Origin of the sequence: Pseudomonas sp. Pseusp11 (assembly GCF_047304405.1) — a bacterium.
In the GTDB taxonomy this organism is placed as follows: Bacteria; Pseudomonadota; Gammaproteobacteria; order Pseudomonadales; family Pseudomonadaceae; genus Aquipseudomonas.
In genome coordinates this window covers 56,521-113,846 of record NZ_JBGLZF010000007.1, presented here as the reverse complement: position 1 = coordinate 113,846, position 57,326 = coordinate 56,521, and the positions used below count along the sequence as shown (strand labels likewise).

Below are 57,326 nucleotides of genomic sequence, written 5' to 3'. Positions count from 1 at the left end.
GCGGCCTCGATTTGAGCACAACCCTCTGGATCCATTATTCGAAAAATGATTCGTTCCCGGTTTCGTGAATGCGCGACCACCTGCGGCTACGGAAATGACAGTCCGTCTAGAGGTGGTGTTCTTCCAGTGCCGCGGCGAGTGAACACAGCCTTGCCAAGTCGGTTGAGTTGGTTCTTGTGCAATAGCCTGACAGGATAGGCGGCTGGATGGGGGGGCGATTTTCAACGAAGTGGGGCTGCTTTCGGTAGCGGAGTGCATGGCGGCCTCCAGCCATCCATGGCAGGAGCTTTCATTCGACGGGATTCTTCCTGAAGCGCATGGGTTGAGATTTGGTTCTTCAAACGAAGATGGAGTCTTGATCAACACCTTGGCACAGGCCGCTCCACGACGCTCCAATATGACGATGTGTCGATAAGACTCAGGACTCGACCCTGTTCGTTGTCCAGGCTCAGGGTACCTCGGATCAAATCACCGGCCAGCCAACTCGGTGTGTTAGCCGCCAGCACTCGACCTTCGGCATTGAGTAACAACGCCTCGTTACTGACCCGCATAAGGCTGCGCACGAGCAAGGGTTCCAGGGAGTGCAGAGAAATATCGGCCGCAGCTACACCAATGAAGCGATCTGCGAAAAAAATAGGAACCGAGAAGGCAACGATGTACTGCTCCGTGCCGTACAAATCCACAAACGGGCCGTCTATGGAGGGCTGCCGAGTTTGTTGAGGACGGGTGTACCAAGGCATGTGCAGGTAATCGTAAAAACGGTCACTACGGCTATTAAAATTCAGCGTCAGAGGCTGGATCTCTTCTTTTTGGGTTCGGCACCACCACTCCAGATGCATCTCGCGATCTTCCAGCTCACCAGGAGCGAAGACAACTCCGGCGCCATGAAACTTGAGGCTCTCCGAGTTCAGGATTTGCCGGATTATCGGCAGCAATGGCTTGAGGTCGCCTTGGCTGGGGCGCTTCGTTTTGCAACACAGATGTTCCCAAATGCTCAATACTTGGGCGCTCATATCGTTGAGCCCCTTGAATACGTTACTAATGGAAGCGTTGATCAACGTGGCACATTGGGACAACTCGTTTGCTGACATTTCGTTAGCCATGGCTCTACCTCATGACTCAGAGAAGACAATGCGGTGCCTGCAGTCGACGAGGTATGCGACGCCGAGCTGCATAGCGAGCGAGTAATTCAGCAAGTTTCGTTCCATTCATAAGTCGCCTTCTGCCATTTGTTGTAGTCGTAGGGTGCTTAGGCGGCGAACGCCTCGTGTTACATGTGCTTCTGCCAGTGCGCCGGCCAGATTGGCGTCGTTCGCTACGATGGCTTCCAGGATAGCCCTATGTTCCCGTTCGATGGTCTGTGGGTCCGGTTGACCGGCAAACTGCAGCCATAACAGTTCCCCAAGTTCCGCCTGCAAGCGCGCTTCGCTGTGCGTCAGGCGCACAGACTGCGCTGCCACGGCTATTTCGATATGGAATCTGGCGTCGGCTCGTCGGCGGTCTCGCCGCTCTTTAGCGTTGGCCAGAGCGTCGACAAAGCTGCTCAGTCTTGCATGTTGCTCAGGCCCGGCGCGCTGAGCCGCCAGTCGGGCGGCCGCGCCTGAAATGGCAGCGTGTTCATCGGCGAGGTCGCGCAGTTCAAGCGTGCTGATTTCACGAAGTTGATCGAACAGAGACTGATCTGAGGTTTGCGGCGCGGCGCAGATGAAGCTCCCGCCGCTGCGTCCGCGACGGGTTTCGATAACCCCGCGCTCGCGCAAGACCGCCAGCGCGTCTCGCAGGGTGACCGTTGCAACGCCGAGTTGTGTGGCCAGGACACTTTCATTGGGGAGCTGTTCGCCTTCTGTGAACAAACCCAGATCGATCATTTCTATCAGGCGACGGGTAACAGACTCCGTTTTACCTTCCTGGTTAAGGCGTATGAGGCTTGATGTAGGGCTCATGGTTGATTCATTCATGGGCGGCGCCGTTTTACGCCTGTGGCAATAGTCCGATGTAGCGTCAAGCGCGTCCGGATGTGTGTTTCTTTTAAAATTCTATTTCATATTTAATATTGTTTTTGTGCGTGTTCGTATGGTGATACTAGAGTTTTAACGCATAAAAAGTCAAAAAAATCACCTTCAATCCGCTTTTTCGGGGTTCTCATGGATTAAAAGATATGGTTCCATAGGTTTAAGGCGATTTGAGATCGCATCCATCCGAACCCAGGAGCACTTTTAACCATGAGTCAGTTGACCCGATCAGAGTGGGAAGCCAGAGCCAAGGCGCTGAGCATCGAAGGGCGAGCCTTTATCAATGGCAAATATGTGTCGGCCAGTTCAGGTGCAACCTTCGAGTGCATAAGTCCGATCGACGGGCGTGTGCTTGCCCTGGTCGCAAGTTGCGATGCGGCGGATGCCGATTTGGCGGTAGCCAGCGCCCGCTCGGCGTTCGAGTCCGGCGTCTGGTCACACCAAGCACCTGCAATGCGCAAGGCAGTAATGGTGCGTTTTTCCGAATTGTTGCAGGCCCATGCCGAAGAGCTAGCTCTACTGGAAACATTGGACATGGGCAAACCGATCTCCGATGCGCTGTCCGTCGACCTCCCGGGGACCATTGACAGTATCCGCTGGTGCGGTGAGGCAATCGACAAGATTTACGATGAGGTGGCAGCGACCTCGGTCGATCAGCTCGGGCTGGTTACCCGAGAGCCGGTTGGGGTGGTCGCTACTATCGTGCCGTGGAATTTCCCACTGATGATGGCGTCCTGGAAGCTGGGACCGGCGCTGGCTGCCGGTAACTCAGTGATCCTCAAACCCTCGGAGCGTTCTCCGTTGACCGCTATCCGCATCGCACAGCTTGCTCTGGAGGCGGGTCTGCCAGCGGGTGTCCTCAATGTTCTGCCGGGCTATGGCAACACCGTGGGCAAGGCGTTGGCCTTGCACGGTGACGTTGATACCTTGGCGTTTACCGGGTCTACCCAAGTGGCCAAGCAATTACTGGTTTATGCGGGTGAGTCAAACATGAAACGGGTCTGGCTCGAGGCCGGCGGCAAGAGTCCCAACATTGTATTTGCCGATGCCCCTGATCTGCAGGTGGCGGCCGAGGCTGCAGCGGCAGCCATCGCCTTCAACCAGGGCGAGGTTTGCACCGCCGGTTCACGTTTGCTCGTGCAGGCGTCAATCAAGGAGCGTTTTGTGCCAATGGTTGTCGAGGCCATGAAGGGCTGGAAGCCAGGACATCCGCTCGACCCTGATACTAATGTCGGTGCACTGGTGGACGGCCGTCATCTGGAAGGGGTGCTGCAGTACATCCAAGAGGGTCAGGTACAAGGTGCGCGGCTATTGCTGGGTGGACATGCGGTACTGGCAGAAACCGGCGGCAGTTATGTCGAGCCGACCCTGTTCGACAATGTCAGCAACTCGATGAAAATCGCCCGGGAAGAGATCTTTGGTCCTGTACTGTCAGTGATCGAATTTGACGAAGCCGAGGATGCGATACGCATCGCCAATGACACCCCTTATGGACTGGCAGCAGCCGTTTGGACGGCTGACCTGTCTAGAGCCCACAACATGGCCCGCGCACTTCGTGCCGGGAGTGTTTGGGTCAACCTCTATGACGGCGGTGACATGATGGCGCCGTTCGGCGGCTTTAAACAGTCCGGTAATGGTCGTGATAAATCCCTGCATGCCTTTGATAAGTACACCGAGATCAAGGCCACCTGGATACAACTCTGAGGCAACGCTCGTTAACTGCGCTACGGGCGGAATTGCGCCGTCCGATCAACGCCTACTAAAACAAATTCCTTTTTGAAGGATGTTGGAATGAACAGCTCAGTAAGTCCTAATGTGGCTGTGGACCAGGATGCGGAGCAACTCCGTGCTCTTGGGTACACCTCGAATTTCGAACGTAGTATGAGTCTGTGGCAAAACTTTGCCCTTGGGTTTACCTATCTGTCCCCGGTGGTAGGGGTCTACACCTTGTTCGGCCTGTGCTTGGCCGCCGGCGGGCCACCAATGTTTTGGTCCTATCTGCTGGTGGGGTTCGGCCAGATGCTGGTGTGTCTGATTTTTTGCGAAGTGGTATCTCAATACCCGATTTCCGGTGGCGTCTATCCTTGGGCCCGTCGTCTGGTCGGCAAGAAGTGGGCGTGGATGGTCGGGTGGATCTATGCCATCTCTCTATGCGTCACCATTGCCGCCGTCGCGCTGGGTGCTGGTCCCTACATCGCTAACCTTCTAGGTTTCGAGTCGTCGCCGGTGACTAATACGTTGGTCGCGCTATTTCTGACGGCCACGGCGACGGTCTTGAATCTCAGTGGCACCAAGCTGTTAGCTCGGGTAGCGATGTTTGGTTTTCTTTGCGAATTGGTCGGGGCTTTGTTGATCGGTGGATACCTACTGATCTTCGAACGCCACCAGCCCTTGAGCGTCTTGTTTGACACTTTTGACATTTCCATCGATGGGGCCTATTGGCCAGCCTTCCTTACAGCCTCGTTGGCGGGGATGTTCCTCTACTATGGCTTTGAAGCCTGCGGCGATGTAGCCGAGGAAACCCCAAATCCTAGCCGCCAGGTTCCAAAGGCCATGCGGATGACTATTTGGATCGGCGGCGCCGCCTCGATCTTTGCGGCTTTGGCATTGATCCTGGCAGTGCCTGACATGGCCGCAGTTATTTCCGGACAAGACAAGGACCCGATGTCCACGATATTCGGCGCGGCGTTCGGTCCTGTTGGCTCTCGGGTCGTCATGGCGGTGATTACGGTTTCGTTTGTTTCCTGCGTGCTGAGTTTGCAGGCATCTGCCAGTCGTCTGCTCTATGCCTATGCTCGAGACGAAATGCTCATGGGAAGTAATCTGCTGAAAAAACTCTCGCCTACGACACACGTCCCGACCGCAGCCCTGGTGGTGTGTGGCGTGCTGCCGGCGATCATTGTGTGTGTCGGCTTCTACCTTCAGAACGCTATTGCGCTGGTGGTGAGCTTTGCTGCCATTGGTATCTACCTGGCGTTCCAGATGATTGTTGGCGGTGCGTTGTACGCCCGTATCCGTGGGTGGAGACCCAAGGGCCAGTTCACCATGGGACGTTGGGGGTGGGTAGTTAACATCGCTGCCCTGTGCTACGGCATGTTTGCCATCGTCAATATGTCCTGGCCGCGTACCCCAGATGCGCCCTGGTACGTGAACTACGGCATCGCACTTGTCGGTGCCATTGTCATCCTCGTCGGTGTCCTATACATGACCCTGTTTCGTCCTTATGAAAAGGGCAGGGCCCCAGCTTCGGATGCCTGGAAAAACCGCTAATTGACATCAATGCCTGCCGCTGAGCGTGGCAGGCAACCCCATATTCTGACAACAAGGTTGAAGGCTATGACGTCTCGAATCTACTCACTGCTGTTCGGGTTACTTCTGGTTCTGGCCAGCCATGCAAGTTTTGCGGCTGGACAAAACACTACCCTTGATGTGGTTCATGAATACATGAAGGCTTGGAATGCTCACAATGCGGATGCCGCGGCCGAGTACTTTTCTGACAACGTTGAGTTCCTCGATGCCTCGGTGGGCACGCCTCAGGTTGGTCGCGAAAACGCCAAGGCCCAAGTAATTCAGGTGTTTATGCAGGCGGTGCCGGATCTGCAATGGAAGATGCTCGGCGAGCCGATCGTCAATGGTGAGAGCATCGCCTTCGAATGGGAGTTCAAGGGGCGTAATACCGGACCCTGGAGTATCGAGACCCCAGCCACTCAACGTCCTCTCAGCTTCAAGGGCGTCAGTTTCATACTGCTCAAGGACGGAAAGATCCTCACGCAGCATGACTATTACGACGCCCTTGGTTTTAACAAGCAATTAGGTTGGTAGAACGATGCGTCACAGGCGCCAGCTACTTGTCGCCACCGGCTGCCCTGCCACCTCTGCCTCCAGTCGCAGCAGGCACCCCGAGTCAGGTGCGCCGCCGAGCACTTCGAGTTTCAGTTCCTGGCGGGAGCTGGTGATATAGAGGGTACAGCCGTCCTTTCCGCCAAAGCAGAGGTCCGAGGGGCTTGGTACGGGGAGGCCGATCATGCGGTCGAGATTGCCTTCAGCGTCGAAGCGAGCAAGGCTCCAGCCATCTCGTTGAGTCGTCCAAACCCCGCCTTGGGCATCCAGGGCCAGGCCGCTCAGGCTGCCGCCACCGCGAGGCAGGGACGCCAGCCGGCGCACGGCATTGCTGCCAGGCTGTAGGCGTAGGATGTCTCCTGTCGCTGGCGCTATTGCGTACAACGCTTCGCCCGTAGCATCCCAACGAAAGCCACTGACCTGTTCGGTCAGGTTCCAGCCATGTCGCAGTTCTCCCTCAGCGCTCACTTCGCCGATCTGGCAACCACTGGCGGTCTTAGTGCATCCCCACAGGGCTCCGGAGGGATGGGTCGCCAAGGCCAGGAGTCGCGTGCCGATCAGATCCTGCATCGGGTGTTCGATACCTTGCCAATCAATCAGTGACCAGCCTCCGGTCTGGGCCACCAGTAAACCGTCACGGTGCAGTTCCATGGCTCGCACCGGGAGGTCCAAGCGGGTGAGGAGTCGGCTGTTCTGGCCATCCCAGCAATGGATAGCCGGTGCCAAGGTGTCGGCCCAGTAAAGCATGTTGTGTTCAGCATGCCAGCGTGGGAAGGCACCGTGGAAAGCCCATGGACCGGGAACCACGTTTGTCGCACTCGTAGGATGTGGTGAGGGTTCCGACCGCACCTGTTCGCCAACCCGCCGCGCTGCATCCGTCAGTTCCGGCCCCAACAACGTCAGGCGCTCCAAGGTGAGGCGATAGGCTGGACCCGCGACGCTCAGTGCGCCGCGCACAATACCTTGCTTATCGATGATGGGGGCCGCGACGCAACGTACGCCCAGGCGAATTTCTTCATCGTCCAACGCATAGCCACGCGCATATGTAATCTGAAGCTCCGCCAATAGACGTCGACGGTCCGTGATGGTCAGCGGAGTCAGTGGTTCGAGTACCAGCCCCTTGAGGATCTCATCTCGGGCGATAGGTGATAGCGCCGAGAGAATGGCCTTGCCCTGACCGGTACAGTACACCGGCTTGCCCTGACCTAGACTGGCCGCAGAGCGTAGGGTATGTGCACCGTCGCAACGCTCAAGCGATAGGACCTGGTTGCCGTCAAGCACGGCCAGGTAGGAGGTTTCCCCCGTCAGGTCACGCAAGGCACGCAGCTCGGCACTGGCAGCGGCGACGAGATCCGGTTCCAGGTAAGCATTGCGCACCATTTCCAGATAATTAAAACCCAACCGATAAACCTTGCGGGTCGGGTCGCGCCGAATCATGCCGCGCTCTACCAGTGTGGCGAGGATGCGGTACATCGTTGTGCGTGGCAGCTGCACCTGCTCGGCCAACTGTGCCTGGCTGATGCCGCTGGACATCGCGCCAATGGCCTGTAAGACATCAAGGGCTTTCTCCAGCGCACCCGTGCCATCACCTGTTTTCATCGAGTATTCCCACCTTTTGGAACTGCCCTGGTCGATGGCCCATTCTGCTGCTTTTTTGTGTGTTTTTCCGCCATAGAATCGAGCATAGCAAGGCTTGTTGCAGGTGGCAGTTCCAGAATGTGGGAATTGTCCTTCGCCGCCTATCGGATGAATCTCGATTGGAGAAACTATAAGAATGTCCACCATCCACACTTACGCAGATGCTCATGAAAGCGCTTCTGGAAAGAAGGTCGAAGTCAGCGATGAAGTCTTGGCCAAACTCGCTACCTGCAGCAGCGGTTCACTAACCACCCAGTTGTTCAAGCGTGGTTTCCGCCAGCCCGCGCTGGTAGGGCTGCGGGCCGTCACCCGTGACACTAAACCGTTTGCTGGACGTGCCTTCACCATGCGCTTCATCCCGGCTCGTGAGGACATCGACACCTACGCGACCATGACCACCAAGCCCAATGACGACAATTTGCAATGGCAGGGTGTCGAGCAGATCCAGCCGGGCGATGTGTTGGTGATCGACAGTCGCAACGACCCGGCTGCTGCTTCCGCCGGCAACATCCTGGTGACTCGGCTATTGGCCCGTGGCGCCAAGGCCATCGTCACTGACGGCGCGCTGCGGGACGGTAGTGAAATCGCCGCCATGAGCCTGCCGGCCTATGCCCGTGAGATCACTGCCACTACGCGCATTTCCTACCACCATGTTGCGGATTTGCAGGTGCCGATCGGTTGTGCCGGCGTAGCTGTATACCCCGGTGACATCATCGTCGGCGATGCCGATGGCCTGACCCTGGTACCGGCTCATCTGGCTGAGGAGCTGGCTGAAGTCTGCAGCGTGCAGGACGACCTCGAATATTACCTGGCCATGCGTATTGCCGCCGGCGAAGCGCTGTGGGGCGTGTATCCACCTAGCCCGGCATCGATCTCCGATTATCACGCCTGGGTCGCCAATGGCCGCCCGCAAATTCCTTCGATCATCGCCCGGAAGGAGGACTGAACGTGGCCGAGCACAAGTATGCGCAACTGATTCGCCGCTACTTCGACGCCTGCAACGAGGCCGACTACAACAAGCTGGTTTCATGCTTCACACCCGACGCCGTTCACTATTTCCCGTCCGGCCTGCCGGACATTCCCTGGCGGACCTCCGACACCATCGCTCGCAAGTGGGTCTGGTGTGTGGAGAACCTTGGTTCGCAATGGACCATTGAGAAGATCCTGGTCAGCCACGACAGTCATGAGGCGGTGATCGAGTGGACCCACTGGAAGAGCAAGTTGAGTACCGCCTTGCGTGGCGATGAGTGGTACGTATTCGACGAACAGAGCGGACTGATCAAGGAAATCCGTGCCTATTACGCCTCGCCTGCGGAAAAGGGCGTGCCCATCAATGAGCTGGTTGATTTCGACTATGAGGGTCGCGGTTATCACCTCACCCCAAAGTCCGCCAAGGGAGACTCCCATGACTGATCATCAAGACCCCTCACTTCGCGCCATCGACCAAGTTGTGGCAAAGGCTGTTGAAGCTGCCGACGTTTGGGGCGAATCAATGCCCGTCGTGCGCGCCAACTTATTGCGTGGCCTGGCTGATGTGTTGGAGCAACATCAGCAGGACCTGGTGGCGATCGCCGACCGCGAGAGCGGATTAGGTGCAGTACGCCTCAACGGCGAAGTTGCCCGCACCGCTTACCAGTTGCGTGGTTTTGCCGAGGAGGTAGAAGCGGGTGTGCCTTATCGTCGTGTGGAGGATGAAGCTGTTACCGGCGCGCCGCCAGCCGGGCGCCCGCGCTTGGCGCGGGTACAACGCCCACTGGGTCCGGTGGCCATGTTCTCTGCCAGTAACTTTCCGTTCGCGTTTTCGGTGCTCGGTGGTGACACCGCCTCTGCATTGGCTGCCGGATGCCCGGTAGTGGTCAAGGTACACTCGGGGCACCCCGAACTGTCCCGCGCAGTGTTCGAGCTCGCCTCTTCGGTCATCCGCGCTCAAGGTTTGCCGGAAGGCGTGTTGACCTTGGTCGGAAACACGTCGCGAGCGGGTGGTATTTATCTCGTGCAGCATCCGGGCATCGCCGCAGTGGCTTTCACCGGTTCCTATCAGGGCGGCAAGGCACTGTGGCAGGCGGCGAACGAGCGTCCGCGTCCGGTTCCGTTCTTCGGTGAGTTGGGCTCAATCAATCCCTTAGTGGTGCTTCCAGCAGCTTTGGAAAAGGACAGTGAAAGCCTTGCCAGGACCCTGGCCGGATCTATCACCCTGGGTTGCGGCCAGTTCTGCACCAGCCCGGGTGTGATCGTTCTGCTGGAGTCTTCGGCGTCTCGGCGCTTCGTCGCTCAGTTGGTCGAAGACATTGCACCGATTGGTACGCATCGCATGCTCACACCGGGCATGCAGAAGGGCTTTGAAGCAGCGGTCGCCACCGTTGCCGAATATGCAACGCCAGTGTTCGACAAGGCCGCAGATGGGGCAGGCCCGGCGCCTCGCCTGTTGGCCGCTGACGCTGCGTCGTTCATTGCCAACCCACATTTGCGTGAAGAAATGTTCGGCCCGGCTGCACTGGTTGTCACCGCCGACTCTCTTTCACAGGTGATTGAGGTGCTGGATGTTATTGGCGGTACTTTGACTACCACCCTATGGGGTGTAGATGAACCCAGCGAAGCCAACCGTAAACTGGTGCGTGCCGCTGAGCGCGTATCGGGTCGCGTGTTGTTCGGCGGTGTACCAACCGGTGTTGCCGTCTGCCATGCCCAGCAGCATGGCGGTCCCTGGCCTTCGTCGACGGTCCCCCAATCCACGTCGGTCGGCTATGCCGCGCTTGAGCGTTTCCTGCGCCCTGTGGCGTTGCAAGACGCACCGGCCTGGGTCTTGGGTTAAGCGGAGGACACAACGATGATGAGACATATCGTGCTATTCCGACGCCTTGCCGATGTCGAGCCACAGCCTGAACTGGAAGCCCGTCTGGTCGCGCGCATGCGCCACCTGAAGGAGAAGATCGACTTCATCCGCGACTGGAAAGTCGCCGCCAACGAGCTGGATCGTCCGATCTGCTGGGACTACATCCTTGAGTCCGGCTTCGACGATGCAGCAGCGGTGGAACGTTACCTGCCGCACCCCTCCCATCAGGCCCTGGTGGCGGATCTCAAGCAGTACTTCGAGTGGGTGGCAGTGGACTACAGCGTCTAGCCCCCAGCATTGCCTGGCCTGCTGCTCGGGTCAGGCGCTATAACAACAAGATCCGGCATCACGGTGTCGGGCGGAGACGTACATGAACAAGAAAAAGAACTACCGCTGGACGATCCTGACGATGCTGTTCCTCGCCATGATCATCAACTACATCGACCGGGCGGCCTTGTCGATCGCGATGCCTTTTATTACCCAGGAATATCACCTCACGCCTTCGGAAAAAGGCATGATTTTCAGCAGCTTCTTCTTCGGCTATGCGCTGTTCTGCTTCATCGGCGGTTACCTCGCCGACCGCTTCGGTCCCAAGCGCGTGCTGACCTGGTCCATGAGCTTCTGGTCGGTGTTGTGCGGCTCCACCGCGCTGGCTTTCAATTTCTGGTCGCTGCTCATTGTCCGGGCGTTGTTCGGAGTGGGCGAGGGGCCGGTGTCGACCACCGCAAACAAGACCGTCAACAGCTGGTTTCCGATCAAAGAGCGCGCTCGTGCCATTGGCATCAACCAGGCTGGCGGTCCGCTGGGTGGTGCCTTGGCAGGCCCCATCATCGGCTTTCTCGCACTGTGGCTGGGCTGGCGCGTGGCTTTTGTGGTGATCGCAGTGATTGGCTTGGCCTGGGCTGTCGCTTGGTACCGGTTGGCTACGTCTACGCCGAACGAGCACCCTAAGGTCTCGCCCCAGGAACTGGCCGAGATCAATGAAGGCCGTGAGGCACCGGTTTCTACCGTGGAAAACGCCCCACGTACCCCGGTATTGCAGATCATTTTGCAGCGTTCGGTGTTGGTCACAGGTGTTTCGCTGTTTTGCTACAACTACATTCTGTACTTCTTCATGACCTGGTTCCCCAGCTACCTGATTGACTCCAAGGGCATCGACCTCAAGGCCATGAGCATCGTCACCGCATTGCCTTGGTTGGTGGGCACCGTCGGATTTGTATGTGGTGGGCTGCTCATTGACTGGGTGTTCAAGCGCACTGGCAAGCAGTTGTTTTCACGCAAAGTAGTTCTCGTCACGTGCCTGTTGGTTGCGGCGGTTTGTATCGGGTTGACCGGTCAGGTTCAGAGTGTGACGGCGACCGTGGCGGTGATGACCGTCGCCATCGGTTTCTTGATGCTCACCGCGCCAGCCTATTGGTCGCTGATCCAGGATGCGGTACCGGATCACCAGGTCGGTACTGCGGGTGGATTCATGCATGGCCTTGCCAACCTGTCCGGCATTGTCGCGCCCACTGTTACCGGCTTCATTATCCAGTCCACTGGCACCTACAGCAGTGGCTTTGCCTTGGCAGGCGGCCTTGGCATCCTCGGTGCGCTGATCGTGGCGTTCTTTGTTGGCGGCAAGCCGGCGAAGCAGTCCGCTGTCATCGCAGCGGCCTGATACTTGACCACCGGCCCATGGGCCGGAATCCGATGTAGGGCAGTGTCCGACCCTGCAAGGTCAGCCCCACCAGGGCAGGCCAAAGTGACAGGGACGGCGGTGGATCACCGCCAGACTCTGTGAATGGCCGGCTAACACCGGCGACAGCAACGAATTTGGGAACTTGTCATGCCTACGCTTCTTATCACCGGCGCTGCCGGTATCGTCGGAACCGCGCTGCGGCCCTTTCTTCGTCAGCGCTACAAGCTGCGCTTGTTTGACCGCAAGCCAGTCGAAGGGTTGGTTGAAGGGGAGACAGTGGTGGTCGGTGATTTGACCGACCCAACCTGTGTGCAGCAAGCGGTCGAAGGTGTTGACGGCATCATTCACCTGGCCTGCGCCCATGGCACCGACATTCAGTTCCAAAGCACGGTCGAGCCCAACTACCACGCCATCCTCTATCTGTTGGAGGCTGCCCAACGCCATGGCGTGAAGCGCTTTGTCTTCGCCAGCAGTCACCACGTGCTGGGTCAGCATCGCAGCGATGCAGCCGAGTACTTCGATGACATACCTGTGGCGCCGGACAGTTACTATGCCCTGAGCAAGGTATTCGGTGAAGCGGCCTGTGCGACGTTCTCCCAGCGCAGCGATTTGGCCACCTGGATCGTGCGCATTGGCAACGCAGACCCTAAGGTTTCCGACGCCCGTCGTCTGCGCATGTGGACCAGTGCCCGAGATCTGGCGCAACTGATGCTGATCGGCCTGGAGTATCCGGACGTTCGGCATGAGATCGTCTATGGCGTTTCGGAAAGCCCCAGTCCGCTGTTTCACAACAAGCGCGCCCGCGCCCTGGGCTACCAGCCGCAGGACAACGCCGGCGACAATCTCGCTGATAACTATTTGCCCTATGAGGCCATGGCGCCCGAAGGTTCGGGCCGTGATCACGTTGGCGGCGCCTATGCCGGCGCTCCGTTGGTCAGCGTGCTGGAGGGTGTATGAAGATCGTCCGTATCGATACGACGGTGGTGGAGATTCCGTTCCACGACGGTGGTAAAGGGCAGGGAATCACGCCCACCACCTGGAATACCCTGGAGAACGTGTTGATCCGTCTCGAGGATGAGTATGGCCATGTCGGCTGGGGCGAAGCTTTCGGCTATTTTGTGGCCGACGCGACTAAAGCCTTGGTTGACCGCCTGATTGCACCGTTACTGCTCAATCAGGAAATCAGCGACATTGCTGCCTGGAATCGTGAACTGCAACTGCGCCTGCACTTGTTCGGTCGTTATGGCGTGACTATGTTCGCCATCTCCGGCGTGGATATCGCCCTTTGGGATCTTGCTTCGCAGCGCCAGGGTGTTCCCCTGCACCGATTGCTCGGCCAGGCGACCCGCGAACAGATCCCAGCCTACGCCAGCCTGGTGCGCTACGCCGACGACGAAGTGGCCCCGGCAATTTGCGAAAAGGCGCTGGGCATGGGATTTACCGATATCAAGCTGCATGAGGTGACGCTTAAAGAGATCGCCGCCTGCCGCCACATCGTGGGCGATGACGTGCCGTTGGCTACCGATGTCAATTGTTCCTGGCGCGTATCTGATGCTCGTGACTGGTTGCCGGCCCTGCGTGACATGAACCTGGCCTGGCTGGAGGAGCCGATTTTTCCGCCAGAGGACTTCGCTACCTTGGCCAGCCTGCGAGGGCAGGGCGTACCTTTGTCCGCGGGGGAAAACTGGTGCACGGTGATGCAATTCGAGCAGGCACTCTTGACCGGTGCCGTGGATTCTATCCAGCCTAGCGTGACCAAGGTGGGTGGTATTTCCGAATGCTTGCGCATCGCCGAGCTGGCTCGTGAACAAAATGCGGTAGTGCTGCCTCATTGTCCGTATTTCGGCCCCGGTCTGATTGCCACTTTGCATTTGGCTGCAGTTCAACCTTGGGTGCCACAGGTGGAGTACCTGTTCGTGGAACCGGCGGATTGGCTCTACCCGGTCGAGTCACTGCGCAATGGCAACCAGTTGCAAATACCGCAGGGAGCCGGGCTTGGCGTGGATATCGACTTGCAGGTGATCGAGCGCTTCCGGCGCAACTGACCGCCCACTCACTTTTTTAGATGATCACCGTCGCCACTGTGAAAGCGGCGACTGGGACTTGTCGTGCCTGTTCCAGACGCTGGAGGTCGTATGCAACCTGTTGTACTGAGCAATTCGATCTGGACATTGAGCCTGCTGCCGGCTTGGGGCGGTCGTATCGCCGCCCTTCGTGCGGGAAGGCTTGATCTGCTGGTGCCCATCGACAGTGCGGGTTTCGATCCGCTGAATTGGCCCAGGGCGGGTGCCTATCCGTTGATGCCGTACTCCAACCGGCTGCGCGACGCCAAGCTGGATTTCAACGGTCGCAACCATAGGCTGCCTGCGCATCCGTCGGCAATGCCCCACACGTTGCACGGAGTGAGCCACACCCAGGCCTGGAAGGTGGTGAGCGCTGACGCAGAACATGTGCTGATCGCCTGTGACTACCAGGGGGAGCACTGGCCTTGGGCGTTCCGGGCCGAGCAGCATTTCGCCTTGCAAGGGGATCGGCTGCGCATCACTTTGACGCTGACTAATCATGCCGACCACCCGATGCCTGGCGGGCTCGGCCTGCATCCGTATTTCCAGCGGCACCCGGGGATGTGTGCGCAGTACAACGTCGGCCGTGACTGGGTGATCGACAGCGATTATCTGGCGACCGGCGAGCATCAGGACCAGCTGCACACGCTTACCTTGGAAGCTGATGACTCGAGCGCAATGGCTCATTACCAGTCGCGTTGGGACGGTCACCTGTGTGTGGAATATGCGAACGGTCGCCTTGATCTGCGAGCCTCAGCCGCGTTCAGCCATTTCGTCGCCTTCGCTCCCGCCGACGCTGCTTACCTCTGTCTTGAGCCAGTGTCACACCTCGCCGACGCCTTCAATCGGCCGCGCTCGATGTGGACGGACGTCGGCACCCATGAACTGGCGCCAGGCCAAAGTCTGACGGCCACTCTTGACTTCGTCTGGCAGGACACTTGATTTCACCACCCAAGCGCTAAACCAACACCCAACATCGAGAACAAAAATAATGAAACGATCCTCTCAAGAGGCGGGCTTCGCTCGCGCTGCAAAACCTTTGACTCTGCTGCTCGGCTTCAGCCCACTGGGTGCTCACGCCGATTTTTTCGAAGATGCCAAAGCGAATCTGACCTTGCGCAATTTTTACTACAACCATGACCTGCGTGACTCGACCAAGCCGGCACAGTCGAAGTTGGAGGAGTGGGCCCAAGGCTTCATCCTCAAGGGTGAATCCGGTTATACCGGCAGCACCATCGGCATTGGTGTGGATGTCTACGCAGGCTTGGGCCTGAAACTCGACTCTTCACCGTCGCGCAGCGGTAGCGCATTGCTGCCTGGGGCTTACGACCGCGCTGGCGGGCCGCGTAACGCGGACCCGCGTTCAGTTGATGAGTTCTCCGAGGCCACGGCGGCGCTCAAGCTGAAATACTCCAAGAGCGAACTGAAGGTCGGCGGCCTGTTTCCGAAGATTCCGCTGGTCAGTTCCGGGGATGCCCGACTGCTGCCGCAGTTTTTTGAAGGCGCCATGCTCGACATCCGTGAGATCGATAACCTGGACATCAGCCTCGGACAGATGCGCCAAGTCAATCAGCGTGAGTTCGCCGGTAGCCGAGATATCCAGGTGGGCAACTACTACAGCGTCTTCAGTGACCGCTTCAATTACTTGGGCGGCACCTGGCGTATCAATCCGCAGTGGTCTGCCGGCGTCTGGGGGGGACGTCTGGAGGATGTGTACCAGCAAAACCTGTACACCGTGACCCACACACACAAAGTTGGTGAGTGGAACCTCTCCGGTACCCTCAACTATCTCGACACCGGGGAATCCGGTGCAGAGAAGGCCGGCAACCTCGACAGTCGCATGACGTCTGCGATGCTGAGTGCCAATCTCAAGGCCCAGACCTTTCGCATTGGTTACCAGTACAACGCTGGTGAAAGTACATTACCGTTTATCCATGATACCGATCTTCCAGGTGTCGCCAACGCTGTCCAGGTGTTGCGTTTCGACCGTGCTCAGGAACGCTCCTGGCAGGCTCGTTACGACCTGGATTTCGCTCCCCTTGGAGTGCCCGGGTTGACAGCCTTCGCCCGGTACGTGAAAGGCGACAACTTCAAGGTCGCCGGTCAAGACACAAGCGAGTGGGAGCGCAACCTCGACATCACCTACGTCATCCAGGACGGCCCTCTGAGGAACCTCGCTCTTCGCTGGCGCAATGTCCAGTTGCAAGGGGATGTCACCGGACGCAGGGACGAGAACCGGGTGATCCTTGCGTATACCTTGCCGCTGCTTTAGCCCCTGATCATGTCGCCGCCTGCATGCAGTGTGGCGACCTTGCTTTTCGTGGAGTGCACTTCACCATGAACCGAACCTACACTCTTGATCCCGCCATGCAGGCCTACGTCGAGGCCAGTCAACGCTTCACTCCAGCCGACAACAGTCTGATAGCTCGACGCGACGCCTTCTTGCAGGCTTGTCGAGGGTTTACGCCACCTGCGCCTGACGGATGGCGGATCGACAATCTCGAACTGGAAGCTGTGCGTCTGCGACGGTACAAGCCTGATGGCACCGTTCCGCAAGGCGGCTGGCCGACGATGCTTTATCTTCACGGTGGTGGTTGGGATCTGGGTAGCCTTGATACCCACGATTGGTTCGCCTACGCGATAGCGCAACGAGTGAGGGTATCCATCGTTGCAGTCGATTATCGGCTTGCCCCCGAACATGCCTACCCAGCCCCTCTGGAGGATTGCCTGAAGGTTTGGCATGGACTGCGGCAGGGGCTGGTCGATCCCGATCTCAGCACTGAACGCTTGATTGTCGCCGGTGATAGCGCTGGCGGTACGCTTGCAGCCGGACTGTGTATGGCCCTAAGGCGAGATGGACACCTGCAACCGCTGGCGCAGGTGTTGATTTATCCGGTCTTGACGGCCCGATGCCACCTTCCATCCATGGGCGAGCATGCCAATGCGCCAATGATGACTGTGACCGGGTTGGCGAAGTCGCTGAAGGGTTTTCTGCCGAAGGCGCGAGACCGGCTGGATCCTTGCGCAATGCCTCTGGAAGCGAAGGACTTTAGCAGGTTGGCGCCCGCATTTATCGCAGTGGCTCAGATCGATCCTCTGCGAGATCATGGAGTGTCCTATCACGATGCGTTGCTGGCTAATGGAGTAGACGCAGAGTTGCATATCGCGCAGGGTATGGTGCATTCAGGAATAAGGGCTTTCGGGGCGCCCGTGGTGCAGGCCGCCTGGAATGGGATAGCTGTATTTGTGGAAAAAAGATTGGAGCTCAAGGCCGCTGTGGCCTTGCAGCCGCTCGGAATGCACCAGGGATGATGAGTGTGGGGGCATACCTACTTATGCATCTCGGTGACGGACATGGTGAAGATCAGCTTGGACCTGCTTGCGTTGGAGTAGGAGTGGGGGACATCTGTTTTCGCCACCGCCGAGCTACCAGCAGGAATGACTAATTCTGTTTCCCCTACAACGCATTTCAATATGCCTTTCTCCACATGGAACAGTTCAAGCGTGCCCTGAGGGTGGCCTGGTGAAGCAAAGGATTCACCTGGAAACATTTCCCAGCGCCACAGTTCAATCATGTTGGGGCCTGTGGTTCCTGCAAGAAGCCGCGCTGTACCTCCCAGATCTCCGGTCCAGAGAGTCGGGATGTCTTGACTGTCGATAATGTGGGCAGAGGGGGCGTCCGTCACATTGACGATGTCTGCAACAGAAAGGCCCAACGCTGCGGCGATTTTGCAGAGGATGCCAATGCTCGGATTAGCCGTACATTTCTCAATTTCGACGACCATTCCTTTACTCACGCCTGAGCGACGGGACAGCTCATCCAAGGTGATTTTCTGAGCCTTGCGTGCCTGTTTGAGCGTACGTGCAACGGCCAGGCTCACAGTCTGAGCATCAGCCCCAGGAACGGTCGATATACTGGTATTTAGGGTCATTATTGATGATCATGAGAAAAAGTTAGAGGGATTCTCGACGCTTGCCGCTAGTGCCGTCAATCAGCTCAGCAACGCACGCTTGATGATTTAGGTCGATATATTGACTTTATTGGTCGACAGTGACTAGCATGAAATAACATGTGGATCACTGGAGGTTTTTGATGCTGTCTGTACTGCCGTTAATCGACCAAACCGTTGCAGAGTTGGCTCCAGAGTTCAGGGCACTGAGCATTGTGGTGCAGGCTGCGCCCCTCACCAACCCGAGCGTCGCTCAAGATGCCTTGGACCGTGCTTGCCAGTCAGTGTTGTCGGGCGCCCCAAGCTGGGGAGAAGCCCACCTGACAGCATGGGCAGATGCCTTTCGAAAATTTGGGGCTAAGCCGCAACGGACTCCTTGCTCAGCCGAAGCGTTGCGTAAGCGGGTTTTACGTGACGGCAGCTTGCCGAGCTTGGACCCCATCGTCGATCTCTACAATGCCATCAGTATCGAGTACGCGATCCCGGTCGGCGGGGAAAACATAGAAGCCTATGTAGGTTCTCCGCAGCTTGTAGTCGCCGATGGCACCGAGCCGTTTGACACCATGAAAGAAGGTGCGCCTGCTTACGAGTATCCAGATGCCGGCGAGGTGGTATGGCGCGATGATAAAGGTGTGACATGCCGCCGCTGGAATTGGCGGCAAGGTGTCAGAACTCGGCTGAGCGCAGATGCAAAACACATGTGGTTCATTCTGGAAAGTTTGCCGGAAATGCCGCTTGAAGCGTTGACTGAAGCCGGCGACAAGCTGATTGAAGGCCTGCAAGGGATGATGCCAGGCGTCCAGATAGAGAGTTTGCTGATCGGTCCCGGAGCCAATTAATCGATAGGCGAAAGCCTGGAGTGATGAACGATGTTTACCGGTCTTAGCGCATTTCCTTTGACGCCAATGAATGAGCAAGGTGTGGATGAAAATGCCTTCACTCGTCTTGTGCAGCAACTGGTGGCTGCAAAAGTAGATTCCATTGGTGCTCTCGGGTCTACAGGAAGCTATGCGTATCTTTCTCGGGCTGAGCGTTCTCGAGTTGCGCAGTTGGCGGTAGAGGCGGCGGGGGATGTGCCTGTCATGGTCAGTATTGGATCGGTGCGCACCCGCGACGTGCTGTTGCTCGCCGAGGAAGCACAGATGGTGGGGGTCAAAGCCTTGTTGCTGCCACCAGTTTCCTATCAGAAATTGTCTCAGGACGATGTTTTTTCGCTGTATGAAACGGTTACGGCCAATATCTCAGTTCCGCTATGTATCTATGACAATCCTGGTACTACTCATTTCGAATTTACTGATGAGCTGCATGGGCGCATTGCCGAGCTACCCAATGTGAGCTCAATCAAAATCCCGGGCGTTCCCGAAGCCCCCTACCTGGCCAAGGCTCGCGTGGATCGTCTTCGAAAGCTGATTCCGAACCACGTTACGATCGGAGTAAGTGGTGACGCGTTTGCTGCTGTCGGCATGAATGCTGGCTGTGACGCTTGGTACTCCGTCATGGGAGGGCTGTTCCCCAACACTGCGCTTGCAATCACGCGAGCGGCATTGTCAGGTGATGCCTGCGAGGCTACACACCTTTCTGAGTCATTAAAGCCGCTCTGGACATTGTTCAGGCAATTCGGAGGAAGCTTGCGCGTGATAGCGACAGCAGCGGAGCTTCGTGGTTTTACCCACTCTCCGAGCTTGCCACTGCCGCTCAGAACCATAACTGGGGAAGGGCGTAAGCGAATTGCCGCGGTGATCGATGAGCTTGAACTGAGCTGAATATCGGGTGGGACATCGAAAGAGAAAGCCTGCCCCATCCTCCTTGATGAGGCAGGAAAACTGGTGCCTAGAGTTTCAAAAACGTTGTGAAATGGTCCTTGTGATCCTGCAGGATTTCCCGTGGCAGGATCGTGCCGATACCCCCTCGATGCTGTAGACCATGGGAAAGTACATGGGCAAGGATTTGTTCCTTGGTCATGTTGCCCGGTTTTCCGTCCTTGAAATTAAACGCCACTGGATCAGACAGCTCCATTGCCGTGACTGATTTTGTGTAGTTAACAAACCATTGATTTGCTCTCGAAAAATCCTCCTCCAGCTGAATGATGTCTTGCCGTTGTTCGGTGACGACGTCATCAAACCCGTCTGGCTTTCCTTGCAGTCGGGCGATGAACAGTTGATCAACAATATTAATGTGGCTGAGCCAATAGCAGGCTTTCTCCATTTCTACTGGAAAGGATGTTGCCGCAGGTGCTTTCAGGCACTTGAATAGCGCCTCCTCAGACCATGCCTTGTACCGATAAAGCGAGTGCAGCAAGTCCTTGGTACACATGGTGTTCTCCCGAATTTCTAAGCGTTAATGTCCCTGGCCCGTTGGAAACGGTAAGCGACAGGGCGCCTTCCTGCAGGGGCGCCGAATGCCGTTGGACAGATTAGATAGTCACTATATTGACTTTTATAGTCAATGGTCTGAAGCTGGTAGCAGGCGATGAAAGTCGCCGCACTGAATTTCAGCAGAGCACAGCCTTGCGGGTGGCAAGCTCGTAGATGGCGAGAGGGTGTCTAAGATCATGAAGTACGTCAGCACACGGACGCCTGGTAAAACATTCGAATTCAGCGAGGTACTGATGGGCTCGTACGCGCCGGATGGAGGTTTGTTCGTGCCATGCAAGGTTCCTCGCTTCAAAAGCGAGGAACTCTCCAAGTTGGAATGGCTGCCCTTTCATGAGCTGGCCCGCCATGTGATCGAGCCTTTTCTGGGGGGCTGGATCCCGCGAGATCAGCTGTCTCAGATTCTCGAGGAGACGTTTGACTGTTTCAAAAGCAAAGCGGTTGCGCCGCTATACCAGACGGCAAGTAATGAGTGGATATTGGAGTTGTTTCATGGGCCAGCAGGCGTCTATCAAGACTTTGGCCTCCAATTGATGTCTCGGCTGGTTGAGTACTCTTTACTGAAGTCGGGAAAGAAAGCGCTTGTTGTGGGTTGCACGGGGGGAGACACGGGCGCTGCTGCTATTACAGCGTTTTCGGGGATCCAGGACGTCACCGTAATTGTATTGCATCCTTCCAGAGGAATAACGGAAGAGCACAGACGTCGCTTATTGAGTACTGATGAAGAGAATATTATAAACGTTGCAGTGGATGGGGATTATTCCGATTGCCATCGACTATGCGAACAGTTCTTTGGGCGCAACAGCAAAACGCAGCAGCATCTCATATCGTTCAATTCAGTAAACTGGGTTCGGGTGCTTGCACATCTATCCTTCTATTTCTATTCCGCCCTGCAACTCGGAGCGCCTAAGAGGGAAATTGCCTTCAGTGTGCCAACCGGAAATTTTGGTGCGCTGTATGCAGGTTATATTGCCAAGGAAATGGGATTGCCCATCCGGCAATTGATAGTCGCCACGAATGCCAATGCTGGCCTGCATAATTTTCTCCAGTCCAACCTCTACAGTCGTCATGAAATTCGTATTACCAATACTCCTAGTATGAATGTATCACTGGCCTCGAATTTTGAACGCTTGCAATGGAGTATTCTTGACCGGTGTGGAGAAAAAGTAGCACGAAATATGGAGTTATTAGAAGGCGAGGGTGCTATTCAGCTAGAGCAAGATGAATGGTTGGAGGCGCGAAGACTTTTCGACTCGCTGGCCGTGGAAGATTCGGATGCTTTCAGTAGTATTCATGAGGTATTTGAGCAGAGTGGTTATCTGGTCAGTCCCAATACCGCGATTGGCTTGCGAGCCGCTCGTGTCAGCAGGCGCAGCTTACTTATTCCCATGATCTGTCTGGCGACAACACACCCATCGAAGAGTGCTGCAGTGATTGATGGGTCAGGTGCGTTCAGTGTCATAAAAGGGGTAGGTGTTACTCCTTGGCCTGACGATAAATGTATTTCAATTCCTAATGATGTTGGCGCACTGATGCAGCTCATCGGGACGTTGTCCACAGACACGGAGTCTCGCTCGTTATAAGTTTGGGGTCAGAGATGAAGCGTGTTTTAGATAAGGTCGATGAGAAAATATTGGAAGAGCTTACCCGTAATGCGCGGCTTGCTCACAATGACATCGCAATGAAAGTTAACTTGTCCAGGAATGCCGTCAGACTCCGGATTGAACGATTGGAACGCGATGGATACGTCAGGGGGTATACGATCATTAAAGGGATGCCCTCTACGGATGCGGGGCCCATCAACGCGTTAATCTTCGTTTATCGTAAAGACAGGATGCGTGATGCTGAGGTTGTCCGTTCTGTTGCAGCTATGCCTGAAGTCATTTCATGCAACGTGATGAGTGGCGATCTTGATATTGTATTGACTGTTGAGGCTATGAGCTCAGATCGTATCCATCGGGTCTGGAGTGAAATTTCGGCGCTGCCAGGGGTTCTAAACACCGTAACGTCTTTTGTTTTATCCAGCACCAAGTAGCACGTACGAAAGCAGAGTGCGCTGCTGTACGAGCATTTTGCTCGCAACAATGTTCTGTTTGCCATATTCGTGAAAGCACGTTAACGGATTACTATTTCAGCACCAAAACATAACAATGAGAACGTTGTCGTGACTGAATATAAAATTGCTCTACTTGGCTTCGGCGGCGTCAATCGCGCCCTGACTCAGCTTATTGCCGATAAGAACTCGCGCTGGGCAGATGAGTTGGGTTTCAAGCTGAAGATTGTCGGCGTCAGCGACCTTTACCTTGGCTCAATTATCAATAAAGACGGTCTGGATGCTCGTGAGTTGGCCGCAGTGCCTGCCGCAAAAGGGGGCTTCAGAACCTTGCCAGGCGGCAGTGCTGAACCCGCTAACGAAACGGTCATCCGCTTCTCGGGTGCCGATATCATCGCTGAAGCAACGTTCACCAACCCTGTGGACGGTGAGCCAGCCACTACCTTCTGCCGCTGGGCTCTGGAGAAGGGCGTTAGCGTTGTGACCACTAACAAAGGGCCGGTGGCGCTGCATGCTGAAAGTTTGAAAGCGCTCGCCGAAAGCACCGGTGCCCGGTTCGAGTTCGAAGGTTCTGTGATGAGCGGAACGCCCGTTATCCGTTTGGCCAAGGAGTCGCTTGCGGGTTCGGAAATCAGCGGCTTCAAAGGAATCCTGAACGGCACTTCCAACTTTGTCCTCTCGAGTATGGAGACAGGTCTGGACTTCTCCAAAGCTGTCGCAAAGGCCCAGGAGTTGGGGTATGCCGAAGCTGATCCAACAGCGGATGTGGAAGGCCATGATGTTCGTCTGAAGGTCGTCATTTTGGCGAATGAACTGCTGGGTGCAAAGCTTAAGCCTAGCGATGTTCTATGCAGGGGCATCTCCGGAATTACCGCCAAAGATATTGCAGACGCAACGAAAGCCAATGCCCGATGGAAACTGATCGGCAGTGCGGAGAAGCTGAGTGATGGTTCGATCTCTGCCTCGGTCAGTCCTCAGTTACTGCCATCCAATGACGCGCTTTGCGGTGTGAGTGGAGCAACCAACGCAATCACCTTTAATACCGCCATTCTCGGCCCTGTCACTGTCGTGGGTGCGGGTGCTGGTCGCTTTGAAACTGCCTTTGCCTTGCTCGCCGATATCGTGAGCATCCACAAGATTAAAACCCAGTCAGGTAAGTAATCATGAATAGCTTGAGTCTCTCACTCGCTGCTGATTATAAGGCCATTACGGTGCTTAGCCCGTTTGACGGTAGCAAGGTGGGTGAGGTGGCAGACATGCCTGCTTCATCGGCCACCACGATAGTCGACACGGCTAGTTTGGGTGCCTTGATTGCCAGGGACCTGCCGCGACATGAACGGGCACGCATATTGGAAAAGGCGGCGTTCTCGGTTGAGCGTGATAAGGATGCCTTTGCCACACTGATTGTGTCGGAGTCGGGCAAAACGCTGAAGCAGGCGAGAAAAGAGGTGTTGCGCTGCATCAATACGTTGAAGTTGTCGGCCGAGGAGGCCAAGCGTAATGCCGGTGAAGTGATTCCTTTCGATGCTTATGTCGGATCCGAGTCTCGCCAGGGATGGTTCACTCGCGAACCCCTGGGAGTAATCGTCGCGATCACGCCTTACAACGACCCTCTCAATCTGGTCGCACATAAATTGGGACCTGCCATTGCGGGGGGGAATGCGGTTGTTCTCAAGCCGTCTGAGCTCACACCTCTATCAGCGATCAAACTGGTGGATTGTCTTATCGATGCAGGCCTGCCTCCAGTTGTTGTGACAGTCGCCACAGGAGGGGCTGCGCTGGGCAAGGCCTTGGTCGCGCACCGGGCGGTACGCATGGTTTCGTTCACGGGCGGCTTCGTCACGGGTGAGCAAATCTCGCGTACAGCCGGGCTCAAAAAACTGGCGATGGACCTTGGCGGAAATGCCCCGGTTATCGTAATGGCCGATTGCAATCTGAATGAAACAGTCGACTCGTGTGTGTCGGGTGCTTTCTGGGCTGCCGGACAGAACTGCATTGGCACCCAGCGGATTTTAATCGAGACGCCACTCTACGAAGCATTCAAAACACGCTTCGTTGAGAAAACCAGCCAATTGATCGTGGGTAATCCAGCGGATGAGCAGACGGATGTCGGCCCTATGATTACTGAGGCGTCAGCCAAGCGCACCGAGGAGGTGGTGAATGATGCCATTACTAAAGGCGCGACCTTGCTGTTTGGCAATGCACGCAACGGTTCGCTTTATTCACCCACCATTCTGGAAGGCGTCGACCGCCACTGCAAGCTGTGGTGCGAGGAAGTATTCAGCCCTGTCGTGATACTCCAGAGCGTAGGTTCCCTGGATGAGGCCCTGACGCTGGCCAACGAACCGGAATACAGCCTGCACGCCGGGATCTTCACCAATGATTTGAATGTTGCGATGAAGGCAGCCAAGCGGCTTGAGGCAGGCGGCGTCATGATCAACGACTCCTCGGACTATCGATTCGACGCAATGCCTTTCGGCGGTTTCAAGTACGGGAGCATGGGACGTGAAGGCGTGCGTTTTGCCTACGAAGATATGACGCAACCCAAGGTTATTTGCATTAACGGTGTGAGTGGAAGCTAAACAAATCGTTCGAATTCACAACGAATGACACAACAACAAAATCAGAGGAATCGACATGCGTCCCGATAAGCACAACCTATCAACATTATCTGCAGCGACGCTGGCAGTTCATGGCGGGAATGTCGCGGATGTCACCAGTGGTGCCGTCCGTACTCCATTGGTAATGGCTAACTCCTATCTTTTGCCCGAAGATCCGGCGACCATGGACTGGTCGAGTCCAGACGGCCTTGTGTATACGCGCAATCAAGGCCACAACCAGGTTTGTCTGGAGAAGAAACTTGCAGCCCTCGAGGGTTGTGAAGATGCGGTGGTATTCGCTACCGGTGTCGCCGCGTTGCATTCGGTGTTTTTTTCTTTCTTGAAAAGTGGCGACCATGTCATCGTCAGCGACATCACCTACCAAGCTGTTTGGCGACTTTTCGCAGAACTCCTGCCTGAACGTTACAGGATTGAAGCGACGTTTGTAGACGTCGGTGATCTGGAGTCGGTCCGTCAAGCCATCCGACCCAACACTAAGCTGATCCATACCGAAACGATCGCCAACCCGACCACCAAAGTCGCAGATATTGCAGCGCTGGCTGAGATTGCCCATGCGCATGGCGCACTGATCTCAGTGGATGCAACGTTCACCCCGCCGCCCTTTTTCCGTGCGAGTGAGCACGGTGTTGACTTCGTCGTTCACTCATTGACCAAATACATCAATGGCCATGGCGATGCTATGGGTGGTGTAGTGATCGGTTCCAACCAGTTGATCAACAAGATTAAAAATGATGCATTGGTCGACCTGGGCGCGACCATTTCGCCATTCAATGCCTGGATGATCATGCGCGGCTCAGTCACGTTGCCGCTGCGTCTGAAGCAACTGTTGAACACGGCTGAAAAACTGGCTCAGTTTCTTGATGCCGACGATCGTATTGCCTACGTCTACTACCCGGGTTTGCCTTCCCACCCGCAGCATGAGCTGGCGCGCCGGCAATTTGCAGGCAAGGGATATGGGGCGGTGATGGCCTTCGCGGTGAAGGGCGACCCTGATACGCAGAACCGGTTTGTTTCGAATCTGCGCATCATCACTTCCGCCGTTTCATTAGGCCATGATGAATCGCTGATAGTGCATGTGGGCGCAGAAGGTCGGGGCGGTTTTGACAAGTACCCCAAAGAGTTTCGTCAGTATGGTCATTTACGTTTTTCAGTCGGGCTGGAAGATCCAGAAGACTTGATCAAGGATATTACGTTCGCGCTGGATGCAACATTCAAGTGATTTAAATACAGGCGTCACGCAACCAGGGTTTGGTCAACCCGTCTTTACCCCCGTGCTTGCGGGGGTCTTTTTAAGTAAGTTAACAGGTTAGCCCTATTAAAGGTTAGTCGTTTGCTCGCTCGCGGTTTAGGAGAAGCTCGTGGCTTGGGTAAGTTTGATCATTGCAGGAATACTTGAAGTTGTCTGGGCGTTTTCGATGAAACAGTCGGAGGGTTTTACGCGATTAGTACCGACGGTTATTACATTTGTTACAGTGATAGCCAGTTTTGCGCTGCTCTCTTTCTCTATGAAAAGCTTGCCGTTGGGCACAGCGTACACTATCTGGACTGGTATTGGCGCAGTGGGAGCATTCGCTGCGGGTATGTTTTTCCTGGATGAACCTGCCAGCGTGCTGCGCGTAATGGCCGCCACTTTGATTGTCAGTGGCTTGTTGATGATGAAGTTGGTGTCTGTCTGAACGGCGAGCATTTTGCTCGTGATATTGATCAATTTGCCATATTCGTTAAGTCACGACACTCAGGTAGCGTTTAAGGCGAGGCGATGGCTTCAGCCAATAACAATGAAGGTAATGTTTCAATGCTGTCAGATGTTTACTGCCCTTAAATCCAACTACAAAATCTAGGGATGTACTTATGATTTCGCTAAGAAAACTGTGTTTTATAATGCTCTTTGCGTTGTGCACGAGTGTAGTGTCGGCCAAGGAATACACCAATCTGCGCTTTGGCGTGGACGCTAACTACGCGCCGTTCGAGTCCAAGTCGGCTGATGGCAGCCTCAAAGGATTTGATATTGATTTGGGTAATGCGATTTGCGCCAAACTTCAAGTTAAATGCATCTGGGTCGAGAGCGATTTTGACGGCCTGATCCCAGGCCTCAGAGCTGGCAAGTTCGACGGTATTCTCTCGTCCATGACAGTGACGCCCTCGCGCGAAAAAGCCATCGACTTCTCAAATGAGCTTTTTTCCGGATTTACGTCCTATGTATTCAAGAAAAGTTCGGGCTTGAGCGCAGACGTGACGTCCCTCAAGGGCAAAACGGTCGGTTACTTTCAGGGCAGCATCCAGGAAGCCTACGCTAAAGCCGTTCTGGACAAAGCCGGCGTAAAAATTCAGTCCTATCAAAACCAGGATCAGGTGTACTACGACCTTGTAGCGGGACGGCTGGATGCATCCCTCCAGGACACGTTGCAAGCTCAGTTGGGTTTTATCAACTCGCCGCAGGGCGCTGAATACGAAATCAGCCAGTCCGTTGAGAGCCCTTATCTTCCCTCCAAAACAGCCATCGGCATCGCCAAGGACAATACAGAACTCAAGGCGTTGCTGGATAAAGCGATCCGGGCCTTACACGAAGATGGCACCTATGATTCGATCCAGAAGCAGCATTTCGGCGATCTGAATCTTTACAGCGGCAAATAACCATCCGGCGCTCGTCCGCTGGATGGGCCTTTATCGCTATAGGTTGTTGATCATGTTCGAAACACTATTAGGCGCGCTGGGGCTCTCTGCATTCAGCCTGAAAGGGTTTGGCCCTTTGTTGCTCGAAGGCGCCTGGATGACCATCAAGCTGTCTCTGTCTTCCCTGGCGCTCAGCGTACTGCTGGGGCTGATCGGGGCCAGCGCCAAACTTTCCAGCCTCAAGCTGCTGCGTTTGCCAGCGCAGATCTACACCACACTGATTCGGGGAGTGCCGGATCTTGTACTGATGTTATTGATTTTCTACAGCCTGCAAACCTGGCTGACGGTACTCACAGTCGCTCTGGGCTGGGAGTACATCGAGATCAACCCCTTTGTCGCCGGGATTATCACCCTTGGATTCATCTACGGCGCGTATTTCACCGAAACGTTCCGTGGCGCAATGCTGGCAGTGCCCCGGGGTCAGGTCGAAGCCGCGACTGCTTATGGGTTAAGTCGCACTCAGCGTTTTTGCTTCGTGATGTTCCCGCAAATGATGCGGTTCGCTTTGCCGGGGCTTGGCAACAACTGGATGGTGATTCTAAAAGCCACCGCGCTGGTATCGATCATCGGTCTGGCTGACTTGGTGAAAGCCGCCCAGGACGCGGGGAAAAGCACCTATCAATTATTCTTCTTCCTGGTGCTTGCTGCATTGACGTACCTCGTCATCACCAGCTTTTCAAATCTAATCCTGCGCTTGCTTGAGCGGCGCTACGCGGTGGGTTCACGGGAGGCGGTGCGATGATCGAGCTTTTGCAGGAGTATTGGAGGCCTTTCTTCTTCAGCGATGGTCAGCAGATAACCGGTCTGGCCATGACGTTGTGGCTACTCAGTGCCTCACTGTTCATCGGCTTTATCGTGTCGATTCCACTGTCAATCGCTCGAGTGTCACCCAGGTTCTACGTGCGCTGGCCGGTGCAGTTCTACACCTATCTGTTCAGGGGAACGCCGCTCTATATCCAGTTACTGATTTGCTACTCCGGGATCTATAGCCTGGCTGCAATACGTGCGCAGCCTGTGCTCGATACTTTTTTCCGGGATGCGATGAACTGCACCATTCTGGCCTTCGCCCTGAATACTTGCGCCTACACCACAGAGATATTTGCTGGTGCCATTCGCAACATCGCACATGGAGAGGTTGAGGCTGCAAAAGCTTACGGCCTCTCAGGTTGGAAGCTCTACGCGTTTGTGATCATGCCATCAGCCTTGCGTCGCTCGCTGCCGTATTACAGCAACGAAGTCATCCTGATGCTGCACTCGACCACGGTGGCGTTCACCGCCACTGTTCCGGACATCCTGAAAGTCGCGCGGGACGCGAATTCAGCGACCTTTTTGACCTTTCAATCGTTTGGGATCGCTGCACTGATTTACCTGGCGGTGACCTTTGCGCTGGTCGGCCTGTTCCGAGTTGCCGAGCGTCACTGGCTGGCTTTTCTTGGGCCGACTCACTGAACCCAGTATCGACACTGCTGCTCCCAATCCGCATTAGAGGATGATTGCGAACATGTACAAATTGACTGTTGACGGGCTACACAAAAGTTACGGTAGCCATGAAGTACTCAAGGGCGTTTCCCTGCAAGCCAAAACAGGTGACGTGATCAGCCTGATCGGCGCCAGTGGTTCGGGTAAGAGTACTTTCCTGCGCTGCATTAATTTTCTCGAAACGCCCAACGACGGTGCCATGAGTCTGGATGGTAAACCGATCCGCATGGTTAAAAACCATATGGGGCTGCATGTGGCCGATGACCGCGAACTGCAACGATTGCGCACCCGCCTGGCCATGGTGTTCCAGCACTTCAACCTGTGGGGCCACATGACTGTGTTGGACAACATCACCATTGCACCGCGGCGGGTGCTGGGTGTCAGTAAAAAAGATGCGGAAGATCGTGCCCGGCGATATCTGGAAAAGGTGGGGCTGCCGGCCCGTGTTGCCGATCAATTCCCTGCGTTTCTTTCCGGAGGCCAACAGCAGCGGGTAGCGATCGCCCGGGCTCTGGCCATGGAACCTGAAGTCATGCTGTTCGACGAACCTACATCGGCACTCGACCCTGAAGTGGTAGGCGAAGTGCTGAAAGTCATCCAAGGGCTCGCTGAAGAAGGTCGGACCATGATCATGGTGACCCATGAAATGGGTTTTGCCCGCAAGGTCTCGAACCAGCTGCTGTTTCTTCATCAAGGCCTTGTCGAAGAGCAGGGCGGGCCAGAAATTCTGGACAACCCGAGCAGCGAGCGTCTGCAGCAATTTCTGTCCAATGGACTGAAGTGAAAAACCTTTTATATGAGTACTGGAAGTGAAGCCTTGAGGACTTTTGATACTTTGGGGCGTATCGACGAGGCAATCATTGACGTGCTGCGCCACAACGGGCGCATCACTTACAAAAAGCTTGCCTCACTTGTGCACTTGAGTCAGAGCCCTTGCCAGCAGCGTGTACGTAAGTTGGAAAGGCTAGGGGTCATTCGTGGCTACGGTGCTTTCATCGACGAGAAAAGGCTCTCACCTGGTTTATCTCTGCTGGTGCTGGTTGGATTGGCTGAGGGTAAGGGGCTCAGCGCGCAAAAGGCGTTTGAAGCTGTAGTTGGTGCTTGCCCGCAGGTCATTGAGTGTCAGCTCATCAGTAGTGCGTTTGATTACTCTCTGCGCATGCGTTGCCGGGATATGGAGCATTTCCGCTCACTCACTGAACGCTGGTTGGAGAGTACTGAACTGCATATTGAGAAACTGGCAGCCTATCCAGAGTTGGCCGTCATCAAGCACTCATCGACGCATCTTGGTATCGAATAATAACTACAATATTCCCGGTCTTCGGATAAATCATGATGATTGCTAACCTGAAGTTCAGTCATAAGGTACTGCTTGCTGCATCGTTCGTCGTCGTCGCAGCGTTTTCGCTCTTTACTTTGTACAACGATTCGATCCAGCGCAAAACCATCCGCAGCAATCTTGAAAACCACCTTGAAGAAATGAGCAAAATCACGGCGAGCAGCGTTCAGGCGTGGCTATCTGGACGGGTATTGCTGGTTGACTATATTGCTCAGACGGTTGCCAACGACCCGGCGGCGGACAGTGTTACGCGCCTGCTGGAGCAAAGGTCATTGCTATCGACATTTACGTTCACCTACCTAGGCAGTCGTGACGGTAGTTTCACCATACGGCCAAAGGACGATTTACCCGCTGACTACGATCCGCGAACCCGGCCCTGGTATAAGGACGCAATGACTGCCGGGGGAACCACATTGACTGAACCTTACCTCGACGTCACTACGGGTCAGTTGATGATGACGATTGCGACACCGGTTAGCCATGACGGCCAGGCACTTGGGGTGGTGGGAGGCGACCTGACACTGGACACATTGGCGAAGATCGTCAGCTCGCTCGATGTGGGTGGGATTGGTTATGCCTTTTTGGTCAGCGCTGATGGCAAGGTGCTGGTCCACCCGAACAAAGATCTGGTGATGAAACAGCTGAGTGATATTTACCCGCGAAATACGCCGACTCTCAATACCCACATCAATGAGACTGAGCAGGAGGGCAGTCCGTGGATTTTGATGTTCTCCCCGATCAAAGGCCTGCCTTCGGTAAATTGGTATATCGGCTTGTCCATCGACAAAAACAAAGCCTACGAAGCGCTTGGAGACTTCCGCGCCTCTGCAATTTTGGCCACGGTTATTGCAGTGTTCATCACGCTGCTTCTGCTGGGCATGCTCATTCGCGTATTGATGCAGCCTTTGAGGCTGATGGGTAAAGCCATGCGTGATATTGCCCAAGGGGAGGGCGACCTTACCCGCCGTTTGAATGTGCACTCCAAGGATGAATTCGGCGAGTTGGCTCACGACTTCAACCTTTTCGTGGAGCGCATCCAACACTCAATACGTGAGGTGTCTTCTGCCACCGAACAGGTCAATGAAGTGGCCAAGCGAGTGATGCAGACCTCCAGCTCCTCCATTACAAACTCCGACGATCAGGCCAATCGCACCAACAGCATTGCAGCAGCAATTAATGAGCTGGGGGCGGCGGCTCAGGAAATTGCGCGCAATGCCGGTGATGCCTCACTCCAAGCCTCGGATGCCCGCCTTCAGGCGGAAGGTGGCCGTCAGGTGGTGACGCAGACGATCGGTGCCATGAACGGGTTATCAGGAAAAATCCGCGTGTCATGCAGCAACATTGAGGCGCTCAATGGCAAGACGGAGAACATCGGACGCATCCTTGAAGTGATCAAGGGTATTTCCGAACAGACCAATCTTCTGGCGCTCAATGCCGCTATCGAAGCTGCACGGGCGGGCGAGGCCGGTCGTGGTTTTTCCGTAGTAGCAGACGAGGTTCGTAGCCTGGCATACCGCACTCAGACGTCAGCCCAGGAAATCCACACGATGATTGAAGAGCTTCAGGTGGGCGCCCGTGAGGCGGTATTCACTATGAGCGAGAGTGAGCGCTACAGTCAGGACGGCGTGATTATCGCCAACCAGGCAGGTGAGCGACTGGGCAGCGTAACTCAGCGCATTGGCGACATTGACGGCATCAATCAGTCGGTGGCGACCGCAACTGAAGAGCAGACTGCGGTCATAGATTCGTTAAACGTTGACATCACCAAGATCAAAACCCTCAACCAGGAAGGCGTGGAAAATCTCCAGGCTACCTTGCTTGCCTGTGACGAGCTTGAGCGGCAAGCCACGCGACTCAAGCAGTTGGTGGATGGTTTTCGAACTTAGTCCAGGCAAACCACAAGCGTCGGTATGAACTCACGCGCGCGAGAACAGCAGCTTTATACCCGCAGCGCCGAAGACTAACCCCAGGGTGCCTTCGATCCATCGGCGTGCCCGGCGATAACCTCGAATCATCGGTGTAGTGGAGAAGACGATCGCATAGCTGCAGAAGATAGTGACGCTCAGTACGGCACAGCCAGCCAGGATAATCACAACTGTTTCAGGCGTCGCGTGTGGCCCCAGCCCCAGAGTCATGGTTGCAATCCAACCCAGCAGCGCCTTCGGGTTTGTGAGGTGCATAAGCAGGCCACGCCGGTAGAGGCCAAAGCCCGAAATGGTTGGTGCCGCAGCCAGTTCTTTTTGAAGGCGCTCGTCAGAGTTGAGGGCGGAGCGGCCAGCTTTGATGGCGAGGAAAAGCAGGTAAATCCCTCCGACTATTTTGAGGGCGAAGAGTGCCTGTGCGTATTGGGCCAGAATGGCTGATACGCCCGTGGCAGCCATCGACCCCCAGAAAAACGAACCACTGATTACACCTGCTGCCAGCACAAGCGCAGGTTTTCTTCCCTGGTGCATGGCGACGCCCATGATGCGCATGTTGCTGGGGCCAGGGCTAGCCGCTCCAACAATATAGGCTGTGAAGACGAGCAGGAGATGATGGAAATCAAATGACATTAATAGCCCCTTAACAAAGTCACATGCCAGTTAGCAGCTTCAGTGTTTGCACCATATGACGAAGGCGATGACGGTTGCAAGAATGCGCCAGTCCAAGGTTTGTGAAAAGGCAGGACGAGCCTGGTGGGCAACTCAAAAAACGATATAAGTTAATGACTAAAAACTATTTTTTTTATTCCTAAAAGCAATATATCGTCAATTTCCAAGAACGGTATTTTGTCATGAGGGATTCGATATGCGGCGTCTTACGGCTTTGGCAATAGCAATAGCAATCAGTGGTTCTACGTGGGCGAAGACTCCCGCGGACACATTGATCGTGGCGCGTTCGATCGACGATATCGCCAGCCTTGACCCCGCTGAAAGCTTTGAAATTACCGCTACCAACACCTTGGCAAACCTGTACCAGCGCTTGCTCGAACCTGACCGCAATGATCCGTCGGTACTGGTCCCTGCGTTGGCGGAAAGCTGGACGGCAGGCAGTGACGATAAGAGTCTGGTCTTCGAACTTCACGATGGAGCAACCTTTGCTTCGGGCAATGCAGTACGTCCGGAGGACGTAATTTACTCTTTCAAGCGCGTCGTCAAACTGAACAGAACCCCTGCCTTCATTCTGGGTGAGCTGGGTTGGACGGCGGACAACATTGACAGCTTCCTGACCAAGGTGGACGACCATCACGTTCGAGTTGCCTGGCCGGCCGGGGTAGGTAGTGCGTTTGCCTTGAGCATCCTGTCAGCGACCCCGGTTGGTTTTATTGTCGATAGGGTCGAAGTCGAGAAGCATGCCCAAGGTGCAGATTTGGGCAATGCCTGGCTGAAAAACCACTCGGCAGGCACGGGTGCTTACGCGTTGCGCTCTTACACTCCCCATGAAGCAGTAGTCTTGCAGGCGAATCCCCATGCTGTCGTAGTGCCCAAGCTGAAGACGGTGGTGATCAAAAATGTCACCGACCCCGCGACTCGTCGTCTGCTGGTGGTGCAAGGCGATGCTGACCTTGCGTTTGATCTGGGCGCCGACCAGTTCAATGCCCTGGAACAGCAAAAGGGTGTGACAGTCCAGCGCTTCCCTTCATCGATGATCTACTACTTGGGTATCAATAGCGGCAATACCCAGGTCCCCGCTTTGAAAAATCCTGCTTTCTGGGAAGCTGCCCGGTGGCTTGTGGATTACCAGAGCATTTCCAAGGATTTGTTGAAAAACCAGTACAGCGTGCACCAGGCTTTTCTGCCGAATGGAGTAGCCGGTTCAGTGAGCGATACGCCGTTCAAGCTGGACGTGAATAAAGCCAAAACGATTCTGAAAAATGCCGGTATCGCTGAAGGCACGAAGGTTGAATTGAGTGTCTTCAATCTGCCACCCTACACCGACATTGCCCAGGCGTTGCAATCGAGCTTTGCGAAAGCCGGTATCGACATCGCTGTTCGTCCACTGGTTGAGAGCGAGCTGTGGGCGAAAATGCGAAGCCGTGACTACCAACTGATCTTTACCTATTGGGGCATGGATTATCTCGATCCCAACTCCAACGCCAGTACCTTTACCTATAACGTCGCCAATGGACCGAAAACTCTCGCCTGGCGCACCCAGTGGGATATCCCGCAGTTGAGCGAAGAAACCCGCGCCGCCGCCGCGGAACGCGACTCGCAAAAACGCAGCGCCTTGTACGGTCACTTGCAAAAAGCCGTGCAGGACAACTCGCCCTTTGTGGTGGCGCTGCAAGGCCGTAACCAGGTCGCGGTCCATGACGGGGTAGAGGGCGTACTCCAGAACATCACTGTTTCGCTGCCGTATTTTGATCAGGTGAGTAAAGCCAAGTGAGGGCAGGGGCTTCTCGCAGGGGCCGTGTGGCAGGTACGGGTTTGTTAACCTTGTTGATCACGCTGATCGGCCTGCTTTTCTTCACCTTCCTGTTGACCACGTTGTCACCGGTTGATCCGGCATTACGCATTGCCGGGGATCGTGCCAGTGAGTCATCGCTGGCTCAGGTGCGGACCGAACTTGGACTCGATCAACCCTGGCCGGTGCGATTTGGCAGCTACCTCAATCATCTGGCACAGGGAGATTTGGGCGTTTCCAATACCTCCCGCCAACCTGTGCTGGGTGATTTAAAGCGTGCATTGCCCGCGACTCTGGAGCTCGCCACCTTGGCAATTTTGCTGGGCGCCAGTCTTGGTTTGTCGTTGGGTCTGTTGGCCGCCTGGCGCCCGGGTGGCTGGATCGATACCCTGGTGAGGTTGTTCTCACTGATTGGCTATTCGGTGCCAGTATTCTGGCTCGGCCTGCTGATGTTGTTGCTGTTTTACGCCAAATTACAGTGGGCAGGAGGCCCTGGTCGCCTGGACGATTCGTTTTTTTACAGCATCGAATTGTCCAGCGGCTGGATGTTGTGGGACACATGGCGCTCCGGTGAAGCGGGGGCTTTGGCTAATGCATTCGCGCACTTGGTGTTACCGGTGTTGGTCTTGGGATTTTATGCCATGGCAGGTATCTGCCGGCTCTCGCGTTCCGCTTTGCTGGGAGAGATGGGTAAGGAATATGTGATTACTGCATTGGCTAAAGGTGCCGGGCGCGGGCGTGTGTTATTGCATCACGTTTTACCCAATGTCGCGGGCACGCTCGTGGTGGTGGTTGCCCTTTCCTACGCCAGCTTGCTCGAAGGTTCCATTCTTACCGAAACTGTTTTTGCCTGGCCGGGTATCGGCCGTTATTTGACTACCGCTTTGTTCGCCGGTGATGTGCCAGCGATCTTGGGGAGCACGTTGCTGATTGGTCTTTGTTTCGTGGTAGTCAATGGTGTCGCTGATGTGCTGGCAGGCATGATTGATCCGCGCACTCGGGAGTTGCTATGAGCCTTTCTATAGCCTTCGACAGTGTATTGGCGCAACGATGGTGGTGTCGCTCGCCAGCCTTGGCCCTGGGTGGGTCACTGATTGTATTACTGGTGTTGTTGGCGCTGTTCGCGCCGCTGTTGAGCGGCTTTGATCCGAACCACCAGAATATCCAGGAGCGCCTGGTACCACCGTCAACTCTTCATTGGTTGGGTACCGACGGTTTTGGCCGTGACCTTTTCACGCGGTTACTCTACGGCACCCGTCCAACCTTATTGCTAGTGTCACTGGTGTTGCTGCTGACCCTGCCCATTGGTGTGTTCGTCGGTGTCACTGCAGGATTCTATGGCGGCTGGCTCGAGCGAATTCTGATGCGAATGACCGATGTGGTCATGGCTTTTCCACAATTGGTATTGGCGTTGGCGTTCGTCGCTATTCTTGGGCCTGGCCTGCTCAATGGTGCGCTGGCACTGTCCCTCACGGCGTGGCCGGCGTATGCCCGCCAGGCCAGAGCCGAGGCCAGTGTCCTGCGCGATAGTGACTACCTCGCCGCCGCTCATCTGCAAGGTATACGGGGTGTGCGTTTGTTACTCGGGCATGTATTGCCGTTGTGCCTGCCGTCGGTGATTGTGCGGGTGGCCTTGAATCTGGGCGGCATCATATTGGCTGCTGCCGGCCTCGGTTTTCTCGGACTGGGTGTCGAGCCTCCGACGGCAGAGTGGGGCTCGATGGTTGCAGATGGGAGCCGTGTCATTTTCGATCAGTGGTGGGTCGCTGCAGCACCGGGTATCGCCATTCTAGTGACGAGCCTGTCCTTCAATCTGCTGGGCGATGGCCTGCGCGATGTTCTGGATCCCCGTCATGGCACGTGATGAAACCTTGCTGGATGTACGCGGCCTGCGTGTCGGGTTCCCAGGCACTGGCACTCAGTTGATTGAAGTCGTTAAGGGCATCGAATTCACAGTCGGTGCTGAAAAGGTTGCCCTGGTAGGGGAATCCGGTTCGGGCAAATCACTGACCGCTCGCGCGTTGCTTGGGTTGGTACCACGTCCCGGTAGGGTCTCTGCTGAGCATCTGCGGTTGGGGCGCACTGATCTGCTGGGGTTGGGCGAAAAGCAGTGGCAGGCCCTGCGTGGTACGTCACTGTCGCTGGTGTTGCAGGACCCGAAATACTCCCTGAATCCGGTGCTTAAAGTGGGTACCCAGGTGGAAGAGGTGCTGGTATTACACACCAGGCTTGGGCGTCGTGAGCGTCGTGAAAAAGTTCTGGAAATGCTCGAAGCAGTAGGCTTGCCGAATCCCGCGGCCCTCTATGATCGTTATCCTCATGAACTGTCCGGGGGTATGGGGCAGCGGGTCATGTTGGCGGCGATGCTGATCAATAATCCTCGCGTGTTGATTGCTGACGAACCGACTTCAGCGCTGGACAGCAGCCTGCGGGACCAAATGCTTGAGTTGATCATGGGCCTGGTGGAGAAACGGGGCATGGGCTTGCTGTTGATCAGTCACGACTTGCCCCTGGTTGCCCGGTATTGCGACCGAGCGCTGGTCATGTACCGGGGTAATATTGTCGATCAGTGCCGCGCAGGGGAGTTGGCCACAGCCAGCCATCCGTATACAAACACCTTGTGGAACTGTCAGCCATCGGCGTTGAGCTATGGGCGATTACTACCTACCCTGGACCGAAGCCTGCTGGAGGATCGGCCGTGAGTGTCGTGGACATCGGCTCGTTGAGCGTGAGTTTCAAACGCGGCTTAAGTCACTTCATCGCACTGCAAGTAGAGCAGATACAAATCGCGCCTGGTGAGTGCTTCGGTTTGATTGGCGGCTCAGGTTCCGGCAAGTCGACCTTGTTACGGGTGCTTGCGGGGCTGCATCGTGATTGGCAGGGTGCCGTTCAGTTGTTCGGCCAGTCACTCACTGCACAGCGAGCCTTTTCTGGCACTCTGCGTCGGGATGTTCAGATGGTGTTCCAGGATCCTTATGCTTCACTGCATCCCTTACACCGAATTCGTCGCAGCTTGCGCGAGCCGCGGCAAATCAACGGGCTGCCTTTTGATGAGGCCAGTCTGGTGGCGTCATTGGAGCAAGTGGGATTGCCAGGCGAAGTTCTGGAGCGTTTTCCGCACCAATTGTCCGGTGGTCAACGCCAACGTATTGCCATTGTTCGTGCTTTGCAGCTGCAGCCAAAGTTGCTGTTGCTTGACGAGCCAACCTCGGCGCTGGATATGACCGTCCAGGCGGAAATACTCAATCTGCTTCAAAGACTACGTCGCGATACCGGAATGACCATGATCCTGGTCAGCCATGATATCAACACGGTTGCACACTTATGTGACAGGGCGTTGTTGATCAAGCGGGGATGTATTGAGCAACGTCTTGATCGTGCAGAGTTATCCGCACGAGCCGAAGGCGGATGACGATACTGGTTGTTCGCGTTTCAGGGGGCGAAGTTCCTGGCCTTGGGCTGTCGCAATTACTGAAGCACTTACCTTATCAACGATCTATACGGCATCAGAATATGGCGGACGCTGAACAGCGTCCGTCGCGTCAGAGGCTCGACGAGACGGACGAGACATCCATGATGCTCAATGTTTTAGTACGACCTTACCCTGAACTCCGCCAGCGACGGCGCTTTGGGCCGCGGCAATTTCGCTGAGCGGGAGCGTCTTGGCAATTGGGATGATGAGCCGGCCTTCGGAAGCGGCCTTGAGTACCGCATCCATGGTGTCCGCATCGGTGCGATGACGAAGCTCGTGAATAGTCACACGGTCGTCGGAATTGGCCCCCTCGGGAACCTGAACGATGCTGGCAACCTGACCACCGTCCCGCACATGGTCGATCAGAATTCCCGCGACGGCAGGTGCAGTGCTGATGGCAAAATGGAAAGTGGCTTGTGCCGGCTGTTCAGTGATATCGATTGCTTCGCCCGCCAACAAACGAGCACCCTCAAGCCGTTCGGATCGAACCCCAGCCACCGGTTTCGCCCCAATCTCCTGAAGGTACTGGATCGCGGCGCGACCAACCATACCGAGTGCGCCGGAAATCAGGACACGGTCGCCCGCTTTGATACCGAGGATATCGACCGTTTGCCGTCCGGTGAGCCCAACTTTTACCAAAGACGCACCCTGCTCGAAACTCAGATTGGCTGGGAGCTTGGCAACGGATGAGGCTGGCAAGACCCCATATTCAGCATGGGATCCGTTGCCATTGGCGAGAAAGTCGCCCACGACCCGATCGCCGACGGCGAGTCCAGTCACACCTGCGCCAAGTGCGGCAATGGTACCCGCAGCATCTCCACCTAATACGGCAGGAAGTTCCAAGGGGATGTATTGGGCCATGAAACCCTGGCGAAGGATAAGATCGAACGGGTTTATCGCAGAAGCTTCGATCTTGATTAGAACTTCGCCAGCTTCCGGCTTGGGCATAGGCACTTCACCTATCATGAACTGATCGATGCCACCGTAAGATTTGAGAAGAGCAGCTTTCATTGTGTTAACTCCTTTAAGTTTTTCGTCTCTCGTGGCCGGCGATGTTCGTTAACGGTACGAGTGGCTTGAATGTAGGATTGGTCAATGTGCCTTTCCTCGGATGGAGGTGGCTGCAGGAGAATGACCAAAGCGAAAGCTGGATGTCGTCAACCCGCCCGCGAAATCGCTCTGATGGTAGGTGACGGCTCCGGGTTCGTCTTCGGCTGCGCCCACAACCACCATCAACGGAATCAGATGGTCTTCGCGCGGGTGTGCGGCGCGGGCGAGGGGAGCCTGGTCCCATACGAGCAATCGCTCTGCGCGCTCGTTGGGTGTCGAGTGGACGAGCGTCCGCTGAAGCCAGTCGTCGAACAGACGAGATGGCTCATATCCACTGGTGCCCCGCATTTCCCGTAGGTTGTGATAGCTGAGACCGCTGCCGATGATCAGCACACCTTCATCCCGCAATGGCGCGAGTGCTCGTCCGACCGCAAGGTGCCGCGCGGAGTCGAAGCCGGCATCGAGCGACAGCTGAACCACAGGAAGCTCTTCTCCCGGATAGAGCGGCTTCATGATGCTGAAGGTGCCATGGTCAAAACCGCGAGAGGGATCGAGTTGCGCCTTGATGTTGCCTGCGTGCAAAAGCTCCTGTACTCGCTCGGCGAGCTCCGGTGATCCCGGCGCGCCATATGTGATGTGGTAGAGATACTCGGGGAAGCCGGAGTAGTCGTAAACCATGCCCGGTTTGGCGCCGGACGAAATAGCGAAACCTTCTTCCTCCCAATGGCCCGAGATGACCAAGATGGCCCTGGGCGAGTTGCCGAGCTCAGCTCTCATTTCGATCAGCGATTGCTCGAGTTTGTCGAAGTTGCGGCGGAATTCGCCGGTCATATATGGCCATGGGCCGCCGCCATGACTGATGAAGTAGGTCGGGAGACGAGAATTGTTCATTGCGTATGTCCTTTCAAGCAGCGATACCGCAGGCCGGTTGGGGCAACTGCATCCGGGCGTGCTTTGATAACGGAGCTTAACGTTTCACAATAATTGATCTACAGGCTTTATATTGAAGGACTATTTCCTGTGGATTGATGATTGATGGATACGTTATTGAGTTTGCGTGTCTTCTGCGCGGTAGCGGAACTCAAAAGCTTCACGGCAGCAGCCGAGCGCCTTGGTCTCTCGCCAGCGATGGCGAGCAAACATGTAATGCACTTGGAGAACCGGCTTGGAACCAGGCTGCTCAACCGGACGAGCCGCCATGTCAGCGTGACGGAAACCGGAACACTCTATTTCAATCAGGTCTGGCAGATGCTCGACGGACTCGACGAGGTGGAAGCTGCCGTAAGTAATGTCACTGTTACCCCCCGTGGGACGTTAAAGCTGAGTGTGCCAGTGTGGATTGCCAATACCCTTATCGCCCGCATGATTGCCGAATATCATCTGCGTTATCCCGAGGTGTGTCTCGACATGGATTTCAGTGGCCGGATCGTCAATCTCGTGGACGAGGGCTTCGATCTCGCCCTGCGTGCAACGGCCCCCGAAAAACTCGATCCCGGTCTCATCGCGCGTCCACTCACAAAAATCATTTTTCACCTTGTAGGTTCGCCCGCCTATCTGGCGCGTACCGGTCGGCCGACGAAAGTTGCTGACCTCAACGGCCATTCGTTGCTGCTCTATAGCGGGATGAACGCCAACGGAAGTTTGACCATAGACGGTCCGGAGGGTCAGGAAACGCTAAAGTTTCAGCCCGTGATGAGAAGCGAGAACGAGACCATGCTGCATATGGCGGCGCTCGAGGACATGGGGCTCGTCTTTCTGCCGGCGTTGATGATCCAGCCTGACATCGCCGAAGGGCGGCTGGAGAGGGTGCTGCCGAACACACTGAGTTTCAGCTCAACCCTCTACGCGGTCTATCCCAGCCGGAAATATCTTTCCGCAAAGGTCCGCACCTTCATAGACTTTATTTCTTCGCAACCCGGTCTTTGCCCAGCGATTGAAAACGAACAGTGACGGGATGATCTTCCTTGTGCCTAACACCACGCCTTTCAGCTCATATATCTGTCGAAAAGAAGCTTAACCAGCTGGCGCAGCCATATATTCCCGGGGTCATGGTGATAGCGCGGGTGCCAATACTGTCGCAGGTGCAAGCTGGGAGACTTGATCGGGGTTTTTATCACCTTGACCGCGTTGTAGCGTAGGAAAGTTTTTCCCAGTTCACTGGGGACGGTAGCAATTAAACTCGGGTTTTTCTCCAGTATCATCGGGACCGTAATAAAGTGTGGGGTTGTAAGGTAAATGTCTCTGCGATGTCCCAACTCATCGATGAACTGGTCGTAGCGGGTACTTCTGTCTGACAGAACGACGGAAACATGCTTCATGCCCAGGAACTGTTCAAGGTTTACTTCGTCGCCAGGGTATGTACAACTGACAATGGTGCAAAAAGAGTGCATGAACAGCTCTTGTTGAAAAAGGTTAGGGTCCTGAATGTAGTGGGACCCTATGGCCAAATCCGTATCACCTCTCTCCAGTGAATTCGCAATATGCTCGGTGGGTAATTGCGACGTCCGTATTCGGCAATGGGGGGCCACTTCCTGAAGTTCCTCAATCAGCCTGGGCAAAAAGACCAACTCACCCATATCCGTCATACAAAGGCTGAAGACCCTGGTGGATGTCATAGGGTCGAAACTGGCTTGTGCCAACAGCTTGTGCTGTACGGCGGATACGATCTCCAGAACTGAATCCCCCATCTTCTCGGCGAAAGGCGTCGGCTTCATCGAATCGCCAATACGGACGAAGAGAGGGTCTTCATAGAACTCCCGTAGACGACGTAGTGCATGGCTCATGGCGCTTTGCGTCAAGCCAAGATGCTCAGCCGCCCGAGATACGTTGCGCTCTCGCAGAAGCGCATCGAACGCGAGCAGCAGGTTCAAATCGAATTTCTTACCATGAATGGTATGCATGATCTGTATTAGCTCCATGATCTATGCGCATATATGATCCGCCTCTAGCATGGCGTCAGCAAGTAAGAAAAAACAAAAACAAGAGATGAGGATAACGTCATGCTTCTTCGTAATGCTTGGTATGTGGCCGCCTGGTCGAGTGAGGTTCCAGTCGACGACCTTCTAGCAAGAACGATTCTTAATGTGCCTGTAGTGCTATGGCGTGATAGCACTGGAGCGGTTGTAGCCTTCGAGGACCGTTGCTGTCACCGCGGTGCTCCCCTGTCGAAAGGGCGCCTGGAGGGCGATCAGCTTCGCTGTATGTACCATGGCCTGCTGTTTGATACAGCCGGGCAATGTGTAGAAATACCCGGACAAGAACGCATTCCTCCGCAAGCGAAAGTACGCACATTCCCCGTCGTGGAGAAACATAAGTGGATCTGGATCTGGGTGGGTGATGCCAGCCTGGCGGACCCGTCGCAGATTCCCGATACCCATTGGCTGGATGACCCGCAGTGGAGAAGTCTGGAGGGGTATACCTATTACACCACCAACTATCTCCTGATCGCTGACAACCTGCTCGACCTCGCCCATTTGCCCTACGTTCATCCAAACACGCTGGGTGGTGATGAGGCTTATGCGGCCTGTATACCTCAGGTCGAAAAGTTGGAGAACGGTGTTCGGGTGACGCGTTGGGGTGAAGGCATCAAACCGGCGCCTTTCGTGCAGAAGATCAAGAATTACCCGGGACCGGTTGATCGGTGGAATATCTACGATTTCCTGTTGCCCAGCATCTTCCTGATGGATTCGGGCATGCAGCCGTGTGGGCACAATGCCAAGGAGGGGAATCGAGTCAATGCAGCAGAGTTCCGTAGCACTCAGGCGCTCACGCCAGAGACGGACGAATCCACTCATTACTTCTTTTCGCAGCCTCACAACTTCGCCATCGACGATCCAGCGGTGACGCAGGCGATTCACGACCAAGTTATCACCGCGTTCGAAGAAGACAGCGACATGATTCATGCGCAAGACCGCATGTTGAAGCTAACCTCTGATTTCAAAATGATCCCGATCGGAGCGGATGCGGCACTTTCGTACTTCAGATGGCTTGTGGCGAAGGCTTATAAAGCTGAGCAGGCGGCGAGCAATCCCGTCAAGATCCAGGAGGCCTGAAAATGAGCGATTGGAACCGCGTTCGAGTGAAGGCGATTGTGCGGGCTGCGGACTCCATCCTGGATATCCACTTGCTGGCCGAAGACGGTCAACCGCTACCTGCGGCTGAGGCTGGCTCGCACATTGATGTACGCCTGCCAAATGGGTTGATCAGGCAGTACTCCATTCACCGATACGACCCGGTGGACGCAAGCTACTCAATCGGGGTCGGCTTATCTGAGCCGTCACGTGGTGGTTCGGCGTTTATTCATATCCAACTGCGAGTTGGCGACGTGCTGGAAATCGGCGCGGTTCGGAATAACTTTCCGCTGGAGCGAGACGCAAGTGCTTACCTGTTCATTGCTGGTGGTATCGGCATTACGCCGATTCTCAGTATGATTCGCTGGTGCGACGCGAATGACAAACCGTGGCAACTTCTTTACTGCGTGCGCTCGCGATCCCGAGCCGCTTACATCGAGCACTTGCCTCGTGGCGGAAAACTAGTGTTTCACTCGGATGAAGAAAACTCCGGTCGCCCCGACCTGCAGACGTTCATCCGTCAGGCTGGCCCTACGGACCACCTTTATTGCTGTGGGCCTGCGCCGCTCATGGACGCGGTACGGGGTGTCGCACAGGCGTACCTGCCTTCCGGACAGGTGCATTTCGAGTTGTTCAGCGCGCCGCAGTCGAATGCTGCTGAAAAGCCACAGGACAGTAGCTTCGTGGTGGAACTTGCCCGCAGCGGCATGGAACTTACCGTACCTGCCGATACCAGCCTCCTCGATGCGCTCGAAGGGGTGGGGATAATGGTGCCTTATTCCTGCCGGGAGGGGCTTTGCCGTACCTGTGAATGCCAAGTATTGGCCGGTGAGGTTGATCACCGCGACTATGTCCTCAGCGATGAAGAGCGTGCATCCAATACGGTCATTCTGCAGTGTGTTTCCCGTGCCAGGTCCGCAAGACTGGTGCTCGATCTCTGACTTGCACTGGATTCACGCTGTGCCCTGGAGGCAATGATGAGTCGTTTCGAACTGAACGCTATTCGTGGCGAGCTTCTTTCTCGTAGAGAAAATCCTCCTGGGTCGTTGCAGCAGGCCCGGATTGGGTTCGACCAATTGTGCAAGCGCTTTTTACCGCCGCCTGGTTGCAATTCCGCGGCTTCGACACTCGGTGGAGTGCCTGTGCGGACGTTAGCCTACCTAGAATCCCGACGCTCGTTGCTCTATGTCCACGGCGGTGGATTTATGGTGGGCAGCGCTGAAGGGTTTGAGGGGATTGCCGGCACGCTGGCTTCTGGTACGTCCTCCAAGGCTTATGTGGTCGATTATCGACTAGCGCCTGAACATGCTTATCCGGCTGCGCAGCAAGACGTTCTGACTGCCTACGCGGCGTTGCTCGCAAGCAGTGAAAGGGCGAGCGATATTGTGTTGGCGGGGGACTCGGCGGGAGGACAGCTCATCATGGCCGCCCTGATTCAGGCCCGGGCCATAGGGATGGAAATGCCAGGTTGTGTCGTGCTGTTTTCTCCTTGGGTGGATCTTGCCCTCAGAGCAGAGAGCATTCATACCAAGGCGGGTGTGGACTGCTTCCTCACACCTTCGAAGCTGCAGGCCTGCGCTAGCGCCTATCTGGGAGAGCAAGCTGAGGCCGCTACTTTCATCCTGGACGCCGATCTGGAAGGTATGCCGCCGTTGATGATTCAAGTGGGGGAGTCTGAAATCCTGCTGGACGACGCGGTACGCCTGGCGAGAAATGCCGGATCGGCGGGCGTGGAAACCAGGCTGGAAGTATGGCCCGGAATGTTTCACGTCTGGCAAGCGTATGCGCCGGCTCTCTCTGAGGGGCGTGAGGCGCTTGCTGCTGCCGTCGACTTCATGAACAGGGTGCTGAAACGGAAAAAGGCCGTTGACGCATGACAGTTGTTTGCAGGCATCTGCGCTGCCGCAGTGCAGGGCTTTCTTCCAAAACGACCCCCAGCATCGTGACCCACGACTCGCTTGATTGCTGTTTCAAATCACCTGATTGGCCAGCGCTTCTGCGGCTTTTATCCGGGGTGCGAGCCCAGGCATTACCTGCATTCTCCTGGCAAAACAGATTGTGAAAAAAAGATGCGAAGCCATGCTTGACAGGAGCCTCTTCTCGCAGTAAATATACGATACGTTCCGTATCAAAATGAAAGTCCGACATTGCTGCTATCACAGAGGTTTGTGGGCACTGTCATTCGAATGGAGCTTAAGCAAGGAGCGTTTTTTGATATCCAGCGAAACCTAATACAAAAACAATAGAGGTTCGTATATGCGTCTACTCAAATGTGCCGTGCCTGCATATTCGATGCTTTTCTGTCGGTCGCATTTTTTTTCGTGCGTGATGACAGGTAGTGCATTGAGTCTGATCTCGCTGAGTGCCAGTGCCTTCCAATTCAATATGAACGATAGCGACTACAGTGTTCGCTGGGACAACACGCTGAAATACAGCTCCGCCTGGCGCCTGAAGGACCAGAGCAGCAAGCTCACCAAAGGCCAAACTGCTCTTAACCAGGATGACGGTGATCGCAACTTTGACAAGGGACTGATTTCCAATCGGCTCGACATCCTCTCCGAGATGGATATCGGTTATCGCAACTTTGGAGCCCGTGTCAGTGGCGCCGCCTGGTTCGATACCGAATACCAAAAAGACACTGACAACGACGCCCCGGCCCGTGCCAACCAGCGCTCGGTCGCCTTCGATGAGTTCACTGACGATACCCGGCACCTGCACGGCGGTGACGCCGAACTACTGGACGCGTTTGTCTACTGGAACGGCGAGCTGGCGGAAAAGAGCCTGTCCGTGCGTCTTGGTCGTCATGGCCTGATCTGGGGCGAAAGTCTGTTCTTCGGTGGCAACGGCATTGCCGGTGGCATGGCCCCGGTGGATGTGGTCAAGGCGATTTCGGTACCGAACACGCAGTTCAAGGAAATCACTCGCCCCGTCAACCAACTGTCCACCAGCTACCAACTGACCGATGATCTGTCGCTAGGCGCGTTCTACCAATTCGAATGGGAAGAGACTCGCCTGCCAGGCGTCGGCAGCTACTTTTCGGTCACCGATGTCGTCGGTGAGGGTAGTGAGCGTCTGATCGTCGGCGAGCCATTCCCGGATTTCCTCGGCGGCAATCCGAACAGTCCGGCGGCATTCTTCCATGGCAATGACAAGGAGGCTCGCAGTTCCGGCCAGGGTGGTCTGCAGTTGCGCTATTCGGCAGGTACTGTCGACTACGGTCTCTATGCCCTCCAATACCACGAGAAGACGCCCCAGATTTACCTGAGGCCCAATGCGACCGGCCCCAATTTCGCCACCGGTGAGGTGGGCAACTACTCTTTGGTTTACCCAGAAGATATCCGGGTGCTCGGTGCCAGTTTCGCCACTTCCGTCGACGAGTTCAGTTTCGCCGGCGAGGCCTCGATGCGCTGGAACATGCCGTTGGTATCCAATACTCAGACGGTGTTGGCCGGTGAAGCAGCGGACAACGATAACCATCCGCTCTACGCGGTCGGACACACGGCACATGTCAACTTGAACGTCATCGCTTCACTGGGGCCGTCATTCGTTTCCAATGAGGCCGCGTTGGTGGGTGAGGTGGCATGGAATCGGCTGCTTAGCGTGACCAAAAACAGCGCGGCGTTGAATCCCAACACCACTGACGATGCTCTGGGTATCAAGTTGGTGTACACCCCGACTTACCGCCAGGTCTTTCCCGGCATCGACCTCAGCGTGCCGGTGGGCCTCAGTTATTTTCCAATGGGCAAGTCCGCGGTGGTCGGCAGTTTCGGCCCGGACAAGGGCGGCGATTTCAACATCGGGGTCAGTGCTAACTACCGTGAGCGCGTCACCGTCGGCCTGACCTACACCCACTTTTACGGGCCCGAAGACACCGCCCTCGACGCGGCCAATCACTTCACCATGAAGCAGTCGCAGAAGGATCGGGATTTCCTAGCCTTCTCCGTCAAAACCACATTCTAAGAGGACTTGCGCATGATTTCCGAATTCAAACTCAAGTCGCTGTGTTTCGTTTTGCTCACGGGCGTTCTGATCAGCAGTTTGCTGCAGCCAGCCATTGCAGCGACAACTGAAGCGTCTGAGCTAGGTAAAACCCTGACACCTTTTGGTGCCGAGCGTGCAGGCAATGCCAATGGCAGTATTCCTGCCTGGGACGGTGGCTACACCAAGGTCGATCCATCCTTCAAGCAAGGCGGTACCCGCCCGGATCCATTTGCCGCCGAAAAGCCGTTGTTCAGCATTACCGCGAAGAACATGGAGAAATACGCCGACAAGCTCAACGATGGCGTCAAAGCCATGTTCAAGCGCTACCCGGACACCTACCGAATCGACGTATACCCGACTCACCGCACCTCGGCGGCGCCGCAATGGGTGTATGACAATATTCGCAAAAACGCGACCGAGGCCAAGCTGGTAGAAACGAGTGCCGGACCTGCTCCGCAGGGGGCTTATGGTGGGGTTCCGTTTCCTATCCCGAAAAGCGGCATTGAGGTCATGTGGAACCACCTGCTCAACTGGCGCGCCACTTCCATCGCCACGCATTTTCGCGACTATTTGATAACGGCTGATGGCAACCCGGTCCTGGCTACTGAAGGTAAAGGCATTCAAGAGATGCCGTATTACTACCAGGAAGGTTCGGCCGCCGACTTTAATGGTAACTACTGGTTGTTCCGTCTGCTGAACCAAGGCCCGCCGATCCGTGCCGGTGAACAGATTCTGGGGCAAGCCTACCTCAACGAAGATCAAACCCAGACCTACGTTTATCTCCTGGGCCAGCGTCGGGTACGCAAGCTGCCGAACTCCTGCTGCGATACGCCGACACCGGCCACGGCCGGCGTGATGAGCTTCGATGAACTGTCGGTGTTTACCGGGCGCCTGGATCGTTTCAAATGGACGCTGGTGGGTAAGAAGGAAATGTACGTCCCCTATAACGCCAACAAGGCAAATACCGCCGCCAAACCGGAAGACCTGTTCGGCAAAAATCACCTCAACCCCGACTACATACGCTGGGAATTGCACCGCGTTTGGGTGGTTGACGCTGAACTGGCCCCGGGAGCACGTCATCAGTTGCCGAAGAGCCGTTACTACGTCGATGAAGACACCTGGCAGGCCATGCTCGCTGATCGCTGGGATAGCAGTGGCGCGCTAGCCAAAACGCTGTGGACGCTACCTATGGTGCTGCCAGATGTGCCCGCGGTTGCCCAATTGTCTTCGGGCTTCTATGACCTGAACTCTGGTGCCTGGTTCATGCAGGGGATCTTCGCCGGTATGTCGGATCAGTATCGCATCGTCGATCGTTACAAGAAGTCTGAGTTTTCTCCGGCTGCCATGGCGGGCCAGGGTGTGCGTTAAGGTCGCAGTTGCCTGATAGGCGTCGGCTGTCCAGCCGATGCCTTTGCAATACGCGCCTACTTGAGAATAAAAAATGATAAATATCCGTCATGTCAGTGGACTTGTACTGGCCTCCGTGTTGTCCGTCACTACCTCCATCTGCCGCGCTGAAACCAAGGCTGTGGGTTCCGTGTTAACAACGCCTGCCATGCAGATTGTTGCCCCCTCCAGGGCGGTGTTTATCGATCTGGCGCGGGCTGCCGATCGACTGATCGCTGTTGGGGAGCGTGGGCTCATCGTTCTGTCGGACGATAATGGTCATTCATGGCGGCAAGTACCGGTGCCGGTCTCCGTCAGTCTTAGCTCCGTCTATTTCGTGGATGCCCAACGAGGCTGGGCGGTCGGTCATTCTGGAACTGTTTTGGCCACCATCGACGGGGGCGAACATTGGGCGGTGCAGTTAAGTGGTTTGCAGGCTGCACAAATCGAATTGCAGGCCGCTCAGGCTGAAAAGGTCACTGCGAGCGATGCCGAAGCCGCCGATATGCGTCTGCAAAATGCCGAGCGGCTGATTGCCGATGGGCCGGATAAACCCTTCCTGGCGATTCGGTTTTCCGATGCCAACCACGGCTTGGTTGTCGGTGCCTATGGCATGGCATTCGCGACGCAAGATGGGGGGGCCAGTTGGCACTCGCTGATGGGACGTATCGAGAATCCATCGCTCGTGCACCTTTATGCAATTGCTGAAAAAAACAACCTCTGCTTCCTCGTGGGAGAGCAGGGATACCTAGCGCGTTCAATCGATAACGGACAATCATTCAAGCAACTCGAAAGTCCCTATGAAGGCAGTTTCTTCACCGCCCAAGTGCGCGATGACGGCGCGTTGTTGGTCGCGGGCCTGAAAGGCCATGCGTATCTCTCCAGTGATGACGGTGACAGCTTTCAGCGTATTGCTGTTTCGTCGCCCGTTTCTTTCAGTAGCTCCGTGCGATTGGCCGACGGCACTTTGTTGTTGGCTAATCAGGCCGGGGGCATTTTCAGTAGCGCAGCCTCACATGGCGCCGCGTTGCAATCTGTAGGAAAACCCTTGGGGCTGCCAGTTAGCAGCCTGCTCGAGGCGGCCGATAAAAGTTTTATCGCTGCCGGTTTTGCTGGCTTGTCGCGCTTTGCTCATCCAGCCACAGATGTTTCGGAGTGAGGCTATGAAATCTTCAAGCAGTTCAAATACCTTCGAGCTTAATGATTTCGACGTTCGCTCGGGTTCAATGGTCGAGCGGGCCTTGTTCAACCATCGTCACTGGGTGCTGTTTCTGTGTCTGGTGACGACGCTGCTGCTCGGTTGGCAATCCACGCGCATCGTGCTCAATGCCAGCTTCGAAAAGATGATCCCTACCGGGCATCCCTACATCGCTAATTATCTGAACAACCAGAAGGAGCTGTCGGGCCTGGGCAATTCGCTGCGCATTGCGGTTGCCAATACTAAAGGGGATATCTATGACGCCGACTACCTGCATACCCTGCAGGTGCTCAGTGACAAGATTTACCTTCTGCCGGGCGTTGACCGCGCCTACATGAAGTCGCTCTGGACACCGGCGACCCGCTGGGTGTCGGTCACCGAGGAGGGCCTGGAGGGTGGGCCGGTGATCCCGGACAGATACGACGGCAGCGCCGCGTCGCTGGCCATGCTGCAGCGCAATGTGCAGCTGTCCAATGAAATCGGTCGGTTGGTGGCTTTGGATCAACGCTCCAGCATTATCTACGTGCCTCTGCTGGCGCGTACCGCCGACGGCAAGCCGCTGGACTACGCCACATTGTCCGACCAACTCGAAGCGCTGCGTGGGCAATACCAGAACGACCACATCGAAATTCATATCACGGGCTTCGCCAAGAAGATGGGCGATCTGATCGAGGGGCTGGAGCAAATCCTGTTGTTCTTCGCCGGCGCTATCGTCATCACCACCCTCGTGCTTTATGGCTACACCCGGTGCATACGCAGTACGTTGCTGGTGGTGTTCTGCTCGCTGGTCGCGGTGGTCTGGGAGCTGGGCCTGTTGCCGCTGCTGGGTTACGAACTGGATCCGTATTCGGTGCTGGTGCCATTTTTGGTCTTCGCCATCGGCATGAGCCACGGCGCGCAAAAGATGAACGGCATCATGCAGGACATAGGCCGTGGCATCCATCGTCTGGTGGCTGCGCGCCTTACCTTTCGCCGTCTGTTTCTCGCCGGCCTTACCGCGCTCTTGTGCGACGCCGTGGGTTTCGCGGTGTTGATGATCATCCAGATCCAGGTGATCCAGGACCTGGCTATCATTGCCAGCATCGGCGTCGCAGTGTTGATCTTCACCAACCTCATCCTGTTGCCGGTGCTGCTGTCTTATGTGGGCGTCAGCCCAAGCGCGGCCCAGCATAGCCTCAAGAGTGAGCGTGCGGAGGAAGGGGGCCAGACGCGCCATCCTTTCTGGCGTTTCCTCGACCTGTTCACCCGTAACCCTTGGGCCGCGATTTGTGTCGGCACCAGTCTGGTGATGGCGGTGCTAGGCTTCATGGCCAGCCAGCACTTGGCGATCGGTGACCTGGATCCCGGCGCTCCCGAACTGCGCGCGGACTCGCGTTACAACCAGGACGATGCGTTCATGACCCGCAGCTACGGTGCCAGCAGCGACCTCTTTGCGGTGATGGTGCGCACGCCACAGAGTGCCTGCTCGCGCTACGACATCCTGCGTAAGGTCGACGAACTCGACTGGCAATTGCGAAATCTACCAGGGGTCGACTCGACCAATTCTCTGGCGTTGCTCAACCGGCGAATGCTGGTGGGGCTCTCTGAGGGCAGTCCGAAGTGGTTCGAGCTGCAGAACAACCAGGCAATGCTCAACATGATTACCGCAAGCGCGCCTCGCGGGCTCTATAACGAGTCCTGCAGCTTGCTGACACTCTATGTCTATCTTTCCGACCACAAGGCCGAGACCCTGACACGCCTGGTAGAGCATGTCGAAGCCTTCGCCGCCGCCAATGACACCGATGATGTGAAGTTCCAGCTCGCCGCCGGTAACGCCGGGATCGAGGCCGCCACCAACATTGTGGTCAAGGACGCCAACCGCGAAATGCTGTTTTGGGTTTACGGTGCGGTGATCCTGCTCTGCCTGATCACCTTCCGCTCCTGGCGCGCCACGCTCTGTGCGGTGATCCCATTGATGCTCACCTCCATCCTCTGCGAGGCGCTGATGGTGGGCCTGGGTATCGGGGTCAAAGTCGCTACGCTGCCGGTGATCGCCCTTGGCGTGGGCATCGGGGTTGATTACGCACTTTATGTGATGAGCATCCTGCTCGGTCATCTGCGTCAGGGGGCCAGCCTGTCCGAGGCGTATTTCCGTGCCCTGGTCTCCACGGGCAAGGTGGTCATGCTCACCGGCGTCACCCTGGCCATTGGCGTGGGCACCTGGATTTTCTCACCCATCAAGTTTCAAGCAGACATGGGCGTGCTGCTGGCCTTTATGTTTGTCTGGAACATGGTCGGGGCCCTGGTGTTGCTGCCGGCGCTCGCCTATTTCCTGCTGCCGACAACCCGGCGTCACGATGAGGTTGTCTCGTTGCCGGCAACCCAGCGTCGCGATGAGGTCACCACGCCGCTGGTGGTCAATGAGCCACGCGGCTTGGCTGGCGGCCTGAAGCACGTCGGTCGCAGTGTCTTAGCATCCCCCTTCACGGAGTGACTTCCATGCGTTTGATTGCCTTGCTGTGGTGCGCGTTTTCGCTCATGAGCGCTACCGAAATGGCCACAGCAGATGAAGAGCAACGTGCCCGCAAGTTGTTGCAGGCGGCCGTCGAGTACTACCAGGCGCAGGGTGACGCCGCTTTCGCGGCCTTCAGTCGCCAGGGCGAATTCATTGATGGCGAACACTATGTATTCGTGGTCGATACCCACGGCGTCATGCTCGCCAGTGGCGGCACGTCATCTGTGCTGATTGGTCGCGATGTCACCGAGGCGCTGGAGCCGGAACTGCGTGACGGCTTCCGCCAGGCTTTGGAAGGCAAAGCAGGAGAGGTGCGGGTGGCCGAGTATCGCTGGATGAACGCCCGCGACGCCAGGGTAGAGCACAAGCGGGTGTTCTTTCAGCGCGTGGGGGATCGCGTCATCGCCGTCGGTTTCTATCAACCGCGGGCCACGCCACAGCAGGCCCAACAACTGCTTGATCGCGCGGTTGTCGCCCTCAAGCAAGAGCCGCAGGCCAGCATTGCCGCTATCAACGCGCTGTCACCACGATTTCGCGAGGATGATCTCTACGTCTTTGTGATTGATCTGAACACCGGTCGCTACTTGGCTCACGGCTACAACCTGCGATTGCTCGGCGTAGAGTTCTCCAGCGTGCGTGACCCTGATGGCAAACCCGTGGGCGAGCCGATCCTCGCGCTGATGAAGGATCGCCAGGACGGTGGTTACGATTACCGCTGGAAGAACCCGGTGACCGGCAAGGTGGAAGATAAATACGCCTTGTTGCGCAAGACCGGCCATCTACTGGTCGCGGTTGGGTATTACAAGAAGTCCGAGTGATCCGTTGACGGGCCATAACAATAAAAAGGATTCCTGTCATGAACCGGTTTTTTGCTTCATTGATTTTGCGCTTCATCCTGACCGTGCCCGGACATGCAGTCTGCCCTCAGGGGAAAGATCATGTCTTGGGTTAGCCTCGCATTGGGTAGGCTTTCTGTTGGCGCCAAGCTGTCAACGGGCTTTGGCCTGGTTCTGCTGACCACCGTGATCGTGGCAGGCACGGCATTCAGCTCGATCGCTTTACTGCAATCTCGTACCGAGCTCCTGCGGGATGCCCTTCAGATCAAAGCCAAGGTGCTTCAGGCGAGAATCTCCGAAAAAGAATATGCGATCGGCTTGCAGCCGGAGGCCGAATCGCAAGTACGCGCAATTATCGAAGAGCTCCAAGTCGAGCTTTCGAAGGGCGATGAACTGGCGCGTGGCGAAATGAAGGAGGCAGTTGCGGCGTACTTGAAACAGTTCCAACAGTACACCGAGGCATTGCGCGGACTACGGGATTCTCGACTGAAAATGCAGCAGCTTGCCGCAAATGCTGGCGACAATTTCACGGCCGTCTTTCTCGATCAGATAGACGCGGTCAACCTGAAGACGGAGGCCGGTACTCTCCCAGAAGCGCAACAGATGAACCAGTTGGAGCAGGCAGCGAGCCTCAGGGACAAGCTGGCCAGAGTCCGCGAGCGTGAACTGTACTACACCGAAAGTGGCGACCTGCATCACCGAAATGATTGGGAGCAGGGCATGAATGAGGTCCTTGCCGCTACAAAAAATCTGGTCATTCGCGTCGGCGAGGAGGGTCAGGAATCCCTGCAGCAGGCGTTACTCGCGCTGGACCAATACCGACAAGCCTTCGATCAGTTTGCAATCAGCCACAATCAGATTGCCCATACCCGTGAGGCGATGAAAAAAGAAGGCCAGTACTTGGGTGAGTTGCTGGCTCAGCTTGAGCAAGACCAGGCTTCTCTCATCACGCAAGACAATCAGCGGGCCTACCGCCAGATGACCCTGATCACGCTCTTGGCCCTGTGCCTAGGCATAGGGGCGTGCCTGGTGATTCGCCAACTGATTCTTCACCCCTTGCGTCAGACTGTACTGCTGGCCAATAGAGTCTCGGAGGGAAACCTTACGGGTGGCGATACGCAGATAACCGGCAAGGACGAACTCGGGCAGTTGCTGCGCACAGTCAACGGGATGCTCGTCAGCTTGCGCCACCTTGTGGGGCGTATCGGCCATGGCATAACAGACCTCAACAGCACCGCTGACAGCCTCGTACAGGTGATGGAGCACAATCGATCAGGGGTCGAGCAGCAGCGTTCGGAGACCGAACTGGCTGTAATGTCCATGCAGCAGATGAGTGCAACGGCACACGAAGTGGCGCGCAACGCGTCACAAGCCAGTGAAGCCGTTGTCATCGCCGACGGCTTTGCGCGGGAAGGCGACGCGTTGGTCAAACAAGTCACCGATCAAGCTGAGCGGCTGGCACTGGAAATGACAGGGTGCGCCAGCGTAATGGAGACGCTGTTGCAAGAATGCACCTTGATTGGCGGTGTCCTGAGCGTCATCAAATCGGTAGCCGAACAGACCAATTTACTCGCCCTTAACGCTGCCATTGAAGCCGCACGCGCCGGTGAGCACGGGCGAGGGTTCGCCGTAGTGGCCGATGAGGTACGTGGCCTGGCCCGACGAACCCAGAGCTCGACCAGTGAAATTGAAGCGTTGATTGAACGTCTTTGCGGTGCGGCCCAGCGGGCTGCCGAACGGCTCCATAAGAGCCGCGGCCTCACCGATGAGTCGGTGATATTGGCCGGTCAGGCCTCCTCGGCATTGGTAAGGATTACCCAGGCGGTATCGAGCATCGAACAGATGAATGAACAGATTGCTGCTGCCGCCGAACAACAAAGTGTTTTAGCCGAGCAGGTCAATCAGAGCATGGCGAGGGTTCGCGCTGTTGGAGAGCAAAGCGCCAGACAAAGCCAGGAACTGCAGGCGTCTACCTTGGGTTTGCAAGAAATTGGAGGTGAGCTTGGCATCGCAGTAGGGCACTTCAGGACGTAAGGAACTCGAACCGAGCGTCTTCCTTTGATGTGCTGATTAGGTCAATTGAGACAGAGGAATAGCAGCATGAAAGCAACAACGCGTCTTGTCCAAATAGCCGTCAAGGTTCTGGAGGCACGTGATATCTATAGCTTCGAGCTAGTGGCCCAGGACGGCCAGGGGCTGCTTCCATTCTCGGCCGGCTCTCATATTGATGTGCACCTGGATAATGGATTGGTGCGTCAATACTCGCTTTGTAATGACCCTGGCGAAACACACCGCTATATGATCGCGGTGCTGCGCGACGCCACCTCGCGCGGTGGCTCGGTCGCAATGCACGCTCTTGAGGTCGGTCAGACGATACGTATCAGCGATCCGAAGAACCACTTCCCGCTGGCCCATAACGCCGGTCATAGCATTTTGCTCGCTGGTGGCATCGGCATTACTCCCATCCTCTGCATGGCCGAGAGACTGTCAAATGCCGACGCATCATTCGAGTTGCATTATTGCTCACGGTCCGCCGACCGTACGGCTTTTGCAGAGCGCCTCCGATCGTCCTCCTTTGCCGCAAGCGTGCAATTCCATTACAGCGACGGACCTGAGGCGCAAAAGCTTGACTTGACCGCCGTGGTCGCCAACCGCCGTCCCGGCACGCATCTCTATGTGTGTGGGCCGGCAGGCTTTATGGACTGGGTACTCGAAACTGCGCGGGCAAACAGTTGGTCGGAAGAACTTCTGCATCGCGAATATTTTTCTGCTGCTGCGATTGACACGAGCGACGACGGCAGCTTCGAAGTGCAGGTCGCTTCGACGGGCAAGGTTATCCGTGTGGACCCGAATCAAACAGTGATTGGGGCGCTGGCGAGCCATGGCGTCGAGGTCATCACTTCCTGTGAGCAGGGTGTCTGCGGGGTCTGCCTGACGCGCGTGCTGGAGGGCACTCCAGATCACCGCGACATGTTTCTCACTTCCGCGGAGCAAGCTAGGGGGGATCAATTCACCCCCTGTTGTTCGCGCGCCTTGAGCGCCAGACTCGTTCTGGACCTTTGAGATCCGGTAGCCCCTGATCATTCTCTACTTGACAGCCCAATGGGTGTGCAAAAGAATACGATTCGGTCCGTTTAGTAATTAGATGAAAGCCAGACGTATTGCCCTGAGGGAGGTGATGGCAGGGCAATAGTCCAATACTGCGGATCGCCAACAACAAGAACTTCCAGTTAAGGAGTGAGGTGTCATGGCAACGTTTAACGTCGCAGAGAGCATTCAAGAAGCACGTAACTACCCTTATAACTGTTGGTGGGTGGCGGCATTTGGTTCCGAAGTGGGTCGCTTGCTGTTGGGCCGTTGGATGCTCGATACCCCCGTGGTGTTGTTCCGTCGAGAAGACGGCACAGTAGCCGCGCTGGAGGACCGCTGCCCGCATCGCCAGGCCCCTCTTTCCAACGGTCAACTTAAAGGTGACATCGTGGAATGTGGCTACCACGGTTTCTGCTTTGGTGCTGACGGCAGTTGCGTGCGCATACCGTCCATGGACGGAACGCCTCCGCCCAACTATTCGGTGAAGCACTTTCCAGTGAAGGAGATTGGTCCCCTGGTGTGGATTTATCTGGGCGATCCGTCGGTGATCGACACGGTCGCTCCGCCACCCGAGTTGCCGTGGGCGGAAGATTCGTCTTTTGCCATCAGGACTGGTTTGATGGAAATTTCAGCGAACTACATGCTACTGAAAGAAAATGTTCTCGATCTAACGCATTTTGGCTACGTGCATGCTTCGACATTCGAGATTTCTGACTGGTCCACTCCACCTGACGTCATCGTGGGCGATGAGACCGTTCAGTACTCCAAGCATTTCATAAATAGTCCGCTTGCGCCTGGTTACGCAATGTCCC

53 protein-coding genes and 2 pseudogenes (1 of these 55 running past the window's edge) are annotated in these 57,326 nt (G+C 56.0%); 46 read left to right on the top strand and 9 right to left on the bottom strand.

All coding sequences use genetic code 11. The features are described from left to right. Nucleotides 1-359: 359 nt before the first annotated feature. A complete protein-coding gene (locus ACCC96_RS08150; RefSeq protein WP_413695469.1) occupies nt 360-1,103 on the bottom strand; it encodes a histidine kinase in 744 nt (247 codons plus the stop codon). A 105-nt stretch (nt 1,104-1,208) separates the two neighbouring features. Continuing rightward, a complete protein-coding gene (locus ACCC96_RS08145) occupies nt 1,209-1,943 on the bottom strand; it encodes a FadR/GntR family transcriptional regulator (RefSeq protein ID WP_413695559.1) in 735 nt (244 codons plus the stop codon). A gap of 279 nt (nt 1,944-2,222) precedes the next feature. On the opposite strand from ACCC96_RS08145, the gene ACCC96_RS08140 reads away from it, so the two are divergent. The 3 genes from ACCC96_RS08140 to ACCC96_RS08130 all read left to right on the top strand — a co-directional run bounded on the left by ACCC96_RS08140 (nt 2,223) and on the right by ACCC96_RS08130 (nt 5,834). Further along, on the top strand, nt 2,223-3,716 hold the full coding sequence (locus ACCC96_RS08140) for an aldehyde dehydrogenase (RefSeq protein WP_413695468.1): 1,494 nt from the start codon (nt 2,223-2,225) through the stop codon (nt 3,714-3,716). A gap of 87 nt (nt 3,717-3,803) precedes the next feature. Continuing rightward, nucleotides 3,804-5,282 (top strand): APC family permease, encoded by a 1,479-nt coding sequence (locus ACCC96_RS08135; RefSeq protein ID WP_413695467.1) that lies wholly within the window; start codon nt 3,804-3,806, stop codon nt 5,280-5,282. 66 nt (nt 5,283-5,348) lie between these two features. After that, nucleotides 5,349-5,834, top strand: coding sequence for an ester cyclase (locus tag ACCC96_RS08130; protein WP_413695466.1), 486 nt, complete (start codon nt 5,349-5,351; stop codon nt 5,832-5,834). A gap of 9 nt (nt 5,835-5,843) precedes the next feature. Here ACCC96_RS08130 and ACCC96_RS08125 read toward each other — a convergent pair whose 3' ends face one another. Further along, entirely contained in the window at nt 5,844-7,451 is a 1,608-nt protein-coding gene (locus ACCC96_RS08125) for an IclR family transcriptional regulator C-terminal domain-containing protein (RefSeq protein ID WP_413695465.1), read from the bottom strand. A 175-nt stretch (nt 7,452-7,626) separates the two neighbouring features. On the opposite strand from ACCC96_RS08125, the gene ACCC96_RS08120 reads away from it, so the two are divergent. From ACCC96_RS08120 to ACCC96_RS08075, 10 genes are all read left to right on the top strand, one after another. Continuing rightward, a complete protein-coding gene (locus ACCC96_RS08120) occupies nt 7,627-8,436 on the top strand; it encodes a ribonuclease activity regulator RraA (protein ID WP_413695464.1) in 810 nt (269 codons plus the stop codon). 2 nt (nt 8,437-8,438) lie between these two features. Beyond that, a complete protein-coding gene (locus ACCC96_RS08115; protein ID WP_413695463.1) occupies nt 8,439-8,903 on the top strand; it encodes a nuclear transport factor 2 family protein in 465 nt (154 codons plus the stop codon). Next, nucleotides 8,896-10,302 (top strand): aldehyde dehydrogenase (NADP(+)), encoded by a 1,407-nt coding sequence (locus ACCC96_RS08110; protein WP_413695462.1) that lies wholly within the window; start codon nt 8,896-8,898, stop codon nt 10,300-10,302. The genes ACCC96_RS08115 and ACCC96_RS08110 overlap by 8 nt, the downstream gene beginning before the upstream one ends. A gap of 15 nt (nt 10,303-10,317) precedes the next feature. Beyond that, entirely contained in the window at nt 10,318-10,611 is a 294-nt protein-coding gene (locus ACCC96_RS08105; RefSeq protein WP_413695461.1) for a Dabb family protein, read from the top strand. Between the two features lie 82 nt (nt 10,612-10,693). After that, on the top strand, nt 10,694-11,983 hold the full coding sequence (locus ACCC96_RS08100) for an MFS transporter (protein ID WP_413695460.1): 1,290 nt from the start codon (nt 10,694-10,696) through the stop codon (nt 11,981-11,983). A 168-nt stretch (nt 11,984-12,151) separates the two neighbouring features. After that, entirely contained in the window at nt 12,152-12,961 is an 810-nt protein-coding gene (locus ACCC96_RS08095) for an NAD-dependent epimerase/dehydratase family protein (RefSeq protein ID WP_413695459.1), read from the top strand. After that, the gene (locus tag ACCC96_RS08090) at nt 12,958-14,049 is read left to right on the top strand and encodes a mandelate racemase/muconate lactonizing enzyme family protein (RefSeq protein ID WP_413695458.1); all 1,092 of its coding nucleotides are present in this window, start codon (nt 12,958-12,960) and stop codon (nt 14,047-14,049) included. The genes ACCC96_RS08095 and ACCC96_RS08090 overlap by 4 nt, the downstream gene beginning before the upstream one ends. A gap of 90 nt (nt 14,050-14,139) precedes the next feature. After that, nucleotides 14,140-15,009 (top strand): aldose 1-epimerase, encoded by an 870-nt coding sequence (locus ACCC96_RS08085; RefSeq protein ID WP_413695457.1) that lies wholly within the window; start codon nt 14,140-14,142, stop codon nt 15,007-15,009. A 49-nt stretch (nt 15,010-15,058) separates the two neighbouring features. Then, nucleotides 15,059-16,339, top strand: a complete 1,281-nt coding sequence (locus ACCC96_RS08080) for an OprD family porin (RefSeq protein WP_413695456.1) — start codon at nt 15,059-15,061, stop codon at nt 16,337-16,339. Between the two features lie 65 nt (nt 16,340-16,404). Next, the gene (locus ACCC96_RS08075; RefSeq protein ID WP_413695455.1) at nt 16,405-17,379 is read left to right on the top strand and encodes an alpha/beta hydrolase; all 975 of its coding nucleotides are present in this window, start codon (nt 16,405-16,407) and stop codon (nt 17,377-17,379) included. Nucleotides 17,380-17,396: 17 nt separating this feature from the next. On the opposite strand, the gene ACCC96_RS08070 is transcribed toward ACCC96_RS08075, so the two are convergent. Then, nucleotides 17,397-17,999, bottom strand: a complete 603-nt coding sequence (locus ACCC96_RS08070) for a helix-turn-helix domain-containing protein (RefSeq protein ID WP_413695454.1) — start codon at nt 17,997-17,999, stop codon at nt 17,397-17,399. Nucleotides 18,000-18,160: 161 nt separating this feature from the next. On the opposite strand from ACCC96_RS08070, the gene ACCC96_RS08065 reads away from it, so the two are divergent. Together ACCC96_RS08065 and ACCC96_RS08060 are read left to right on the top strand one after the other, a co-directional pair. Next, nucleotides 18,161-18,856 (top strand): B3/4 domain-containing protein, encoded by a 696-nt coding sequence (locus ACCC96_RS08065; protein WP_413695453.1) that lies wholly within the window; start codon nt 18,161-18,163, stop codon nt 18,854-18,856. 30 nt (nt 18,857-18,886) lie between these two features. Next, entirely contained in the window at nt 18,887-19,780 is an 894-nt protein-coding gene (locus tag ACCC96_RS08060) for a dihydrodipicolinate synthase family protein (protein WP_413695452.1), read from the top strand. A 67-nt stretch (nt 19,781-19,847) separates the two neighbouring features. Here ACCC96_RS08060 and ACCC96_RS08055 read toward each other — a convergent pair whose 3' ends face one another. Next, nucleotides 19,848-20,330 (bottom strand): DinB family protein, encoded by a 483-nt coding sequence (locus tag ACCC96_RS08055; protein ID WP_413695451.1) that lies wholly within the window; start codon nt 20,328-20,330, stop codon nt 19,848-19,850. A 238-nt stretch (nt 20,331-20,568) separates the two neighbouring features. Here ACCC96_RS08055 and thrC point away from each other — a divergent pair, with 238 nt between their 5' ends. The 13 genes and pseudogenes from thrC to ACCC96_RS07990 all read left to right on the top strand — a co-directional run bounded on the left by thrC (nt 20,569) and on the right by ACCC96_RS07990 (nt 32,440). Beyond that, a complete protein-coding gene (gene thrC / locus ACCC96_RS08050) occupies nt 20,569-21,972 on the top strand; it encodes a threonine synthase (RefSeq protein WP_413695450.1) in 1,404 nt (467 codons plus the stop codon). A 14-nt stretch (nt 21,973-21,986) separates the two neighbouring features. Next, nucleotides 21,987-22,424, top strand: a complete 438-nt coding sequence (locus ACCC96_RS08045; RefSeq protein WP_413695449.1) for an Lrp/AsnC family transcriptional regulator — start codon at nt 21,987-21,989, stop codon at nt 22,422-22,424. Nucleotides 22,425-22,553: 129 nt separating this feature from the next. Further along, nucleotides 22,554-23,603 carry a homoserine dehydrogenase gene (locus ACCC96_RS08040; RefSeq protein WP_413695448.1) on the top strand — a complete coding sequence of 350 codons (1,050 nt, stop codon included), beginning with the start codon at nt 22,554-22,556 and terminating at the stop codon, nt 23,601-23,603. 2 nt (nt 23,604-23,605) lie between these two features. Further along, the gene (locus ACCC96_RS08035; RefSeq protein ID WP_413695447.1) at nt 23,606-25,024 is read left to right on the top strand and encodes an aldehyde dehydrogenase family protein; all 1,419 of its coding nucleotides are present in this window, start codon (nt 23,606-23,608) and stop codon (nt 25,022-25,024) included. A 55-nt stretch (nt 25,025-25,079) separates the two neighbouring features. Continuing rightward, nucleotides 25,080-26,282 (top strand): trans-sulfuration enzyme family protein, encoded by a 1,203-nt coding sequence (locus tag ACCC96_RS08030; protein WP_413695446.1) that lies wholly within the window; start codon nt 25,080-25,082, stop codon nt 26,280-26,282. A gap of 139 nt (nt 26,283-26,421) precedes the next feature. Beyond that, nucleotides 26,422-26,739: a DMT family transporter gene (locus ACCC96_RS08025; protein ID WP_413695445.1), complete on the top strand. Its 318-nt coding sequence runs from the start codon at nt 26,422-26,424 to the stop codon at nt 26,737-26,739. Between the two features lie 205 nt (nt 26,740-26,944). Beyond that, nucleotides 26,945-27,697: a transporter substrate-binding domain-containing protein gene (locus ACCC96_RS08020; RefSeq protein WP_413695558.1), complete on the top strand. Its 753-nt coding sequence runs from the start codon at nt 26,945-26,947 to the stop codon at nt 27,695-27,697. A gap of 52 nt (nt 27,698-27,749) precedes the next feature. Next, nucleotides 27,750-28,478, top strand: a complete 729-nt coding sequence (locus ACCC96_RS08015) for an ABC transporter permease (protein WP_413695444.1) — start codon at nt 27,750-27,752, stop codon at nt 28,476-28,478. After that, on the top strand, nt 28,475-29,185 hold the full coding sequence (locus tag ACCC96_RS08010) for an ABC transporter permease (RefSeq protein WP_413695443.1): 711 nt from the start codon (nt 28,475-28,477) through the stop codon (nt 29,183-29,185). Before ACCC96_RS08015 ends, ACCC96_RS08010 begins: the two co-directional genes overlap by 4 nt. A 52-nt stretch (nt 29,186-29,237) precedes the next feature. Further along, nucleotides 29,238-29,999 carry an ABC transporter ATP-binding protein gene (locus tag ACCC96_RS08005; protein WP_413695442.1) on the top strand — a complete coding sequence of 254 codons (762 nt, stop codon included), beginning with the start codon at nt 29,238-29,240 and terminating at the stop codon, nt 29,997-29,999. Between the two features lie 12 nt (nt 30,000-30,011). Further along, nucleotides 30,012-30,515 carry an Lrp/AsnC family transcriptional regulator gene (locus ACCC96_RS08000; RefSeq protein WP_413695441.1) on the top strand — a complete coding sequence of 168 codons (504 nt, stop codon included), beginning with the start codon at nt 30,012-30,014 and terminating at the stop codon, nt 30,513-30,515. 32 nt (nt 30,516-30,547) lie between these two features. Continuing rightward, nucleotides 30,548-31,582, top strand: a pseudogene (locus ACCC96_RS07995) (cache domain-containing protein); the annotation flags it as partial. 72 nt (nt 31,583-31,654) lie between these two features. After that, a complete protein-coding gene (locus ACCC96_RS07990; RefSeq protein ID WP_413695557.1) occupies nt 31,655-32,440 on the top strand; it encodes a methyl-accepting chemotaxis protein in 786 nt (261 codons plus the stop codon). A gap of 30 nt (nt 32,441-32,470) precedes the next feature. On the opposite strand, the gene ACCC96_RS07985 is transcribed toward ACCC96_RS07990, so the two are convergent. Beyond that, nucleotides 32,471-33,106 carry a LysE family translocator gene (locus tag ACCC96_RS07985; RefSeq protein WP_413695440.1) on the bottom strand — a complete coding sequence of 212 codons (636 nt, stop codon included), beginning with the start codon at nt 33,104-33,106 and terminating at the stop codon, nt 32,471-32,473. A 235-nt stretch (nt 33,107-33,341) separates the two neighbouring features. Here ACCC96_RS07985 and ACCC96_RS07980 point away from each other — a divergent pair, with 235 nt between their 5' ends. The 5 genes from ACCC96_RS07980 to ACCC96_RS07960 are packed head-to-tail and all read left to right on the top strand — an operon-like array spanning nt 33,342 to nt 38,349. After that, nucleotides 33,342-34,919 carry an ABC transporter substrate-binding protein gene (locus ACCC96_RS07980; protein ID WP_413695439.1) on the top strand — a complete coding sequence of 526 codons (1,578 nt, stop codon included), beginning with the start codon at nt 33,342-33,344 and terminating at the stop codon, nt 34,917-34,919. Further along, nucleotides 34,916-35,950, top strand: a complete 1,035-nt coding sequence (locus ACCC96_RS07975) for an ABC transporter permease (protein WP_413695438.1) — start codon at nt 34,916-34,918, stop codon at nt 35,948-35,950. The genes ACCC96_RS07980 and ACCC96_RS07975 overlap by 4 nt, the downstream gene beginning before the upstream one ends. Then, nucleotides 35,947-36,801, top strand: a complete 855-nt coding sequence (locus ACCC96_RS07970; protein ID WP_413695437.1) for an ABC transporter permease — start codon at nt 35,947-35,949, stop codon at nt 36,799-36,801. Before ACCC96_RS07975 ends, ACCC96_RS07970 begins: the two co-directional genes overlap by 4 nt. After that, nucleotides 36,791-37,639, top strand: coding sequence for an ABC transporter ATP-binding protein (locus tag ACCC96_RS07965; protein ID WP_413695436.1), 849 nt, complete (start codon nt 36,791-36,793; stop codon nt 37,637-37,639). Before ACCC96_RS07970 ends, ACCC96_RS07965 begins: the two co-directional genes overlap by 11 nt. Then, nucleotides 37,636-38,349, top strand: a complete 714-nt coding sequence (locus ACCC96_RS07960) for an ABC transporter ATP-binding protein (protein WP_413695435.1) — start codon at nt 37,636-37,638, stop codon at nt 38,347-38,349. The genes ACCC96_RS07965 and ACCC96_RS07960 overlap by 4 nt, the downstream gene beginning before the upstream one ends. Before the next feature lie 168 nt (nt 38,350-38,517). Here the strand turns inward: ACCC96_RS07960 and ACCC96_RS07955 are convergent, their stop codons facing one another. Beyond that, complete coding sequence (locus tag ACCC96_RS07955) at nt 38,518-39,420, bottom strand: NADP-dependent oxidoreductase (protein WP_413695434.1); 903 nt, start codon at nt 39,418-39,420, stop codon at nt 38,518-38,520. A gap of 81 nt (nt 39,421-39,501) precedes the next feature. Then, a complete protein-coding gene (locus ACCC96_RS07950; protein ID WP_413695433.1) occupies nt 39,502-40,350 on the bottom strand; it encodes a DODA-type extradiol aromatic ring-opening family dioxygenase in 849 nt (282 codons plus the stop codon). Nucleotides 40,351-40,494: 144 nt separating this feature from the next. Between ACCC96_RS07950 and ACCC96_RS07945 the strand changes: the two genes are divergently transcribed. Further along, the gene (locus ACCC96_RS07945) at nt 40,495-41,409 is read left to right on the top strand and encodes a LysR substrate-binding domain-containing protein (protein WP_413695432.1); all 915 of its coding nucleotides are present in this window, start codon (nt 40,495-40,497) and stop codon (nt 41,407-41,409) included. Nucleotides 41,410-41,444: 35 nt separating this feature from the next. On the opposite strand, the gene ACCC96_RS07940 is transcribed toward ACCC96_RS07945, so the two are convergent. Next, nucleotides 41,445-42,359 (bottom strand): LysR family transcriptional regulator, encoded by a 915-nt coding sequence (locus ACCC96_RS07940; protein WP_413695431.1) that lies wholly within the window; start codon nt 42,357-42,359, stop codon nt 41,445-41,447. Between the two features lie 99 nt (nt 42,360-42,458). Here ACCC96_RS07940 and ACCC96_RS07935 point away from each other — a divergent pair, with 99 nt between their 5' ends. The 12 genes and pseudogenes from ACCC96_RS07935 to ACCC96_RS07880 form a co-directional block, all read left to right on the top strand. Continuing rightward, nucleotides 42,459-43,511 (top strand): Rieske 2Fe-2S domain-containing protein, encoded by a 1,053-nt coding sequence (locus ACCC96_RS07935; protein WP_413695430.1) that lies wholly within the window; start codon nt 42,459-42,461, stop codon nt 43,509-43,511. A gap of 2 nt (nt 43,512-43,513) precedes the next feature. Continuing rightward, on the top strand, nt 43,514-44,470 hold the full coding sequence (locus ACCC96_RS07930; RefSeq protein WP_413695429.1) for a PDR/VanB family oxidoreductase: 957 nt from the start codon (nt 43,514-43,516) through the stop codon (nt 44,468-44,470). 36 nt (nt 44,471-44,506) lie between these two features. After that, nucleotides 44,507-45,406, top strand: a complete 900-nt coding sequence (locus ACCC96_RS07925; protein ID WP_413695428.1) for an alpha/beta hydrolase — start codon at nt 44,507-44,509, stop codon at nt 45,404-45,406. Between the two features lie 451 nt (nt 45,407-45,857). After that, nucleotides 45,858-47,489: a DUF1302 domain-containing protein gene (locus tag ACCC96_RS07920; protein WP_413695427.1), complete on the top strand. Its 1,632-nt coding sequence runs from the start codon at nt 45,858-45,860 to the stop codon at nt 47,487-47,489. A 12-nt stretch (nt 47,490-47,501) separates the two neighbouring features. Further along, entirely contained in the window at nt 47,502-48,878 is a 1,377-nt protein-coding gene (locus ACCC96_RS07915) for a DUF1329 domain-containing protein (RefSeq protein ID WP_413695426.1), read from the top strand. A gap of 73 nt (nt 48,879-48,951) precedes the next feature. Further along, a complete protein-coding gene (locus tag ACCC96_RS07910; protein WP_413695425.1) occupies nt 48,952-50,055 on the top strand; it encodes a WD40/YVTN/BNR-like repeat-containing protein in 1,104 nt (367 codons plus the stop codon). A gap of 4 nt (nt 50,056-50,059) precedes the next feature. Beyond that, nucleotides 50,060-52,567 (top strand): efflux RND transporter permease subunit, encoded by a 2,508-nt coding sequence (locus tag ACCC96_RS07905; RefSeq protein WP_413695424.1) that lies wholly within the window; start codon nt 50,060-50,062, stop codon nt 52,565-52,567. Between the two features lie 5 nt (nt 52,568-52,572). Continuing rightward, entirely contained in the window at nt 52,573-53,406 is an 834-nt protein-coding gene (locus ACCC96_RS07900; protein ID WP_413695423.1) for a cache domain-containing protein, read from the top strand. A 93-nt stretch (nt 53,407-53,499) separates the two neighbouring features. Then, a pseudogene (locus tag ACCC96_RS07895) lies at nt 53,500-54,600 on the top strand (methyl-accepting chemotaxis protein); the annotation flags it as partial. Then, nucleotides 54,595-55,458 (top strand): methyl-accepting chemotaxis protein, encoded by an 864-nt coding sequence (locus ACCC96_RS07890; protein ID WP_413695556.1) that lies wholly within the window; start codon nt 54,595-54,597, stop codon nt 55,456-55,458. The pseudogene ACCC96_RS07895 and the gene ACCC96_RS07890, both read left to right, overlap by 6 nt. 66 nt (nt 55,459-55,524) lie before the next feature. Beyond that, nucleotides 55,525-56,487, top strand: coding sequence for a PDR/VanB family oxidoreductase (locus tag ACCC96_RS07885; protein WP_413695422.1), 963 nt, complete (start codon nt 55,525-55,527; stop codon nt 56,485-56,487). A gap of 184 nt (nt 56,488-56,671) precedes the next feature. After that, nucleotides 56,672-57,326 carry the 5' portion of a Rieske 2Fe-2S domain-containing protein gene (locus tag ACCC96_RS07880; RefSeq protein ID WP_413695421.1) on the top strand. Its footprint extends 401 nt past the window's final position, so only the first 655 of its 1,056 coding nucleotides appear in the window; it begins with the start codon at nt 56,672-56,674; the stop codon falls past the right edge of the window.

Bases quoted from the DNA above. Each gene is read 5' to 3' on its own strand.
- ACCC96_RS08150 (WP_413695469.1), bottom strand. From the start codon at position 1,103: ATGGCTAACGAAATGTCAGCAAACGAGTTGTCCCAATGTGCCACGTTG.
- ACCC96_RS08145 (WP_413695559.1), bottom strand. From the start codon at position 1,943: ATGAGCCCTACATCAAGCCTCATACGCCTTAACCAGGAAGGTAAAACG.
- ACCC96_RS08140 (WP_413695468.1), top strand. From the start codon at position 2,223: ATGAGTCAGTTGACCCGATCAGAGTGGGAAGCCAGAGCCAAGGCGCTG.
- ACCC96_RS08135 (WP_413695467.1), top strand. From the start codon at position 3,804: ATGAACAGCTCAGTAAGTCCTAATGTGGCTGTGGACCAGGATGCGGAG.
- ACCC96_RS08130 (WP_413695466.1), top strand. From the start codon at position 5,349: ATGACGTCTCGAATCTACTCACTGCTGTTCGGGTTACTTCTGGTTCTG.
- ACCC96_RS08125 (WP_413695465.1), bottom strand. From the start codon at position 7,451: ATGAAAACAGGTGATGGCACGGGTGCGCTGGAGAAAGCCCTTGATGTC.
- ACCC96_RS08120 (WP_413695464.1), top strand. From the start codon at position 7,627: ATGTCCACCATCCACACTTACGCAGATGCTCATGAAAGCGCTTCTGGA.
- ACCC96_RS08110 (WP_413695462.1), top strand. From the start codon at position 8,896: ATGACTGATCATCAAGACCCCTCACTTCGCGCCATCGACCAAGTTGTG.
- ACCC96_RS08105 (WP_413695461.1), top strand. From the start codon at position 10,318: ATGATGAGACATATCGTGCTATTCCGACGCCTTGCCGATGTCGAGCCA.
- ACCC96_RS08100 (WP_413695460.1), top strand. From the start codon at position 10,694: ATGAACAAGAAAAAGAACTACCGCTGGACGATCCTGACGATGCTGTTC.
- ACCC96_RS08095 (WP_413695459.1), top strand. From the start codon at position 12,152: ATGCCTACGCTTCTTATCACCGGCGCTGCCGGTATCGTCGGAACCGCG.
- ACCC96_RS08090 (WP_413695458.1), top strand. From the start codon at position 12,958: ATGAAGATCGTCCGTATCGATACGACGGTGGTGGAGATTCCGTTCCAC.
- ACCC96_RS08085 (WP_413695457.1), top strand. From the start codon at position 14,140: ATGCAACCTGTTGTACTGAGCAATTCGATCTGGACATTGAGCCTGCTG.
- ACCC96_RS08080 (WP_413695456.1), top strand. From the start codon at position 15,059: ATGAAACGATCCTCTCAAGAGGCGGGCTTCGCTCGCGCTGCAAAACCT.
- ACCC96_RS08075 (WP_413695455.1), top strand. From the start codon at position 16,405: ATGAACCGAACCTACACTCTTGATCCCGCCATGCAGGCCTACGTCGAG.
- ACCC96_RS08070 (WP_413695454.1), bottom strand. From the start codon at position 17,999: ATGACCCTAAATACCAGTATATCGACCGTTCCTGGGGCTGATGCTCAG.
- ACCC96_RS08065 (WP_413695453.1), top strand. From the start codon at position 18,161: ATGCTGTCTGTACTGCCGTTAATCGACCAAACCGTTGCAGAGTTGGCT.
- ACCC96_RS08060 (WP_413695452.1), top strand. From the start codon at position 18,887: ATGTTTACCGGTCTTAGCGCATTTCCTTTGACGCCAATGAATGAGCAA.
- ACCC96_RS08055 (WP_413695451.1), bottom strand. From the start codon at position 20,330: ATGTGTACCAAGGACTTGCTGCACTCGCTTTATCGGTACAAGGCATGG.
- thrC (WP_413695450.1), top strand. From the start codon at position 20,569: ATGAAGTACGTCAGCACACGGACGCCTGGTAAAACATTCGAATTCAGC.
- ACCC96_RS08045 (WP_413695449.1), top strand. From the start codon at position 21,987: ATGAAGCGTGTTTTAGATAAGGTCGATGAGAAAATATTGGAAGAGCTT.
- ACCC96_RS08035 (WP_413695447.1), top strand. From the start codon at position 23,606: ATGAATAGCTTGAGTCTCTCACTCGCTGCTGATTATAAGGCCATTACG.
- ACCC96_RS08030 (WP_413695446.1), top strand. From the start codon at position 25,080: ATGCGTCCCGATAAGCACAACCTATCAACATTATCTGCAGCGACGCTG.
- ACCC96_RS08020 (WP_413695558.1), top strand. From the start codon at position 26,945: ATGCTCTTTGCGTTGTGCACGAGTGTAGTGTCGGCCAAGGAATACACC.
- ACCC96_RS08015 (WP_413695444.1), top strand. From the start codon at position 27,750: ATGTTCGAAACACTATTAGGCGCGCTGGGGCTCTCTGCATTCAGCCTG.
- ACCC96_RS08010 (WP_413695443.1), top strand. From the start codon at position 28,475: ATGATCGAGCTTTTGCAGGAGTATTGGAGGCCTTTCTTCTTCAGCGAT.
- ACCC96_RS08005 (WP_413695442.1), top strand. From the start codon at position 29,238: ATGTACAAATTGACTGTTGACGGGCTACACAAAAGTTACGGTAGCCAT.
- ACCC96_RS08000 (WP_413695441.1), top strand. From the start codon at position 30,012: ATGAGTACTGGAAGTGAAGCCTTGAGGACTTTTGATACTTTGGGGCGT.
- ACCC96_RS07990 (WP_413695557.1), top strand. From the start codon at position 31,655: ATGCAGACCTCCAGCTCCTCCATTACAAACTCCGACGATCAGGCCAAT.
- ACCC96_RS07985 (WP_413695440.1), bottom strand. From the start codon at position 33,106: ATGTCATTTGATTTCCATCATCTCCTGCTCGTCTTCACAGCCTATATT.
- ACCC96_RS07980 (WP_413695439.1), top strand. From the start codon at position 33,342: ATGCGGCGTCTTACGGCTTTGGCAATAGCAATAGCAATCAGTGGTTCT.
- ACCC96_RS07970 (WP_413695437.1), top strand. From the start codon at position 35,947: ATGAGCCTTTCTATAGCCTTCGACAGTGTATTGGCGCAACGATGGTGG.
- ACCC96_RS07965 (WP_413695436.1), top strand. From the start codon at position 36,791: ATGGCACGTGATGAAACCTTGCTGGATGTACGCGGCCTGCGTGTCGGG.
- ACCC96_RS07955 (WP_413695434.1), bottom strand. From the start codon at position 39,420: ATGAAAGCTGCTCTTCTCAAATCTTACGGTGGCATCGATCAGTTCATG.
- ACCC96_RS07950 (WP_413695433.1), bottom strand. From the start codon at position 40,350: ATGAACAATTCTCGTCTCCCGACCTACTTCATCAGTCATGGCGGCGGC.
- ACCC96_RS07945 (WP_413695432.1), top strand. From the start codon at position 40,495: ATGGATACGTTATTGAGTTTGCGTGTCTTCTGCGCGGTAGCGGAACTC.
- ACCC96_RS07940 (WP_413695431.1), bottom strand. From the start codon at position 42,359: ATGCATACCATTCATGGTAAGAAATTCGATTTGAACCTGCTGCTCGCG.
- ACCC96_RS07935 (WP_413695430.1), top strand. From the start codon at position 42,459: ATGCTTCTTCGTAATGCTTGGTATGTGGCCGCCTGGTCGAGTGAGGTT.
- ACCC96_RS07930 (WP_413695429.1), top strand. From the start codon at position 43,514: ATGAGCGATTGGAACCGCGTTCGAGTGAAGGCGATTGTGCGGGCTGCG.
- ACCC96_RS07925 (WP_413695428.1), top strand. From the start codon at position 44,507: ATGAGTCGTTTCGAACTGAACGCTATTCGTGGCGAGCTTCTTTCTCGT.
- ACCC96_RS07920 (WP_413695427.1), top strand. From the start codon at position 45,858: ATGACAGGTAGTGCATTGAGTCTGATCTCGCTGAGTGCCAGTGCCTTC.
- ACCC96_RS07915 (WP_413695426.1), top strand. From the start codon at position 47,502: ATGATTTCCGAATTCAAACTCAAGTCGCTGTGTTTCGTTTTGCTCACG.
- ACCC96_RS07910 (WP_413695425.1), top strand. From the start codon at position 48,952: ATGATAAATATCCGTCATGTCAGTGGACTTGTACTGGCCTCCGTGTTG.
- ACCC96_RS07905 (WP_413695424.1), top strand. From the start codon at position 50,060: ATGAAATCTTCAAGCAGTTCAAATACCTTCGAGCTTAATGATTTCGAC.
- ACCC96_RS07900 (WP_413695423.1), top strand. From the start codon at position 52,573: ATGCGTTTGATTGCCTTGCTGTGGTGCGCGTTTTCGCTCATGAGCGCT.
- ACCC96_RS07890 (WP_413695556.1), top strand. From the start codon at position 54,595: ATGCTCGTCAGCTTGCGCCACCTTGTGGGGCGTATCGGCCATGGCATA.
- ACCC96_RS07885 (WP_413695422.1), top strand. From the start codon at position 55,525: ATGAAAGCAACAACGCGTCTTGTCCAAATAGCCGTCAAGGTTCTGGAG.